This window comes from Streptomyces sp. NPDC050997, from assembly GCF_040660135.1.
Classification (GTDB): domain Bacteria; phylum Actinomycetota; class Actinomycetes; order Streptomycetales; family Streptomycetaceae; genus Streptomyces.
The window spans coordinates 1-57,359 of the sequence record NZ_JBFAGK010000017.1; the positions used below are offsets into that span (position 1 = coordinate 1).

Genomic DNA, 57,359 nt, shown 5'->3' on the forward strand with positions numbered 1-57,359 from the left:
CTCTTTATCATACTCTGCGGGGCTGGGGGGGGCCCTTTCGGGGGCGGTCCCGTGGGGGCTTTATTAGTGGGGTCCAGTGCGGGGGGGGGGGGGGGGGGGGGGGGCCCGGGGGGGCCCCCCCCCCGCCGCGTCAGCCCTTCAGCGCGCCGCCGAGCGCAGAACTGCCGCCCAGCACACGCGACATCACGACATACAGCAGGACCACGGGCGTGGAATACAGCAGGGAGAAGGCCGCGAGCTGTCCGTACTCCACCGTGCCGCGCGAGCCGAAGAAGTTGAGGATGCTGACCGAGGCCGGAAGCTGATCGGGGGAGAGCAGCAGGAAGAACGGGACGAAGAAGTTCCCCCACATGCTCAGGAAGGTGAAGATGGTGACCACCGTGATGCCCGGCCCCATCAGTGGCAGCACCACGCGGCGCAGGGTCTGGAGACCGGACGCACCGTCCGTCCACGCGGCCTCCTCCAGCACCAGGGGCACTCCGTCCATGAAGTTCTTCGTCAGCCAGATCGCGAACGGCAGCGACGAGGTGCCCAGGAACAGGATCGTGCCGTACATCGTGTCAATCAGGTTGACCTGCACGAACATGGCGTAGACGGGGACCATCACGGCGGTGATCGGCAGGCCGGTGGCGAACAGGATGGTCAGCAGGAACGGCCGTTTGTATCGCGACTCGTACCGCGACAGCGGATAGGCCGCCAGCACGGAGCACCCCACAGACAGCGCGGTCGCGCCACCGCACAGGACCAGCCCGTTGAGTATCGGCCGATACGTGGTGTCCGTGTTGAGCACCGCGCGGAAGTTGTCCAGCGTCACGGGGTCGGGGGCGGAGACCCGCAGGCCGGCCGTGCCGTTCAGCGAGGCCAGGACCAGCCACAGCAGCGGCACGAGGAACACCGCCGCGATCAGCAGCAGTACCGCGTTCGCCACAGCACGCTCGGTGCTCCGTCGCGAGCGGCGGGCGGTCAGTGGTGCCGCGCTCGGCCGGGTGCGCCGGGCGGTGGACTTCGGGGACAGGACGACCGCCATTCAGACCTCCGTCCTCAGCAGTCGCAGATACAGGACGGAAAACAGGGCGCCGACCATGAGGAGCATCAAAGCCACGGCCGTTCCGTACCCGATGAGACTGTTCTGGAATGCCTGCTCGTACATGTACAGCGGCAGCGTCTGGCTCTTGTTGCCGGGGCCGCCGCGGGTCATGACGTAGATCAGGCCGAACACCGACAGCGTCTGCAGGGTGTTGAGCATCAGGTTGGTGCCGATCGAGCGCCGGATCATCGGCAGAGTGATGTACCACAGCCGCTGCCACCGGCCGGTGCCGTCCACTTCGGCGGCCTCCGTGATCTCGGTCGGGATCTCCTTCAGCGCCGCCGAGTACACAAGCATGGAGAACGCCGTCCCCCGCCAGACGTTGGCCAGGGAGACGGCGACGATGGGGAGCGTGTACAGCCAGTTCTGCTGCGGCAGGTGGAGGAACCCGATGATCGCGTTGAGCTCCCCCTCCTTGCGGAAGAACACATAGAGCAGGTAGGCGGCGACCACCTCCGGGAGCACCCAGGCGATGATCACGACCGTGCTCGCCACGGTTCGCACGCGCCGCGACGCCTTGCCCATCAGTGCGGCCAGCGACAGACCCAGCACGTTCTGCCCGATGATCGACGACAGGACGGTGAAGACCAGGGTCAGCTCCACCGCGTTGAGGAAGTCGGGGTTGCCGAACGCCTTGGTGAAGTTGGCGAAGCCGACGAAGCGGGTGCTCGAGGCGCCGGTGAGCTGCATGTCGGTGAACGCGTAGTAGACGCAGTACGCGATCGGTCCGGCCAGGAAGAGCAGCAGGAGGATCACCGAGGGCAGGACCGGCAACCCGCGGATCAGCGTGCGGCGGGTGCGCGCCGCCGCGGAGGGGGAGCCGGGCGGGCGCGGGAGACGCGTGCCGTGGCCGCGTATCCCCGCACCCGTCCCGGATATCGTTGTCACAGCGTCCTTCACCCACCCGCCCCGTCGACGACCGCACCGTCGGTGGCGCTCTTCACCGCTGCCGCGTAGTCACTCGCGGCCTTCTGCGGGCTCGCATCGCCGGTCGTCACGGCTTCCATGGCTTCCTGGATCGCGGTCGACACCTGTGGATAGACCGGCAGCGCCGGGCGGTAGTACGTGTACTTCACCAGGCCGGTGAAGAAGTCGATACCGGGCATCGACTTCTGGTATCCGGGGTCGGCGGCCACGTCCTGGCGCACGGCGATGTTGGCGCTGCGGATGTCGTACTCGACGGCGTTGGCCTTCGTCTGCAGGGTCTTGATGAAGTCCCAGGCGAGGTTGGGGTTCTTCGACTTGGCAGGGATGGCCCAGGTCCAACCGCCCGACAGGCTGACCTTGCCGGGTGCGTCCCCGTTCTGGGTGGGCATCGCGGCCTGGCCCATCACCTCGGTCCACTGGGGCCATGGCTTGGCGCCGGTCTTGATCCAGTTGTTGCCCATCCAGGAACCGTCGAGGTCGATCGCGAGCTTGCCCTCCGGGAGCAGTTCGCTGCCCACCGTGGTGCCGAAGTTGGCGTCGAGCGCGTCCTGGACGTCGGGGCCCAGCTTCTCCTTGAAGACCTTGTCCACAAAGCCGAGGGAGTCGGTGAAGCCCTTGCTGTTGATGACCCACTTCTTCGACGACGCGTCGTACAGGGGATCCTTGCCGGTGCCGTAGAGCAGCATCTCGAAGGCCTGCATGCTCGCGGCTTCACCGGCGGCCTTGCCCGTGTAGACGTTCAGCGGCGTGACGCCGGGGAGCTTCTTCTTGATGGTGCGGGCCGCGCTCAGTACGTCGTCCCAGCTCTTGGGCTGCCAGTCGGCGGGCAGGCCGGCCTTCTCGAAGAGCTGCTTGTTGTACCAGAGGCCACGAGTGTCGGTGCCGTCCGGAACGCCGTATGTCTTGCCGTCCTGTGCCTTGGCGGCGGCCTTCGCCGTGGGTACGAACTGGCTCCAGTCCTGCCAGTTCTTCAGGTAGCTGTCCAGGGGGCGCAGATAGCCGCTGGCGATGTCGGAGTTGATGAGGAAGGTGTCCTCATAGACAAGGTCGGGAGCGGTGCGCGGTGAGCGCATCATCAGCTGGATCTTGGAGTAGTAGTCGTTCTCCGACGCCTGTACGGGGATGAGTTCGACCTTCTTGCCCGGGTTGGCCTTCTCGAACTGCTTCTTGATCAGAGCCAGGTAGTTGTCCATGACCCGGCTCTTGTTGTCCATGCTTCGCTGGTACGCGATCTTGATCGCGTCACCTGATCCTGCCGAACCGGAACCTCCGCACGCGGCGAGCGAGAGGACGAGGGATCCGCTCAGGGAGACAAGGAAAATGGGTCTGAAGTGCGCTTTCACTGGTGCTCCACCCATAGGGAGAAGAGGCCCCTGCCGATTGAGGGCATGGCGCTGTTGCCCGCGAAAGTAAATCCATTTGATTGATGAAGTCAACGGGCGTGCGCCGCGTTTTTTCCGCTAGGTTCGGGGGCGTTGGCACCCGCGCAGGGTCTTGCGGAACGCCATGGCCCCATCGATCGAACGGAGACAAGAGCATGCGGACAGGCACCAACCTGCCACGGGTGGGCGGCTACAACCGCGCCGTCGTACTGGACACAGTGCGTGGACGCTCGTCCGTGAGCAGGGTCGAACTGGCCGAGGCCACCGGCCTCACCAACCAGACGGTCTCCAACGTGGTGCGTCGGCTGCTCGACGAGGGCCTGGTCCAGGAGACCGGCCAGGCCCCTTCCCAGGGCGGCAAGCCGCGCAAGCTGCTGTCGCTGCGCCCGGACGCGGCGTACGCCGTGGGAGTCCATCTCGATCCTGACACCACGGTGGCCGTCCTGCTCGACCTGTCCGGCCGGGTGCTGCGGCGACGCACGATGCGCACCTCCACCAAGAGTGACCCCGACCGGCTGGTGCGGATAGTGAGCAGGGGGGTGAACGCACTGATCACGCAGTCGGGCGTGGAACGCAGCCGGTTACTGGGACTTGGCGTCGCAGTGCCCGGCCCGGTCGACCGTGCACGCGGTATGGTCCTCGACCCGCCCAACCTGCCCGACTGGCACCATGTGCACCTCACGGACCTGCTGAGTCAGGCGACCGGGCTGCCCGTGGTGATGGACAACGACTCCACGGCCGCCGCCATAGGCGAGCGCTGGGCAGGCGGAGCGGACCGGGCGGGCAGCTTCCTCTTCGTCTACATGGGTGCCGGGATCGGCGGCGGGATCATGCTCGCCGACTCGGTACTGCGCGGAGACTCTGGCAACGCGGGCGAGTTCGGACATGTGGTGGTCGAGCAGGGCGGGACCGAGTGTCACTGCGGTGGGCGTGGCTGTCTGGAAGCGTACGCGGCGCCTTACGCGGTGCTCGCGGACTTCGCCGCCCGGCACGGCCGGCGCGAGGCTGAACGCCTCGGCCTTGCCCTGAGCCCTGAGCGGACGCGCGCGGACTGGCGCAGCCTCTGCGCTGCCGCGGCGAAAGGTGACCAGCACGCGGTCGAGGCGGTCGAGCGCGCCGCGGAGTGCATCGGCCGGGCGGCGCTGACCACGGTGAACCTGCTCGACGTCCGTCTCATCGTCCTCGGCGGCGAGGCGCTGCACGGCATCGAGGACCGGGTCCACCGGGCGATGGACACATGGGTCAACGGCCAGTCCATCGCCCGCACCGTGCGTACGGTGTCCGTGGAGCCGAGCCTCATCGGAGACCACGTCGGCGCTGTCGGTGCGGCGTCGCTGGTGCTCCACGGTGCCTACACCCCGGGCTGGCACATGCTCCACGACGACCACGCTGCCCCGGGCCGCGTCGGCACGCGCCGCTGAACGCGGGAGAGCCGCGGCTTCGTGGCCGGTCCCGGCGGGGGTTCGACCTCTGCGGGCCGGACGCCAGAGCCGGCGCGGCTCAGTCCGGAGTCGACGAACTCACAGGGAATCAGGCTCCCCAGAAGGGCAATTCGGGGAATGGGCCTGGGCGGACCAGTACGACGTGCCCTTCGAGGCCACGATCGAGCGGGCCCGCACCATCCTCGTCGATCACATCGCCCAGCACGGGACCTTCGAGATTACGTGCCTCGGCGGCGTCCTCGTCTGCCGTCGCTGAGAGCCGAGCAGGCCATCGGTGTCGACCGCGCTCCGTAAGCCGATCGTTCACTCGGCCACGCGTCCGCCGTCATCACATCGCGGATCTACGGCCACCGTGGCCGGGTGAAAAAGACCGGCTACGGTCACCGTGGCCGGGCGAACAAAACCGCACCCGGACCGTCATGGACGCCGTGCTCGGCGGCCTGCGGACCGGGTGCGGGCAGGGAGACACTGCAACCAAGGAAAGCGCAGGTCAGATGGCGTGATCAAAGATCAGGCCTTCTTGGTCTCCTAGTAATGGGCCGGGTCGGTGACCTGCGGGGATCTTTCCTGTGGGGCGCTGACCTGGTCTTTTGGTGATGGGTGGCGATGGGGTGCGACGGTCTTGATTGGGTGTCTCGCGGACTGGGTGCGGACTGGCTGTGTGGCGGGGTGCGGGTGAGCCCGCGCCCGCCGCAGTCGCCTGTGGAGGACGACATGACGGCTCGATCACCAGCCTGTGCCCAGGCTGCCGTGCGCCAAGACCGTGTTGCAGGACTCGTGGTGCCGGGCTCGCGGAGATGGCCTCACCGTCGGCGCTCGCCGATCTAGCGATGTCAGACCCTGGGACTAGCGTGGTTGTTGGAAGCGGCTTGCCGCGAGAGTGCGGCTGGGCCCTGAGCAGTAAGGTGTTCTATGGCAGGAGTGGGCAACGTAGATCGAGCCGCGTGGGTGCCGGACGATGACCCTGAGCGGGACTGGGAGTTGGCTTCGGAGCTGGCGGTGGCCTGGACCCAGCGGGAGTGCGATGAGCAGGGCGCCGCTGGCGTGCTGGTACTCAACGCTTTCGGCGTCGAAGACCACAGCCCTGCACTACGGCGCTTTCGTGCTCGGCATTCCTGCACAACGCCACGTGCCGACCGAAGCCGTGTTGGCCGTGGTATCGGTCCGGTTCTCGCCTACGCCCCCACCGAGAAGACTTTGGACTTTGCGATGAGCCTGGCTCGCGGCTCCTCCATCGCGGTCGTCGAGGGCACCCAGTTCCCGCTGCGGGGCTGGGCACAACAGCTAGGCGCCGTTGACCTGACACGTCCCGACGATGAGCCAGCACAAATTCCGCCCCGGCTGGCCGAGGCCATCGACCGGCTGGACTTCTACGGGAACAACGGCTTCGGGGATCGCTTCGGCAAGCAGCAGGCCCAGAACATCCTGAGGGATCTGCGTGACGTCGGAGCGCTGGACGGCGACACCATCCTCGGTGCTATGGCAGCCCGCGGTGCCTCTGATAGGTCCCTGCGGAACCTTGGCAAGCTTATCGAGGCCCTTCGCCGGTGATCCGTCGCTCCAGGGTTTGAAGCAGTAGCCCAGGCCGGGCGGAAAAATTAGCGATGTGTCAGACCAGGCGACGCTACGGTTCTTCCATGTTTCAAAAGCAGCCGGTGGCGTAGTCCGCAGGCGGCAGATCCTCAGTGGTCAGTTGACGAGCCCTTGGTCAAAAGACGTTCCAGAACATCTGGAGATCCCGCTGCGGCAGTGGGTCACGGTCCTCTGCTGCAAGATGACGACCGGCGGCTGCCGTAGGTGCTGTCCAACCTGTCCAGAGCGATGCGCGCGCCGTGCGCAGAGCCGTGCGCAATGTTGTAGCCATGACGAGGGAGCGTGACCAATGGAAAATACAGGCGGGGCCCGGTCTCTTGTTGTATTAAGTGCGGCGCGGGTTCATGCTCTGTTGGAAAGTCTGATGTCCTTGTGAGGATCTGACGACGGAGCTCTTCCGGGAACAGTCGGTGCTGGAAAATTGCTACGCACCTGAGGATGTTCCCACGAGAATCAGAAGCCGTGGACTCTTGCGCGCTTGGAGGGGAATATGGAGCAGGCGAAGAACGATGAACATGCGGCTTGCCGGCATGGGTCTCTGTCCATCGTTAATACGTACGAACTGTTGCGGAAGTACACGTGCGAGGAGTGTCAGGCCGTACTAACGTGCTCATGCGATGAGGAGCTTGCCCTCTATGTGCTCCCTCATCAGGCCATACGGAGCATTGATGCTCAGACTCGCCTTCCGGTTCAAGTCACAGAACCCTTGTTGGCTGGTGTGTGCCACGAGTGCCGAGGTGAGGAGCCACCGGCATTCCCTAAGAAGCCGCACCGTGGTGCTGCCAGCCTGGTTCATCGGTACTACTGGCGGGAGATCTATAAGGAGACGAACCATCGTTTCATCCAATGGGCGTCGAAGCAGGGCCTGCCATTGACCGGCTCCGACGGGCGGGGTGCAGCGATGGAACTCTCTCACCAGCACAGGGCCGAATATGAAGCCATTGAGCGAGCAGTTATCCGTGACATACGTGGCCAGCATGATGAGAAGCCGAAGTACGACTTTACCAGGCAGTCTGATTCGGATATGTTGGCCGCCTGTGGGGTAGTGACGGAGGAATATCCGGCATGCTACGTAACTTCGACTATCGGCCACGTGCAGGTCATCCCGATGGATTCGGATGATCTCGAATCTGCAGTCGACGTGGAGGAGTTTGTTTCCCAGCGTCTGCGCCAAGCGGGTCGGAAGGTCATGTTATGTGAGAGCCGACCCTTCCAGGCCGTTTTTGCCACGTTGATGTGGTTGTGGGTGCAGGATCCGAGAGATTCTCGCAATAGGCCAGCCGGTTTTGGTAGACGTGACAGGGCCGGCGTTGGTCAGGGCGATCTCATTTGGACGATGCTGCCAGAGGATTTCGGTAGCCCGGTGCACGCTACCCGTCGAGCGGATGCGCTAGAGGAGCATCTCGCGAGCCTTCCATGCACGATGGAAGAGATGCTGTGGGTTTTTGACTACTGGACTTCGTACGCTGAAGAGTTGCGGCAGTATCTGTGGGCATATAGCCCTACTGACGTCGAGCGTGGCCGCAGAATAATTCAGATTCTGGGTCCGGAGCAGGTGAAGAGAGTCCTCCGGTTCCTCGCAGATGACTACTGGGGCAGGTATTTGGGCTGGCCTGACCTGGTTTCCTGGAGTGAGACCGAGTTTGGAGTCACAGATGTTGAATTCATCGAGGTCAAGTCGAGCAGCGATAAACTGAGCGAAGATCAACGCGACTGGATCCTGAAAAATAGTGAAATTTTGCAGTTGCCCTTTAAGATCGCGAAAGTGCACAGAGTGCAGCGCATTCTAAGGCCGTAATTTCAAGACCGCGAAATGGCGCGGTCATAAACCGTGTCAGACCGCTCCGGCGAGACCGGCCGCGTCGCCGATGGCCTTGAGTTCATCTGTCCACGGCTTGTCGACCATCAGCTCGTTGAAGGCGACCATGCCGAAGAGCATGAAGAAGAAGGCGATGTAGGGCGACGCCTCCATCGGATCGCCCTCGATGCCGTACGTCGGCGTGAGGAACAGTTCGAGATGCTCGTCCGTCTCCCGGTAGAAGGCCCCGGCCGCCACAAGAGTGGCGTGCGAAAGCTGAGTCTCGCCGAGCCAGGACTGAAGTAGCCCACCGCCCAAACGGCCAAGAAGGTTGCTGGTGTTGTTGTACGTGTTGGTCGGGTTGCCCGGGATCACGGCGTCGCGTACGGCGTCGGCCGCCTCGGCGTCGTACTGGTATCCGCCGTCATCTGCAGCCTTACGCAGGCCGCCATGCTTGTGCTGGTGCGCCTTGTTCATGGAGTCCACGGCGTCGTCGCCGTCCCTGACGAGCCACTGAAGGTGCGCGACGTACTCGACCATCAGCCGCCTATTCGGCGCGGCTTCGTGACCAAGTCCCTGATCATGCAGGACGACTACGGCGGCGGCCTGCCGGTGAAGCGCGACCACCATGCCCCAGCCGACCTGGAAGGGGCGGTTGTCCTCGGATGCCGGAGCATGGTCGGCAGCACCGCCGACCAGCAGCTCGGTCAGAGCCTGCAGGCCAGGCACCGCCAACCTGTTGAGCTCCGCGAAATCTACTGTCATACGTAGATCGTCCCGCACACTGTGCGCGGTGCGCACCGGAATTTCCTATCTGCCATTCAATCGTCTCTGGCCTCGGGGAGACGACGACCAGGGGCGGATTGTGTCAGGCGGCGATGGCCACCCGGAACCGGATCGGAGCCAATGGGGCTCGCCCGGAAAGAGGCGTGGGCGTTTCCTATCGCCAGCCGTCGAGGGCAGTGCGTTGGATTTCGATGGCAAGGGCGCCAAGCGCCTCCTTCTCGGGCGGGTAGATGGTGCGGATGTTGGCGAGCTGCTGTTCGCGAGTGGCGGTCGGGTTGATGTTGGCCGGTCCCTCGCCGTCGAGCAGGGCCTCGAAATTGGCGTATTCGGTGATCCGCTTGACGGTCACCTCGCACGTCTCGTCGGTGCCCTTGATGCGGAAGCGGATGATGTTGCCTGCAGCGAGGTCGGCGAGGTGCGGGTATTTCACCCGCACCTCGATGGTCTTGGTGCCCGCGGCGACGAGGTCGAAGTACTGGCGGTAGAGGTTGAGCTCGCGGACGCGGGCGGTGGTGTCGGTCATGGGGCGGGAACGCTCCTGGGGGCTGGTGCGGTCATCATGCGGTCGATCTCGGTGGCCGAGTACGAGCGGAAGAAGTGGCGGGGGTCGGACAGCAACGTATCTGTCATGGCCAGCAGTTGCTCGACGTACTCGGCGATGGTGCCGGGCCACTGCCGGGTATCGAGCATCCAGCCGGCCGCGCCGTCCGGCAGAGAAGCGCGGCCCTCGCGGATCAGCGACTTGGACAACTTGGCGCCGGTGTCGGTGACGACCTGGGGGCAGAACAGGCGGGCCGGGAGCTGTCCGCGGGTGAGGCCGACGGCCTGGAGGGCCTCGTCGACCAGGTGGGAGCCGAAGACCCAGTCGCCGCCCTTGACCATGACATGCAGGGTGCCGTGGGGGTTGGACAGGGCGAGTTCTTTGACGAGGTTGCGGTACAGCGTGGCCAGGTCGAGGTAGGCGCCTTCGGCCGGGGCGATGGTGGCCTGGTAAGGACCGTGGTGGAGGCAGACGGCAGCCACGTGCGCGGCCTGGCGGTCAGTGAGTTGGACGCGAGTGCGCTCGGCGTGCTTCTCGGCCCAGCCGCAGCCGGGCTGTGGGCATGGGACTCGCACGTGCGGCGTGCCGGTGGAGGGGGCCAGCCACCAGCGGGCGGCATCGAGTCGGGGCAGGAGCCGTAGCCAGGTGCGGCGGAAGTGCTCGCCGGCCTGCTGCTGGCTGTAGGTCTCGACCCGGTGCGGGATGCCCAGGCGACGGGACAGCGCGGTGAACAGAGGTTGGTAGAGGGCACCGACGAGGTCGGTCAGGGCATGGTCGCCGAGGGCCTGGGCGTAGGCGCGTTGGTAGCGGTGACAGCTGACCGGGTCGGTAGTCAACTCCTAGGGGGCGTTGTCGAGGGCGCTGAACAGGACCTCGGTCGGGATGCTGAACCGGTCGCGCAGGCGGGCGGCCATGGCGAAGGCGAGTGACTGGACGAGCGAGGTGCCGATGTGCGGGGCGCCGTTGATCTGGGTGCCGACGACCAGCACGATCCGTTGCGGCTGGGTGGCCAGGATGCGTGGGGTCAGGACGTCTTCGGTATGGCGGAGGGCGTTGGCCAGGACAGTGTTCGGTGAGACGGGGTGGGTCGTCACGGGATGTCCCCCTGGGGTGGGTTGGGGTTCATTCGGTTCGGGTGTGACCGAAGAGGAGGCGCTGGCGGGGAGTGGCGCGGTCCAGGTAAGTGTCGATCTCTGCCGGCGTGGCACTGCGGGAGAGCGGGTCGAGGCCCAGGACAAGGGCTACCGGGGTCCCTTGGCCGAGGAGCAAGATCCAGGGGTGGCCTGCGGGGATCCGTTTTCGGTAGGGGGTGCCGTCGAAGTGCAAGGCCACCTCGGTCGGGGTGATCTGGCGCAGACGCGGCCCAATGTCCGGCGGAGGTGCGATGGCGGGGCCGAGGTGCAGAGCTTCGGCGACCGCGCGCATGCGTTGCTCGATGACGGTCGGCGTCTCGTAGAGGCTGCGGGGTTGTTGAGGTACCAGTAGGAGGCAACACAGAGTGGCGCCGGTCGGGGCGGTGTCCAGCCACGTGGTGGTGGCCAGGGAGGCGATCAGACCGGCGGTCAGCGTGAGCGCCTCGGTATTGGCGGGCGTCAGCATGTCGGCACCGCGCTGCGGTGGAAGGCTGCCCAGACGCACTTGCCGGGGCCACGGCGTTCCTCTACGCCCCAGTGGTCGGCCACTGCGGATACGAGGAGTAGGCCGCGGCCTTCGGCGTCGGTGTTGCGTGCCTCTCGCTTGGTGGGTGTGCCGTTGCCGCTGTCGTGCACCTCGATGCGCAGCACGGTGGCGTGCAGTTCGACGCGTACGAGGACCTGGCCGCCTGCAGGGGCTCCGTGCAGGACGGCGTTGGTGGCGAGTTCGGAGGTGCACAGCCGGATGTCGTCGAGGCGTTCGGTCCGGCCCCATTGGGTAAGGGTCTCGGCGACGAAGGAGCGGGCGGCACCTGGGGTGGTCCGGCGTCGGTCGAAGAGCCTGGATTCGTGCTCGACGGCGCCGTCGAGGGCTTGGTCCGGTGCGAGGGTGTCCGGCTCGCCGGGCAGTCTGCTGGGCATGGCCAACAGCCAACCGCTGTCACTCGTTTGGGTCGGGAGCCAGCACGGGGGCCATGTCAGGGGCCACTATGGGGGCCAGACTTCACGTGCTGCGGGGAGAGGGGATGAGCGACACGGGGATCGGTGCGCTGCTCACCAGACTGCGTACCGAGCGTGGCTGGTCTCAGCAACGGGTGGCCGACGAATACAACGCCCTGGAGGGGCGTGCCACCAAGACGGGCAAGGAGATCGGGCGCTACGAGCGCGAGGTACGCATCCCGGTGCCGTACACGCGGAAATACCTGGCGCAGGTGTTCGGCGTCGATGCCACGGAACTCGACCGGGCGGTTGTGGTCAGCAAGAGTCGGCGGAACGGCGGCGGCCCGGAAGATGCGCAACAGACGCCGCCCGCGCAGCCCATGGCGCGTCCGCACACCGTGGTGGGGGCTGTGTCGGTGGATGCGGTGGCCTCTGCGGAGTTCGCCCGGTTTATCGCGCACCGCAACGCCGACGAGTTCGTCGTAGAGCAGCTGGAGGCCGATGTCGCTCGGCTCGCCCGTAGCTATGTCAGTCACCCGCTGCTGGAGCTGTATGTCGAGATCAAGCGGCTGCGGAACGGGGTGTTCGAGCTATTGCGCGGGCGGCAGCATCCCCGGCAGACCACTGACCTGTACGTCGCGGCCTCACGCCTGTGCGGCCTGACCGCTCATGTGTGCCTGGACCTGGGTGACTACGACTCCACGGCCACACACGCTCGCACTGCCCGGGCGTGCGCGGAGGCTGCCGGCCACGAAGGGATGTTGGCATGGGTGCGAGCCGTTGAGTCCTTGATCGCCTACTGGACTGGACGGTACGAGCAGGCGGCGCGGCTGGCACAGGCGGGTCGTCAACACCGGGCCGGCGGGAGCATCGGGGCTCGGCTGGCGAGTCTGGAGGCGCGGGCGCTGGCCGTAGTTGGAGACCGGGTGGGTGTGGTGGCCGCGCTGACGGATGCCGAGAGCTCTCGCGAGGCGATGGTGGGTCACGACGAGGTACCGGGCATCTTCGCTTTCCCGGCTGCTAAGCAGTTCACGTACGCCGGTACGAGCTACCTGGCGGTGGGCGGGCGGGAGCACGTCCAGAAGGCCATTGTCAGCGCGGACACCGCGATCCGGCTCTACCGCAGCGCCGAGGACGATGACCAGTCGGTGGGCGACCTGTTCGCTGCCCATGTCGATCTCGCCCGTGGCCATCTGCTCCTGGGCGATCTGGACGGCACTGAGGCGGTGCTCGGCTTCGTCCTCGACTCCTCGCCGGAGCGCATGTCGGCCAGCATCGTGCGCCGGCTCACCGCTCTGAGCCGGGAGCTGAGCGGGCAGCAGTACGGTGGGGCCACGCAGGCTGCACACCTGCGCGAACGACTCCAACACACGGCTGTCCTCGCGGCCTCACCTGCCGCCCGTACTCCGGAGCTGTCGACGTGACCGAACTGTCCGCCGCACACGCCGCCGCCGTCACCGACCGGGGCCGCCTCGCCGGAAGCGCCTACAACAGTGATCGGGATCTCGCCGCTCGCCAGTCGCTCTACCGGTGGCAGACGCCTCGTTACGACCTGCCCGGTATCGTCGCCGAGAAGCTGAGCGGCGTGCGTGCGCGGGGACGAGTGGTCGATGTCGGCTGTGGCAACGGCAAGTTCATCCAGCGGCTCCGCGACGATCGGCCCGATCTGGTCCTGCTCGGCCTCGACATTGCCCCCGGTATCCTCGCCGGCGTCCCCGGCCCGGTCGCCGTAGCGGACGCCACCCGCCTGCCGTTGGCCACCGAGAGCGTTGATGCCGCCCTGGCGCTGCATATGCTCTACCACGTCTCTGACATCCCGCAGGCGGTCAGGGAAGTGTCCCGCATAGTCAGCCGTGACGGGTTGGTGATCGCCTCCACCAACAGCGACCGGGACAAGGTCGAACTTGACGACCTGTGGCAGCGGGCTGCGGGCGATGTCCTCGGTATCGGGCGCGGTCCGGCCCGTATCTCGCTCAGCGCCCGCTTCTCCCTGGAGAAGGCCCTGGCGTTCCTGGGTGAGGAGTTCGGGCGGGTGGAGACGATGGAACTGCCCGGCACCATCACGGTCGACGATCCTGAGCCGGTCATCGCGCACATGGCTTCCTACCGGGCCTGGGCGGACCAGCACGACGTGCCCTTCGAGGCCACGATCGAGCGGGCCCGCACCATCCTCGTTGATCACATCGCCCAGCACGGGACCTTCGAGATCACGTGCCTCGGCGGCGTCCTCGTCTGCCGTCGCTGAGAGCCGAGTCGGATACCGGTGTCGACCGCGCTCCGTAAGCCGATCGTTCACCCTCGTGGGCGTTGGCTGCTGCGCAGGGGCGGCGGGTGTGACGATCCTGGTGCTTCGCTTGCGCGCTGCCTGCGCTCGCCTGTTGAGCTGGACGGTAATGCGCCAGTTGAGGACTTCGGCGGGGCGATCAGCAGTATCGAGTTCTCGCAGGGCGGCGACCTCGGCTAAGAGATATCGGCGGTTCTGGCGCGGGGGCGAGGCTTGTGGTGAGGGCGGGCCAGGCGGGATCGGCGAGGACACGGTCAGCGTGGTCTGGGAGGGCTGCGCAGATCCGCCGCACATGGTGACCCACGACCTGCGCCACTTCTTCGCTTCCGTCCTCACCGCCGGCGGAGCGAGCGTCAAGCAGGTCCAGCTGGTCCTCGACCACGCGTCCGCCGTCATCACGTCGCGGATCGACGGCCACCCGTGACCGGGTGAAAAAGACCGCACCCGGACCGTCATGGACGCCGTGCTCGGCGGCCTGCGGACCGGGTGCGGGCAGGGAGACACTGCAACCAAGGAAAGGGCAGGTCAGAGGGTGTGATCAAAGATCAAGCCTTCTTGGTCTCCCAGAAGATCTTGTCGATCTGGGCGATGTAGTCCAGGGCCTTCTGGCCCGTGGCGGGGTCGGTCGAACCCTTGGCGGCCGAGAGGGCCTTCAGGGTGTCGTTGACCAGCTGGTGCAGCTCCGGGTACTTCTCGAAGTGCGGGGGCTTGAAGTAGTCGCTCCACAGCACGGAGACGTGGTGCTTCGCCAGCTCGGCGCGCTGCTCCTTGATGACGGTGGCGCGCGTCTGGAAGTGCGGGTCGTCATTGCCGGCCATCTTCTCCTGGACAGCCTTGACCGACTCCGCCTCGATGCGGGCCTGGGCGGGGTCATACACGCCGCAGGGCAGGTCGCAGTGGGCGCTGACCTTGACCTTGGGGGCAAACAGGCGGGAAAGCATGGAGCGTTCCTTCCTCGTGATCGTCTTCTCAGGTGCGACATTACTCCCCGGGGGAGGGGATTTCGCGGGTGCCCCCATGGGCTTAGGACAAAAGTCCGGGGTCAGACTGAGACTGGTGGAGGATGGACCGGGGAGGTGCCGGATGATGCCGGAGCTGTCGCAGGAGACCGAGGGCAGGGGCGCCATGCTGCCGTTCGGACTGGCCGAGGTGACCGGGCCGTCGATGGTGCCCACGCTCCGTCACGGGGACCAGCTCGTGGTGCACTGGGGCGCCCGGATCAGGCCGGGTGACGTGCTCGTGCTGCGCCATCCGTTCCAGCAGGACCTGCTGGTCGTCAAGCGTGCGGCGGAGCGGCGCGAGGGCGGCTGGTGGGTGCTCGGCGACAATCCGTACGCCGGCGGCGACAGCACCGACTACGGCACCGTGCCCGACGAGTTGGTCCTCGGCAGGGTCCGCTTCCGTTACCGGCCGCGCCGCCCGGATCAGCGCTCGCCGTTCGCCGCGGTGCGCTGGGCGCTGTCGGCCGCGAGGCCGGTGCTGTCCGACCGGTCCGCCTCCAGGCGTTTGCGGGCGCGGTAGGCCGCCACGTTGGCGCGGGTGGCGCAGCGGTCGGAGCAGTAGCGCCGGGAGCGGTTGGTGGACGTGTCCAGGTAGGCGTTGCGGCAGGGGGGCGCCTCGCACAGGCCCAAGCGGTCGACGCCGTACTCCGTGAGGTGGAAGGCCAGGCCCATCGCCGCGATCGCCGCGTAGCCCGCGGTCGCGTTGGACGGATGGTCCGCCAGGTGCATGTGCCACAGCGGCCTGCCGTCGTCGTCCCGGTAGTCGTGGCCGGAGATCTGGGGGCTCACCGGGAACTCCAGGAGGAGTGAGTTCAGCAGGTCCACGGCCAGGGTCTCGCTGCCCGCGTCCGCCGCCTCGAAGACCGCCCGGAGCCGGGCCCGTACGCCCCGGAAACGGGTGACGTCGGCGTCCGTGGCGCGCCGGGCGACCCCCTGGTTGCCGCCGAACAGGTCGTGGATTGCCTCGACCGAGGTCAGCGAGTCCTTGCCCCGGGCCGGTTCCTCGCTGTTGACGAGCCGCACGGCGTAGTCCGAGTAATAGGCCAGTTCCACTTGTAGTCCTTACGGAGGCGTTCTATGGTCGTGGTGCGGTCGGGGTAACAGCCGGTCGTGCATCCAGGGTATTACGTGAGATCGCGCGACGGAGGGGCTCGATGACGGACACGAACATCACCACGGCCGGTGCGGACTGGCAGGCCTGGCAGGAGGGCTGGGACCGGCAGCAGGAGTGGTACATGCCGGACCGGGAGGAGCGCTTCCGGATCATGCTCGACATGGTCGAGTCCCTCGTCGGCACCGCCCCGCGAGTCCTGGACCTCGCGTGCGGTACGGGAAGCATCACGGCCCGGCTCCTCGCGCGGTTCCCCGAGGCCACCAGCACCGGAGTCGACCTCGACCCGGCGCTTCTCGCCATCGCCGAGGGCACTTTCGCGGACGACGACCGGGTCACCTTCGTCACCGCCGACCTCAAGGACCCGGACTGGCCGTCGAGGCTGCCGTACGACTCGTACGACGCGGTTCTGACCGCCACCGCCCTGCACTGGCTGCACAGCGAACCCCTCGCCGCCCTCTACGGTCAGGTCGCGGAACTCGTCCGCGACGGTGGTGTCTTCATGAACGCGGACCACATGATCGACGAGTCCACGCCCCGGATCAACGCGGCCGAGCGGGCGCAGCGACACGCGGGCATGGATCAGGCCAAGGCGAACGGCGCCCTCGACTGGGCCGAGTGGTGGCAGCTCGCCGCCCAGGACCCCGTCCTCGCCGGCCCCACCGCCCGGCGCTTCGAGATCTACGGCGAGCACGCCGACGGCGACATGCCGTCCGCCGCGTGGCACGCACGGACCCTGCGCGAGAAGGGGTTCGGCGAGGCGCGGCCGGTGTGGTGCTCGCCGTCGGACACGTTGTTGCTGGCGCTCAGGTAGGTGTGCTGTTTCCTTCCGGCTCCTTCCGGTTGCTTCCGGAGGAATGCGAAGGGCCGGTGCGGCGGGGAACTTTCCCACCGCACCGGCCCTTCGCATTCCTCCCGAGCGGTCAGAGGACCTTGGACAGGAACGACTTCGTCCGGTCGTGCTGCGGGTTGGCCAGGACCTCGCGCGGGTGGCCGGACTCGACCACGACGCCGTCGTCCATGAAGACCAGGGAGTCGCCGACCTCGCGGGCGAATCCCATCTCGTGCGTGACGACGATCATCGTCATGCCGTCCTCCGCGAGGTCACGCATGACGTCGAGGACCTCACCGACGAGTTCCGGGTCGAGGGCCGAGGTGGGCTCGTCGAAGAGCATCAGCTTCGGCTCCATCGCCAGCGCGCGGGCGATGGCCACACGCTGCTGCTGACCACCGGACAGCTGCGCCGGGTACTGGTCGACCTTGTCGCCGAGACCCACCCGGTCCAGCAGCTGCTTCGCGCGCTCCCGGGCGACGGCCTTGGTAGCGCCCTTCACCTGGATCGGCGCCTCGGTGACGTTCTCCAGCGCCGTCATGTGGGGGAAGAGATTGAAGCGCTGGAACACCATGCCGATGTCCCGCCGCTGCGCGGCCACTTCCTTTTCCTTCAGCTCGTAGAGCTTGTCGCCGCTCTGCCGGTAGCCGACCAGGTTGCCGTCGACGTACAGCCGGCCCGCGCTGATCTTCTCCAGGTGGTTGATGCACCGCAGGAAGGTGGACTTGCCGGAGCCGGACGGGCCGATCAGGCAGAACACCTCGCGCGGGTTCACCTCCAGGTCGATGCCCTTGAGGATGTGCGCGAGCCCGAAGGACTTGTGCACGCCCTCGGCCCGGACCATCGGGTGACCGCCCGTGGGTCCGGCGATGTCCTTGCTCAGACTGGTCATCGCGACACCTCCGGGCGGCGGAACGAACCGAACAGGCGGAGGTTCTTCCTCAGCCGCTGCATCGGGGTCGGCGGCAGATTGCGCGACGAACCCCGGGCGTAGCGGCGCTCCAGGTAGTACTGACCGACGCTGAATACGCTGGTGAGGATCAGGTACCAGATCGACGCGACGAAGTACATCTCGACGACCGCCAGCGAGGTGCTGGAAACGTCCTGGGCCCGTTTGATGAGCTCATTGAACTGTACCGCGTAGGCCAGCGACGACGTCTTGAGCATGTTGATGAACTCGTTGCCGGACGGCGGCACGATCACCCGCATGGCCTGCGGCAGGACCACGCGCCGCAGTGTCTTGCCCTGGGTCATGCCCAGCGCGTGCGAGGCCTCCGTCTGCCCCTCGTCGACCGACTGGATGCCGGCCCGGACGATCTCGGACATGTACGCGGCCTCGTTCAGGCCGAGTCCGAGCAGGGCCGCCAGGAACGGCGTCATCACCTGGTTCATCTCGTCCTTGTAGAACCCCAGGTTGAGCATGGGGAACACGAGGGCGATGTTGTACCAGAGGAGCAGCTGCACCAGCACCGGAGTGCCGCGGAAGAACCAGATGTAGAGCCAGGCCACCGTGCTGGTGACCGGGTTCGACGACATCCTCATCACCGCGAGGATCACGCCCAGGACGAGTCCGAGGACCATCGACAGCACGGAGATGTACAGCGTGTGCCAGACGCCGTCCAGGATCAGGTCGTCCGTGAGGTAGTCCGGGATGATGTCGTAGTTGATCTTCGCGTTGGAGAAGGCGATCCCGATGAGCACCAGGACGGCTATGACCACCGCGCCGGCCACCCAGCGGCCGTAGTGGCGCACCGGGATGGCCTTGATCTGTTCCGGCGGCACGGACGCCGGAACCTTGTCGACAGTGTCAGTCACAGTGACTGCCCTTCAATGTTGCGTCAGGCAGGGTCAGGAGCCGCCGTTGATCTTGGCCTCGGTCACCGCGCCGTCTGTGACGTTCCACTTCTCGAGAATCTTCTTGTACTCGCCGTTCTTGATGATCGCGTTCACGGCCGCCTGGAGGGCGTCACGCAGCTGGGTGTTCTCCTTGCTGACGCCGATGCCGTACGGGCCGGCCTCGATCTGGTCGCCGACGACCTCGAAGTCGTTGCCGCCGCCCGAGGTCTTCGCGTTGTACGCGGCCACCGGGAAGTCGTTGAGGTCGGCGACGGACGCGCCCTGCTTGAGGCGGAGCAGCGCCTCGGGGTCGGTGTCGAAGGTCTGCAGCGTGATGGCCTTCTTGCCGTCCTTCTTGCACTTCGCGCTCTGTGCCTTGGCGATGCCTTCGGACGTCGTGCCCTGCTGCAGTGCCACGGTCTGGCCGCACAGGTCGTCCAGGGACTTGATGCCCTTGGGGTTGCCCTTCTGGACCAGGATCGAGGTGCCGGCCGTGAAGTAGTCGACGAAGTCGATGCCGTTGCCGACCTTCTTGCCGGTGTCGGTGTCGATGCCGTTCTGGCGGTCCTTCGTGTCGTTCATCGCCGACATGATCACGTTGAACCGGTTGGACTGCAGACCCACGATGAGCTGGGCGAACTTGCCGTTCTGGAAGTCGAACTGCACGCCCAGCTGCTTGCCGAGGGCGGCCGCGATGTCCGGGTCGATACCGACGGCCTTGCCGCTTTCCATGTACTCGACCGGCGGGTAGGCGATGTCGGAGCCCACCTTGATGACGCCGGCCTTCTTGATGTCGGCGGGGAGCTTGTCGGCGAGCGGCGCGGCGGACGAGGACGGCCCCGACGTGTCATTGCTTTTGTCCGTCTGGTCACCGCAACCGGTGAGAATCAGCGCGCCTGCGACCGCGATCGCACCGACCGCTGCTGTCCGGGAGTGCGCGGTCATACGACGGGTGGAGCTTGCGGTCATGGTGGGTTCCTCCGGCGGATGGGTGGAGTTGCCGATGGGGCGGACGGCCGCCGACGGGCTCGGCAAACTGTCTTTGGGTCCTGGGTCGACAAGAGCACACGTCTTCGAGTGTCGCGACCTCGTGTGATGACCGCATCTTGCCATTCGGACGCAGGCGTGCAGGGGGCACGCCATGTCAAAATCGGATAACGGGCCACCCCCGAACCGGACCAGGTCGGTACAACCTGGCCGCACCATCTGCGGGAATCGGACCTTCCGGCCGGAAGATCTCCGGCGCGTCTCGGGGCGCGAGGCAGAGCGCGGAGCTGGTTCCGGGCCGGTGGACGTCGGTTCAGCGTCCGTCAAGGGGCCCTTGAGGGCGTGCCTCTATGTTTCGTCATGATTCATGTCACCAGCACGCACTTTTCGTGCCGGTGGGATGGCGTGGGGGGTGGGACGCGGAACGTGATCTTGCAGGCCATGTGACCCATTGGACTCGTCGTCGGCGCCGTCCGTCCGGTAAGAAGGTTCTTCACACCCCTCATCCGGGGCTCAGGGCGCGTGTGCGGCGCGCCCGTCGCGTCTGTGCCCGTACGTACCCCCGTACGCAGCACCATGCAAGGGCCGTACGCGGTGCCCGCCCACTTCTCAACCAGGAGTGGCCACCCTCAACCATGAAGACCTAAGGGGTAGAACAAAGTGGCAGCGGAGATCGTCAATCCTCGCAGCGACAGCAGTACGGAGCAGGAAGGCGGGGCCGAGCCCCTCGATTCCTTCGATCCGGCGTTCGCGCTGCACCGTGGCGGCAAGATGGCCGTGCAGGCCACCGTGCCCGTCCGTGACAAGGACGACCTGTCCCTGGCGTACACACCCGGCGTGGCGAAGGTGTGCAGCGCCATCGCCGAGCGGCCGGAGCTGGTCCACGACTACACGTGGAAGTCGTCCGTGGTCGCCGTCGTGACCGACGGCACGGCAGTGCTCGGGCTCGGTGACATCGGGCCCGAGGCCTCCCTTCCGGTGATGGAGGGCAAGGCGATTCTGTTCAAGCAGTTCGGTGGCGTCGACGCCGTGCCGATCGCGCTGGCGTGCACCGGGGTCGACGAGATCGTCGAGACCGTGGTGCGGCTCGCGCCGTCGTTCGGTGGCGTGAACCTGGAGGACATCTCGGCGCCGCGGTGCTTCGAGATCGAGCGGAAGCTGCAGGAGCGGCTGGACATTCCGGTCTTCCACGACGACCAGCACGGTACGGCGGTCGTGACGCTGGCGGCTCTTCGGAACGCGGCGAAGCTGACCGGCCGGGGCATCGGTGAGCTCCGGGCCGTCATCTCGGGCGCGGGCGCGGCCGGTGTCGCCATCGCGAAGATGCTGGTCGAGGCCGGTATCGGGGATGTCGCCGTCGCGGACCGCAAGGGGATCGTGTCGGGCGACCGGGACGATCTGACGTCCGTCAAGCAGGAGCTGGCCTCCTTCACGAACAAGGCCGGCATCACCGGATCGCTGGAGGCGGCTCTGGAAGGGGCCGACGTCTTCATCGGCGTTTCCGGCGGTACGGTCCCGGAGCCGGCGGTGGCCTCGATGGCTGAGGGTGCCTTCGTCTTCGCGATGGCCAACCCGAATCCCGAGGTGCACCCCGAGGTCGCGCACAAGTACGCGGCGGTCGTGGCCACCGGGCGGTCGGACTTCCCGAACCAGATCAACAACGTGCTGGCCTTCCCCGGGATCTTCGCGGGGGCGCTGCAGGTGCGGGCCTCCCGGATCACGGAGGGCATGAAGATCGCGGCGGCCGAGGCGCTGGCGGCGGTGGTCGGGGACGACCTCGCCGCGGACTACGTGATCCCGTCGCCGTTCGACGAGCGGGTGGCCCCCGCGGTGACGGCGGCGGTGGCCGCGGCGGCTCGGGCCGAGGGTGTGGCTCGCCGCTGAGGTCCGTCCGGTCGCGATGGCCCCGTCCGTTCGGGCGGGGCCATTTCTTTACCCACTCGTGCGCCCGTTCGGGTGGCGGACCGGCAGCGGCTCGGGTGGAGCCGGGAGGCCTACGGGGCCCACTCCCCGGCTCCGACAAGAGGCCCACTTCCCGCCTCTGACAAGAGGGCGTGTGTCACAGCGTCCCGTGGTTCCCCGTGTCGGCGGCGGAGCCTATCGTCAAGGTCATGTTCGCTGCCTACGCCGCCCGAATCGACCGCGACCAGCCGCTTACCGGCCTCGAACTGGGAGAGCGTCCCGCTCCCGAGGCGCGTCCCGGCTGGAGCACCGTGAACGTCCGGGCCGCCTCCCTCAACCACCACGACCTCTGGTCACTGCGGGGCGTGGGCCTGTCCGAGGACAAGCTGCCGATGATCCTCGGCTGCGACGCCGCCGGCGTCGACGAGGACGGCAACGAGGTCGTCCTGCACTCCGTCATCGGGCAGAGCGGCCATGGCGTCGGTCCCAAGGAACCACGGTCCATCCTCACCGAGCGTTACCAGGGCACGTTCGCCGAACAGGTCGCCGTGCCCACCTGGAACATCCTGCCCAAGCCCAAGGAGCTCTCCTTCGCGGAGGCCGCCTGTCTGCCGACCGCCTGGCTGACGGCGTACCGGATGCTCTTCACGAACGCGGGTGTGCGTCCCGGTGACTCGGTGCTGGTCCAGGGCGCGGGCGGTGGTGTCGCCACTGCGGCCATCGTGCTCGGGAAGGCGGCGGGGCTGCGGGTGTTCGCCACCAGCAGGGACGAGGCGAAGCGGAAGCGGGCCGTCGAACTCGGAGCCGTGGAGGCCCTGGAGTCGGGGGCGCGGCTGCCTCAGCGTGTGGACGCCGTGATCGAGACGGTCGGTGCCGCAACATGGTCGCACTCGGTCAAGTCGCTGAAGCCGGGCGGCACGCTCGTCATCTCCGGGGCCACGAGTGGTGACCGGCCCGCGCACGCCGAGCTGACCCGGATCTTCTTCCTGGAGCTCAAGGTCGTGGGGTCGACGATGGGAACCAAGGACGAGCTGGAAGACCTGCTCTCCTTCTGCGCCGCCACCGGTGTACGCCCCGTCGTCGACGAGGTGCTGCCGCTGGACCGGGCCCGTGAGGGCTTCGAACGACTGGCGTCCGGGGACCAGTTCGGCAAGATCGTGCTCACGAACGCGTAGCGACCCCAGCTCGTCCCACTCTCTTCGTTGCTCCTGCTTCCTCCGTGTTCCTCCTCGTTCTCCCTCGTTCTTCCTCGTCTCGGCCGGTCCGGTTTCCGGGCCGGCCGTCGGCGTATCCGGAGATCTATGTCAACTGAGGTTGACGCGTGAGGTGATGTCAACGTAGGTTGACGTCATGACCGAAGCAACGGATCTCGCCGAGCGAGCGGGTGACCGCGATCCCCGGGTGGGGCTGCGGGCCGTCGCCGCGCTGCGCCGGCTGCTGGAGCAGTTGGAGGCGGTGCAGGTGCGTGGCGCGCGTAATCAGGGCTGGTCGTGGCAGGAGATCGCCGCGGAACTCGGTGTGAGCAGGCAGGCCGTGCACAAGAAGTACGGGAGGCATTGATGTTCGAGCGGTTCACCAAGAACGCCCGGGACGTGGTGCGAGGGGCGGTCGAGCACGCCGAGCGGTCGGGGGCGCCGTCCGTGGAGGCGGAGCATGTGCTGCTGGCTCTCCTCGACGGGGAGGCCGGCCGTGGTTCGTTCGCGCTGACCGCGCTCGGGCTCGCCGAGCGCAGGGACGCGGTCCGGGCGGCGTTGGTCGAGGCACGACGGCGGGCCGGGTTGTCCCAGGCGGAGGCGGACGCCCTGGCCGGGCTGGGGATCGATGTCTCGGAGATCGTCGCCCGGGTCGAGGAGGTGCATGGCGTCGGCGCGATGTCCGGCGACCGGAAGGACAAGACCTGGTGGTCGGGGCGCCGTTCCTTCGGGCGGGGCGCCAAGGAGACCCTGGAGAGGGCGTTGCGTATCGCCGCCTCCCGCCGCGACCGTCACATCGGCGACGAGCACCTCCTGTTGGCCCTCACCGCCCGCCCCGGCGTACCGGCCGAGGTACTCGCCGACCACGGAGTGACGTACGAGTCCCTGATGCGAGTGCTGTACGGCGGGGGAGAGGGCAAGGCGAGCTGAGCGACTGACCAGGGCCAGGGCCAGGGCCAGGGCTATGGGCAGGGCCAGGGGCAGCCGAGGTTGGGCATATCACGGTGCCGCGGGGTCGCGGCTGCCCCTCCCGCGGGCCGGTCTCGCAGGCAGTCACCTCCGCCGGCGCGGTACGGCCGGCGGAGGTGGCCGCCGGGGTCGGTCGCCCGACCGTGCTGCGGACGCGGATGCTCAGGGCTTCGGTGTGCGCAGTAGCGCCCCGATGTGGGCTGCCGCCGTCGAGAGGTGGCGGCGGGTGTCGCGGAGTTGGTCGGGGGTGACGCCGTGGTCGCGGGCGGCGTCACGGATGTCGTCGCGGAAGCGGTCGAGCAGGCGCTCCAGGTCGCGGGGCGGGTCACCGGTGGGGTCCTCATGGGCCCAGGACGGTTCGTACCCGGCGGGGAAGTCCTCCGGGGTGTGCGTGTACTCGGGGGCCGGGGCCGCCTTCTCGGCGTCGCCGGGGCCGCGGCCGAAGCCGAAGTCCTTCCCGAACTCCTTGCCGTAGTCCTTTCCCAACTCACCGAACTCCTTGGCCAGTTCGGTCAGCCCCTCTCGGACCCCCGTCGGCCAGTCGCCCCGCGCGAAGTGGTCCTGCACCTGTTCCTGGACCCGCCGGGCGATGCGCTGCACCTCCTCCTGGGCCTGTGTCCGGGCGTGCTCCTGCGCCTCCTTGGCCTGGCGACGGGCGCGCTGGGCCTCATCGCGGGCTCGCCGGCTCTCGTCCTTGGCGCGCCGGGCCTGTTCCTTCCACTCCTGCTTGACGCGGCGCATCTCCTCCTTGGCGGCGCGCCACGACTCGTTGTCGGTGCCGTCCTTGAGGTCCCCGAAGGAGCCGTTCTGTTCGCCGTCGGTCTTGGCGCCGGCGCCCCTGCGGGCCTCGGAGGCCGCCGCCCGCATCTCCCGCCGCAGGTCGCCCGCCGCCCCGCGCACGTCGGCCCGGATCTCGGCGGCGAGTTCCGCGACCGAATCGCGGATCTCCAGCTCCAGGTCGGCCAGTTCGCCGCTGCGGTCGGCCAGCTCGGCGCGGCCGGCGTCCGTGATGGCGTACACCTTGCGGCCGCCCTCGGTGGTGTGGGTGACCAGGCCCTCGGCCTCCAGCTTGGCCAGGCGGGGGTACACGGTGCCCGCCGAGGGCGCGTACAGACCCTGGAAGCGTTCCTCCAGGAGGCGGATCACCTCGTAGCCATGACGCGGGGCCTCGTCCAGCAGCTTCAGCAGGTAGAGGCGGAGGCGGCCGTGGGCGAAGACGGGAGGCATGTCAGAGCACCTTCTTGTCGGTCGTGCCGTCGGCCTGGGCGCTCGTCGAACCGCTGCCCGGGCCGGAAACGGAATTGTCCCCCGAGTCGTCCCGCGGTCCGTGCGCCGGGGCGCCGCTCGCGGGTCCGGCGTCCTGCGGTGTTCCGCTCCGGTCCTCCCAGGGGGCGCTCTCGTCCTCCCGGGGAGGCCGACCCAGCAGGGCGATCGAGCCGGTGACGGTCGTCGCCCGCAGCTTGCCGGTACCCGCGCCGAGACGGCCGGTGATCTTGTGGGCGCCCCACTGGCCGTGCACCCGGAGGCCGTCGAAGGCGTTGGAGATCCTGCCGCTCGCGGTGTTGGCCTCCACGTCCGTGTCGGCCGGCTGAGGCAGTCGGATGGCGATCTCGCCCGAGACGCTGGTCAGCCTGACGTCGGTGGGTCCGTTCGGATCGAGATCGACGATCATGGAGCCGCTGACCGATTCGGCGCGCACGGAGGGGCCGGAGCCCTCGACGACCGTGAGATCCCCGGAGACCGAGTTGAACCGGAGGTCGCCGGTGACGGCCTGTGCCTCCAGGTTCCCGGAGACCGTGTCGGCGCGGACCGGGCCGGAGAGCGCGACGAGTGTCGTGTCGCCGGTGACCCCCTTGACCACGGACGGCCCGCGCAGCCCGGAGACGACGGCCCCCGCGTCGACCACACCCACTTCCACGCGGGTGTCCGCGGGCACCGCCAGCGAGACGACGGCGCTGCGCCGCCAGCCCTTTCGGTCGAGCCACTTGAGGAAGCCCTTCCACGGCAGGTCTTCGTACGCCACCGTAAGCGTGTCGCCGTCCTGCGTGACCACCAGGGGCGGTCCCTGAATCTCGGAGACCTCCAGGCGTGCGGAACCTTCGTCCGTGCCCACCACGTTCACCGTTCCACTGACGATGCGTACGTGAAGGGTCGTGACGGGATCGTCGAACGTGAGCTTGGTGGGCTCCGTGACGGACCACTCGGGCATGGTGCAGACCTCCCCGTCGCAACGCGCCATATCGCGTCTTCTCGTTATTCACGATATATCGCGGACACGGAAAGTCAAGACACCCGATCCAGGGATCTATACGATCCCCAAAAATAACCAAACCGGACGCCCGACCCGCCCCCAGATCGCAAAAGCGGGGCCCCACCCCGGAGCCCCGCACACAACCGACGCCGGACAATCGGCGCCACGCCACGCCACGCAACCGACGCGACACCGCGCGACACCGCGCGGCCGATCCGTCCGGCTCTCGCCCTCTACTCGTCGTCCTCGTCCTCGTCGTCCAGCCGGGCCAGCCACGTCGCCAGCCGCTCCACCGGCACCTCGAAGTCCGGGTTCAGGTCGACGAAGGTCCGCAACTGCTCGGCGAGCCACTCGAAAGTGACCTCCTCCTCGCCGCGTCGCTTCTCCAGCTCTTCGATACCTCGGTCGGTGAAGTACATGCCCCCAGAATATGTGCCACTTACGCCGTTCGCGGTCTCCCCCTGGTCTCCTGTGGCCGCTAGCCTCGTAAGAGTGCGAAGTGCCCGGCGTCTGGGGTGAATTGGCGTACGGGTGCATGAGTCGGGGGAGCCATGGACGAGACGCTTCGCGAGATCACGCTGCCCGGGGGCCAGACGGTGCTGGTGCGGGTCACACCGGTCACGGACGCCGGAGGACCCGGACGACCCGGAGGACCCGGAGGACCCGGTGGACCCGGGGGTTACGGATCCGACGACCACGATGTCGGAGTGGGCCGAACAGTGCGCCAGGCAGCGGTGAGGCTGGAGCGGCTCGGCGACCTGATCCAGGGTGTGGGCCAGTCCGTGCTGGACGCGGCGCGGGCCGCCGAACCCGACGAGGCGAGCATCACCTTCGGTGTCGAGATCGTCGTCAAGCCGGGCAAGGCCGTCGCCGTGCTCGCGGACGGCGAGGCCAAGACGTCGTTGGAGGTCAACCTGGTGTGGAAGCTCGACGAGCGCCGAGCCCGGTCGGCCGTCACCACCACCCCAGCCTCAGCCTCCACCCCAGCCTCGGCCCCAGTCCCAGCCTCGGCCCCAGTCCCAGCCTCGGCCCCAGTCCCAGCCCCCGCCCCAGCCCCCGGCACCGGCGCGGATGTCTGAGCGGAACCCTCGCCTCGACGCACTGATCAGAAAGGCCACCGTCTTTCTCCACTCCGCACGGCCCGGCGACGACGCGATGTGGGGAAGTGGGTTCCTGGTCGCCCCGGGGTGGGTGCTGACCTGCGCGCACGTGCTGAGCGGCCGGGGCGGCGCGGGGGACGCTGAGGAGTTCCGGGTCAGCGGTCCGGGTCTGAACGGCGGACGCCCGGTGGCCGCGCGACTGGAGGCCCACCTCTACGACGGCTCCCTGGACGAGCCGGCGGACGAGAGCCTGCCGGTCGAGCAGGACGTCGCCCTGGTGCGTCTTCTCGACCCCTCGGTGCAGCACGAATGCGTATGGCTGAGTGACCGGCCGGAACACTGGATGAGCGACGACCGACTCGTGTACGGCTACCGTCCGGACGCCGTCGGCCGGGCCGTCCCCTGGCGCGGGACCGCACGGGAGAACACCGGAGACGGCGAGTACCGGCTGCGCCTGGGGCCCGACAACGAGTTCCCCGAAGGAGTCTCCGGCGGGCCGGTCCTCGACCCCGCCACCAACGCCGTCGTCGCGCTCATCAAGTGCCGCAGGGCCGGCCGGGACGGCGGATCGGCCATCGCCCTGTCCGTCCTGCGCCGCTTCGACCCGAGTCTGTACGGCCGTGTCATGGCCGGCCACGATCAGTGGCACGGGACGCGGGAGAGCGGGCACAACAACTGGATCGACATCCAGACCGACCAGGCCATACACGCCAACGCGGCCAGGTACGCCGACGCCGACAACTGGAACCCGGCGGACCGGCGCCAGGCGCTGGCCCTGCTGGCCCGGGTCGAACCCGCCAACGCACCGAGCACCATCGGCATGTTGGTCCGCCTGGCCCGGGGGGAGTCTCCGACCCGCCAGCCCCTGTCGGTCGTATGGCGCGACGGGCACGGCCAGTTGTGCGAGGAGAACGAACTGCAGGACGCCCTCGTCTTCCTCCGCTATCTCCGACTCGTGCAGCTGTTCGTGGAGGCCCGGGGGCGTAGCGAGAAGAGTGCCCTCGAACAGCTCACGCAATGGACGAGGGCCCGCTCCGGGCGGATCAGACCGGTAGGGATCGCCAGCGTGAGAGAGGTCGCCCTGCCCGACGAACTCCTCCACGGAGGTCCGGTCGTCCGGTACCCCCGACCGGGCGAGGGCGGCGTGGTCCTGCTCGAACTGGAGCCGTTGGCCGAGGACTCCTCCCGGGTCTACTGGACGCTGCGCGTCGACGACGGAAGCGAGAACGGCGAGGTGTCCTGGGACGACGAACGTGTCGGTCCCGGTGTCGAACTGCGCGGGCTGGGTGCCGTATTGGAGGAGCGGCTCGGCCGGGCGTTCCGGGCAGTCGATCGCCCCGAGCGCCCGGCCCCACTCGAAGTGGCCACGGAACTACGCCACTTCGACCTCCCCGTGTACGGCTGGCGCGACGGCGATCAGACGCCGCCGCGGTCGCTCGGCGACGCCCGCCCCGTGGTCCTCCGCGACGCCGGACGCAGACGAGTTTCGGACGAATCCTGGGAGACGCGCTGGCGCGCCATGATGGCGGCGGGGCAACTGACCTCGCGGGGCACGGTGTTCGACAGCCCTTCCCCGAAAGGCGATGTCGCTGACCTCCCGCCCGGGACGATCCCCCTGCAATGCAGGCCAGCCGGTGCGGGCGCCGGGCTGACCACGATGCGCCTGGCACTGGACGCGGGGCACGGTGTGGCCCTGTGGCACCTGCAGCACTACGTCGGTCACGCGAGCGAGGACTGCGGGCGGCACTGCGAGAAACTGTACGAGGACACCGCTCGCTTCCTGCGGGACATCGAGAACCCGGATGAACTCCCCGACCACATCCGTCGTATCAGACAACGCAGCAACACCGGAACCGGCCGTCACTGGGCCGACAGCGTGGCGCTGCTCTACGACGACCCGGATCGTCCGCTCCCCCCGGAGGAACCGGAAGAAGGGGGATACGACTCCCCATGAACCTTTACGGGCACCACTGGACAGTGCGCGGGTCCTGGCAGGAAAAGGCCAGTGAAGACAGTACGGGTGGGTATCTTTTCAGGGGCCCGTTGTGGGCACTGCCAGCCCTCGTCGGCCGTGCCGCGCCGTTTTGCCAACCGTCGGCGAGGAGCGCCTCATGAGCGAGTGGCTTGTGTACCGCGGGATCGGTGACCCCGAGCCGGGACGGATGGACTCACTCCTGCCGGCGCCGCCCAAATGGCGCCGGTTCGACGGCGATCCACTCGACGGCGTCTACGAGGTGCCTGTCATCGACAGCGCCTCGGAACGCCGGCTCGGCAAACGGCCGCCGCTGCCGACCCAGGACCCGCGGACCGTCGAACTCGTCAACGCGGCCCTCTACTTGAGGCGGCCCCTGCTGGTCACCGGGGACCCCGGCTCGGGCAAGAGCACGCTCGCCCACGCCCTGGCGTACGAACTGGGACTCGGCCGGGTCCTGCAGTGGCCCGTCGTCAGCCGCACGGAACTCAAGACCGGGCTGTACCAGTACGACGCGATCGGCCGGCTCCAGGACGCGCAGCTGAACCGGAACACGGACGGGACCGGGGCAGGGGCCGGGGCCGGGTCCGCCCACGACGTGTCCATCGGCCAGTACATCCGGCTCGGACCGCTGGGCACGGCCCTGCTCCCCATGCGGCGGCCCCGGGTGCTGCTCATCGACGAGCTGGACAAGAGCGACATCGACCTGCCGAACGACCTGCTCAACGTGGTGGAGGAGGGCGAGTTCGGCATCCCCGAACTGGAGCGCATCGCCGACCGTCCCGGCCAGGGCACCGTCGACGTGCTCACCGACGACGGACTGCGGGTGCCCGTCACCGGCGGCCGGATCCGCTGTCACGCCTTCCCGGTCATCGTGATGACCAGCAACGGCGAACGCGAGTTCCCGGCCCCCCTGTTGCGCCGGTGCATCCATCTGCACCTCGACCCGCCTCGCGGTGACCAGCTCGTCGCCATGGTCCAGGCCCACTTCGGCGAGGGCGCGGAGGAGACCAACGAGGACCTCCTCGCCCTGTTCACGACCGACGACACCGGCTCGCCCCGCCCCTCCGACGAGCTCCTCAACGCCATCTTCCTCACCCACGAGGTGGCCCGGCCGGGCAGCCCGCGCCGCACCGAGCTCGCCCGGCTGCTGATGGGCTCGCCCAACTCGGGACAGCGGTAGCCGGCCATGGCGTTCGCCGAAGCGCTGGAGGTGCTCGTCGGCAGGATGCACGAGACGGAACTCGCTGCGGACGCCGAGCAACTCGCCGACGCGCTCTGGCTCGCCTCCCACCTCCCCGGCGCGGAAGTAACGGAAATCCCCGAGCAGTTACCGGACGACACCGGCACCCCGACGCGTCTCACGGACACGCCGACGGCAGGTCAGGGCACCGCACCGCCTTCCGACGTGGCCCTCGCCGTGCCCGGCCGGACCAGGTCCGCCGGCCCCGCGAGCCTCGGCCCCGAGAGCCCGCCGATCCCCGAGGGGCGCGGCGACACCGTGGTGCCGACCCACGTCCCGGCCGCCGCCGTACTGCCGGACCGGCTCGCCCTGCAACGGGCGTTACAGCCCCTCAACCGCTACCAGCCGCCCAGCAGGCCCGTCGCCTCGGGACTGGACGAGGTGACCACCGCCGAGCGGGCGGCCGACACCGGCATCGTCGACCCCGTGCAACTGCGTACACCGCGGCGGCAAGCACGGCTACAGCTGGTCATGGACATCTCCTCCTCCACGGTGGTGTGGCGGGACACCTTCGACGAACTCCACCAGGTCTGCGAACGCGCCGGTGCCTTTCGCGGCATCCAGAAGCACTACGTCCACCAGGACGGCCACGGCGAGGCCCGCGTGGCGCCGACGCCCGAACCGACCGCGCCGACCCGCGCGCCGGGACTGCTGCGCGACCCCAGCGGCCGGCAGCTCACCGTCGTCCTCAGCGACTGCGCGGGCCCGCTGTGGCGGGGCGGACGTATGCAGCGGCTCCTGTACGCGTGGGCGTCCTGTGCCCCGGTGGCCGTGGTCCAGCCGCTGCCGCAACGCATGTGGCGCGGCACGCGGTTGCCCGCCTTCCCCGGTGAACTGCACCGCCGGGAAGGGCCGACGGGCCGCCTGGAGTTCCGTTCGCCGCGTACCGAGCGGCCGTTCGGGCCCGCGGCTCCGGTGCCGGTCGTCGCGCTGCGCCCGGCCTCCCTGTCCACCTGGGTGCGGCTGGTGTGCGACGACACGGCCCAGCGCCTGATCGCCTCGGCGGCCTGGGTCCGCCCCGACCATCCCGCGGGCAGCACGATCCCGCGCGCCGACCGGGAGATCAGCTCCCGCGAACGGGTGCGCGGCTTCCGCCGTACCGCGTCGCGGGATGCCCGGCTGCTCGCCGAGTACCTGGCGACGGTGCCGCTCGTACTGCCGGTCATGCAGCTGGTGCAGCGGGCCATGCTCCCGGACAGCGGACCGGAGGTCATGGCGGAGGTGCTGCTCGCCGGACTGGTGCGAAGCAGCGACACGGTGGAGGACGGGGGCTACGAGTTCATCGACGGCGCCCGCGAGGAACTGCTGCGGCATCTGCCCGGTGCGGAGGCCCGGCTGGTCCTCAAGCACAGTTCGCAGTACCTCGAACGGCAGTACGGGCGTTCGGCGCGGAACTTTCCCGCGCTGGCCGCCGCCTACCTCGCCAACACGGCGGTGCCGGACACCGGGGTCGGCGACGACACCGGCGACCAGCTGCTGCGCGCCTTCGCCCAGGTGTCGTCCCAGGTGCTCGCCCGCTATGGCAGAGCCCCGTCGGCTCCGTCCGGGGCCGGTCCCGGCGAACTGACCGAACTCGCCTACGAGCTGCTCGACCGTTACTCCGCCCAGGGCAACATGCGCGACCTCGACGAGGGCATCGGCACCCTGCGCCGGGCGCTGCGCACCGAGCGCCGGCAGAGCGGACAGCGTGCCCTGCGCGGCCGGCTCGCCCAGGCGCTGCTCCAGCGCTGGCGGGTCGCCAGGACGGCGGACAACCTGCTGGAGGCCTACGAGGCCCTGCCGACGGACGGCAAGAGCAGCGCCGCCGAAGTGCTCACCGAGGCGGACATCCTGCTGCGTATCGCAGCCGAACTGGAGGCCCCCGGAGCGGCCGCCGCCGCACTGCCGCCCGGGCTGGCCGACGATCTGGACGCACCCGGGGCCGGGCCCATGCGACTGGCCCTGCTGGCGTACGAGAAGGCGCGTCGACGGCTGGAGGAGGGGATGCCGCCCAACGCCTCCGCCTCCCAGGGCGCGCAGGCTGTCGGGCTGCGCGCCACGGCAGCGCTGCGAGCCGCGTCGCTGGTCGTGCGCGAGGGCGCCGACGTACTCGGACCGGACGACGGGAGCCCCGCCGAGTGGGCCGCCGCCCGGTTCGAGCGCGCCGCGCACCTGGCGGCACAGAACCGGCTGCACGAATACGGCTCGGCCGCCGTCCTGTTCGAGGCCCGGGCCCTGTTGGCGTTCGCCCGGCACGACGCGGGCCGCGGCGATCTCCCCTGGGAACCGGACCACCGGCGCCGGACGCGCGCCCAGCGGGTGGCCGGTCAGGCGGCGGTCGCGTTCCGAGACGCGCTGCAACTGCGCGTCTCGGAGGGCGCCGAGCCGCAGGAGCTCGCCCGCATGTGCCTGGACATCGCCCGCGCTCTCGAACTGACCTCGGGCGCCGGGCACGACCCGGGCATCCGACAGCAGATCGTCGACGTCCTGAACGAGGCACTGGGGTACGCGGGCGACGACCTGGAGCTGCGCTCCGACTGTTTCGAACGGCTGGGCGCGGCCCACCGCACCGCCCATGGGCTCACCCGGGCCCGGAGCGATCTGGAGTCGGCCGTCTGGGCCTGGTGGCAGGCCGCCGGCTACCGCCCGCTCGACGACCCGGCCCGGCCGCCCTTGCTGTACCGGCTCGGGCTCGCCCTGCACGAAGCACAGGAGTGGAACGACGCCGTACGAGTGCTGCGCATGGCCGTGAACGAGGTCTTCGAACAGGACCCCGAACTGTTCGACTACCGGGTCGCGCTCGGCGACGCCCTGCTGGGCCGTCACATTCACCAGGGCGGACTCTCCGACCTCCACGAGGCCAGCTGGATCCTGGGCACCGCGGCCCGCGAGACCGACAACGACCTGCTCCGCGCGCGGGCCTGGGAGCTGCGAGGGGAGACGGTGGCGCACCTCGCGGTGCACACGGCCCAGGCCTCCGACTGGCAGGACGCCGCCGATCAGTACTGGCGGGCCGTCGAAATCCTCAGCGCGCGGGGAGAGACCGGCGCCGAGGCCCGGGTCCGCGCCGAACGCGCGGCGGCGCTGGTGCACGCGTCGGCCCCGGCCCGTGTCGCCGCCGCGGAGTACCGCACCGCCCTGCGCCTGTACGGGGAGGCGGGGTTCGGTGACAGTGATGCCGTCGTGCGGATACAGGAGGCGCTGGTGGCGCTGGAATCGCAGCGCGGGGACGACACATGACGGCCAGGGACGAGCCGCCCGGTTCCGCCGTGCTGCGGCCCGGGCCCGGCAAAACCGGCCGGAACCACACCGCCGACACCGGCCGGGACCACACCGCCGACACCGGCAGGGTCCACCCCGCCGACACCCCGTTGCCCGTCTACGCCCCGCCCGAACGGGACGGGCCGCGCCATCCCGTCCTGGCCGAACTGCTCGCCGACCTGCGGGCCCGCGAGCGGAGCGGGGAACCGGCACTGGCCTACTACGACGACTCGCCCTTCCAGCCGCCGCAGGACCCGCCCGGCGGCGCCGACCCCGACAGCTTCCGGCAGTTCGTCCTGAAGGTGCACAGCAGGTGCAACCTCGCCTGCACCTACTGCTACATCTACCGGGGCGCGGACAGCACCTGGCGTGACCATCCGTCGCGGGCGGAAGAGACCGTCATGCGGCAGACCGCCCACCGCATCGCCGAGCACGCCCGCACCCACCGGCTGCGCGTCCTGCGCGTCGATCTGCATGGCGGAGAGCCGTTGCTGTCCGGTCCGGAGCCGGTGGTCACCTACGTCGACCTGGTGCGCGCGGCGGTACCGATGGGCACCGAGGTGGTCGCCACCGTCCAGACCAACGGCACCCTGCTGACCGGCCGTGTCCTCGATCGCCTGGCCGGCGCGGGCATCCTGGTGGGGCTGAGCCTCGACGGCGGTACCGCCCGGCTCAACCGGCGCCGGCCGGACCATGCCGGACGACCGTCCTGGCCCGCGTTGCGGCGGGCGGCCACGCTGCTGGCCGAGGGCCACACCGACACGTACGCCGGGATCCTGTGCACCATCGATCCCGCCACCGCCGCCGACGAGGTGTACACGAGCCTGCGGGCCTTCGCCCCGCCCACCCTCGACTTCCTGCTGCCGCACACACACTGGGGCACCCGCCCGCCGGGCCGTCACCGCCCGGCCCCGGCGCCCTACGGGGACTGGCTGGTCCGCGCCTTCGACCTGTGGTGGAACGACACGGCGCCGGGCCGCCCGAGGGTACGGCTGTTCGCGGAGATCGTGACGCTCGTGCTCGGCGGCTCCTCGCGCACCGAGGCGGTGGGGCTGTCGCCGGTCACCGCGGTCGTCGTCGAGACCGATGGGACCATCGAGCGGATCGACTCCCTGCGGGCGACGTACCACGGGGCCTCCACCACCGGGCTCGATGTCTTCCGGCACTCGTTCGACACCGCCCTGCGCCACCCGGGGATCACTGTGCTGAGGGACGGTGCCGCCGCGCTCGCAGAGGAGTGCCGGGAGTGCCCCGTCCTCCGGGTGTGCGGCGGCGGCAACCACGCCCACCGGTACGCACCCACCACCGGCCACTTCAGGCACCCCAGTGTCCACTGCCCCGATCTGGAACAACTCGTCCGGCATGCGGCCGCACGCGTGGGCGAACAGCTCTCCGCAACTTCAAGGACGCTGACCTAACGTGGAGTTGGCGAACAAAGGTGTTCGCCCACGCCAGAAGGAGCACCGGCATGCTTCCTGCGCCCCCTCAGCGAGTCACGGTCCTGCACGCGGGGCAGTCCTGGTCCTGGGCGTCCTGGATGGCGCACCGGCTGAAGCTGGCCGGGACGCGCCCGGTGCCGGTGCGATGGGATCCTGTGCACACCGTCCCGGAGCCCGAGGCACTGGACCAGTTACTGGCCCCGCCCGGCAAGGTCCTGCTCCTCGTCGACGACTGGTTCCTCCGGTTCGACGACACCCGCCGCCAGGCCTGGGCCGACGTCCTCGACCAGATCATGCCCCGCGAGGGACATCGCCTCGTCGCCGTGTCCGTCACCGCGGCGGCCCTGCCGGACGCGGCCGACAGCCTCGGCCATGTACTGCCCCTGCGCGGCTACGACGCCGAGCGCGCCGCCGCCGCTCTGCTGACGGCGCTCGAACTGACCCCGGGGCGGCATGGCCCGGTCACGCTCGAACGTACGCGTGGCCCGCGCTTCCCCGAGGACCGGCTGGAGATCGACAACGCCCCGCGCCGCAACCGCGCCTTCACCGGCCGCGAGCGGATCCTGGAGCAGGTCCACCAGGCGTTCGAGGACGGCGGCGAGGGTGCGCGCGTCGCCCTCCTCGGGCCGGCCGGCATCGGCAAGACCCAGTCGGCGGCGGAGTACGTCCACCGCTACAAGGGCGAGTACGACATCGTCTGGTGGGTCCACGCCTCGGTGCGCGCCACGGCCCGCGAGGAGTTCGCGCGCCTCGCCGACAAACTGGGCGCCGAGCCGGGGACCGGTCCCGTGCTGCGTGGCCGCATCGAGGCGGCCAAACGGGCGCTGGGCGAGCGCGTCCGCTGGCTCGTCGTCCTGGACGGTGCCGAGGACCCGGAGGACGTGGACGCGATCCTTCCGGAGGGGCCGGGGCACCTGCTGGTCACCACCCAGCGCACCGACTGGTCCCTTTGGTGCCCCGAGGTCGTGGAACTCCCGCCGTTCGACCGCGCGGAGTCCGTCGACCTCGCGTGCCGGCGCAGCAGCCGACTCACCCAGGAGCGCGCTGGCCGCCTCGCCGCCGTGGTCGAGGACTACCCTCTGCTCATCGACCAGACCGCAGCGTGGCTGAGGCTGAACCGGACAGCGGACATCGACGCCTACATCCTCCGGCTGCGGGACGGCGATCCGCACGCAGTACCCGTCGCCCCCTCCGACGACTACCGCAGGGAGTTCCAGATCGCCTGGGCACAGACTGTCAACACTCTGCGTGAGAAGCATCCCAACGCCTACGAGCTGCTCGCGCTCTTCGTCTTCTTCTCGCCCGACGTGGTGCCGGTGGGGTTGGTCCAGTCCGCGCGCGCCGTCGACATGCCGGGCCACCTCGTCACCTTCGTGACCGAGCCGAGCAGCTGGAACCCCGTGCTGCGGGAGCTGTCCGAGGCGACGTCGATGAGCCTGGAGTACGCGCAGGGGCCGATGGACACCCAGACCGTCGGCGCCCTGCGCATGCACCGGCTCTTCCACCGCTTCGTGCGGGGACACCTGAGTACGGAGGAGGCCCGGGAGGCGTCGCGGACCGCCTGCCGGGTACTGGTCGCGGCCGACCCACGGCATCCTCGCGACCCGATCCACTGGGCGCGGTACGCCGAGGTGATCCCGCATCTGGAACCGACGGGCGCGCTGGGCTCCGAGGACCCGGACGTCAGAAGCCTGGTGCTCAACTGCATCGAGTACCTGCGGGTCCGGGGCGAGTACAAAGAGGGTCAGCGGCTCAGCCAGTCGGCGCTCGACTCCTGGACCCCGACGTTCGGCGAGAGCAACCCCCAGGTGCTGATCGCCGCTCACCAGCTGGCGAACATGGAGCGCAGGCTCGGCCACTACCACGAAGCGGAACGGATCGGCCGGGAGCTCCTGCGCCGCGTCGCCGGTGTCCCCGTGAGCGGCACCATCCAGATGGTGCGCGCCAAGAACGGACTCGGCGGCACCCTGGTGGCGCTGGGCCGGTACGACGAGGCCCGCGCTCTGTACGAGGAGGCCGAGGCCCAGGCCGTCGCCGAACTCGGCGGCGACGAGGTCCCCCGTACGCTCGCCATCCGCGGCAACCGTGCCATCGCGCTGCGGATGCTCGGCCGGTACGAGGAGTCCCTCGGCCTGCACCGTGCCGTCGGGGAGGCGTACCTCAACCTCCATGGCGAGTGGGACCAGACGACACTGGACTCGGGCCTGCGCACCTCCTGGGCCCTGCGGCTGCTCGGCCGGTACGGCGAGGCCCTGGACATCCAGACGCTGAACCTGCGCCAGCACCAGCAGGGGCTGGGCCGGGACCACGACCAGACCCTGGTCGCCCAGCACAACCTCGCCCTGTGCCTGCGGCGGGACGGTTCCCAGCCGAGGGCCCGGACGATGATGTGGGAGGCGCGGGAGCGCATGGTGCGCCGGCACGGGCCCGACCATCCCGAGGCGCTCATGATGACCACCGACTACGCGATGCTGCTGCGCGGCCTCGGTGAGTGCGACGCCGCTCACGACCTCGTCGAGGACGCCGCCGTACGGTACGGGAAGCTGCTCGGGGACGACCATCCCTACACCGCTGGGGTCGTCGACGACTGCGCCTTGGTGCAGAGGGATCTGGGGGACGCTGAGGGCGCCCTGCGGCGGACCGAGGAGGCCGGGGCACGGTTGGAGCGGGCGCTGGGGCCGGACCACCTGTGGACCGTCGGCTGCGCGATGAACACCGCGTCGGCGCTGGCCCGCACCGGTGCCCTGGAGCGGGCGGTGGCCCTGGGCCGGGAGGCGCTGGCCCGCGCCCATGCCGTGGTGGGGGACAGCCATGTCCTTACCCTCAACCTCGCGGCCGGCCTGGCCCAGGACCTGGACGCCGCCGGGGAACCCGAGGACGCGGACCGGGCGCGGCAGGAGGCCGTACAACGCCTCTCGGACAACCTTTCGGACGACCACTGGCAGGTGCGTTACATGCGCGAACAGCACCGCCCCTACTGGGATTTCGAGCCGCAGCTGATGTGAGGGCGGCCAGGTGGCACATGCCGAAGGGCCCGGTTCCAGGTCGCGAGGACTTGGAACCGGGCCCTTCGATCAGGACCGTCGATCAGGACCGTCGATCAGGACCGTCGATCAGGACCGTCGATCAGGACCGTCAGAGGCTCACGCCTCGAACACCTCTCGCACCAGCTGCTCCTGCTCGGCCTGGTGGCGCTTAGCCGAACCCACCGCCGGGGAGGAGCCGTGCGGACGGGAGATCCGCCGCAGCCGCTCACCGTGGGGCACGTCCGCGCCGACCGCGAGGTCGAGGTGGTCGATCAGGTTGAGGGCGATGAACGGCCAGGCACCCTGGTTCGCCGGCTCCTCCTGGGCCCACAGGTACTTCTCGGCGTTCGGGTACTTGGCGATCTCGGCCTGGACCTCGGCACCCGGCAGCGGGTACAGACGCTCGATACGGATGATCGCCGTGTCCGTGTTGCCGCGCTTGGTGCGCTCGGCCTCCAGGTCGTAGTACAGCTTGCCCGTCACGAAGACGACCCTGCGCACGGCGGCCGGGTCGGCCGTCGAGTCGCCGATGACCGGGCGGAACTGGCCCGACGTGAACTCCTCCGTCTTCGACGCGGCGGCCTTGAGGCGCAGCATCGACTTCGGGGTGAAGACCACCAGCGGCTTGTGGTGCGGGTTGTGCACCTGCCACCGCAGGAGGTGGAAGTAGTTCGACGGGAGGGTCGGCATCGCGACCGTCATGTTGTTCTGCGCGCAGAGCTGGAGGAAGCGCTCGACGCGGGCCGAGGAGTGGTCCGGGCCCTGGCCCTCGTAGCCGTGCGGGAGGAGGAGCGTGACGCCGGACGTCTGGCCCCACTTCTGCTCGGCCGCCGAGATGTACTCGTCGACCACCGTCTGCGCGCCGTTGACGAAGTCGCCGAACTGCGCCTCCCACATCACGAGCGCGTCGGGGCGGGCCAGCGAGTAGCCGTACTCGAAGCCCATGACCGCGTATTCGGAGAGCAGGGAGTTGTAGACGTTGTAGCGGGCCTGTTCCTCGGCGAGGTACTGGAGCGGGGTGTGCTCCTCGCCCGTCTCGCGGCCGATGAGGACCGCGTGGCGTTGGCCGAAGGTGCCGCGCTGGGAGTCCTGGCCGGACAGCCGGACCGGGGTGCCCTCCAGGAGGAGGGAGCCGACGGCCAGCGTCTCGCCCATGCCCCAGTCGATCGTGCCGTCCTCGACCATCGTCGCCCGGCGCTGCAGCTGCGGCAGCAGACGCGGGTGGACGTGGAAGTGGTCGGGGATGTTGACCTGGGACTCGGCGATCCGCTTCACGACCTCCGAGGTGATCGCGGTGTTCACCGGGACCGGGAACTCGGCCTGCGGGTCCGACACCGGGGCGACGCCCGGCTGGGACGTGGCCTCGCGGACCTCCGTGAAGACCTTCTCCAGCTGGCCCTGGTAGTCCTGGAGTGCCTGCTCGGCCTCTTCCAGGGTGATGTCGCCGCGACCGATGAGGGACTCGGTGTAGAGCTTGCGCACCGAGCGCTTCTTGTCGATCAGGTCGTACATCAGCGGCTGGGTGAAGGCCGGGTTGTCCGACTCGTTGTGACCGCGGCGGCGGTAGCAGATGAGGTCGATCACCACGTCCTTGTTGAACGCCTGGCGGAACTCGAAGGCCAGGCGGGCCACGCGGACCACGGCCTCCGGGTCGTCGCCGTTCACGTGGAAGATCGGGGCCTCGATCATGCGGGCCACGTCGGTGGCGTACATCGACGAGCGCGAGGACTCCGGGGCGGCCGTGAAGCCGACCTGGTTGTTGATGACGATGTGGACCGTGCCGCCGGTGCGGTAGCCGCGCAGCTGCGACATGTTCAGGGTCTCGGCCACCACGCCCTGGCCCGCGAAGGCCGCGTCACCGTGCAGGGCGACCGGCAGGACCGTGAAGTCCGTGCCGCCCTTGTTGATGATGTCCTGCTTGGCGCGGACGATGCCCTCGATGACCGGGTCGACCGTCTCCAGGTGGGAGGGGTTCGCGGCCAGCGTGACCTTGATCTGCTCGCCGTCCAGGCCGGTGAAGGTGCCCTGGGCGCCCAGGTGGTACTTCACGTCGCCGGAGCCGTGCATCGACTTCGGGTCGAGGTTGCCCTCGAACTCGCGGAAGATCTGCGCGTACGACTTGCCGACGATGTTCGCCAGCACGTTGAGCCGGCCCCGGTGGGCCATGCCGACGACGACCTCGTCGAGACGGGACTCCGCCGCCGAGTCGAGGACCGCGTCCAGCAGCGGGATGACGGACTCGCCGCCCTCCAGGGAGAAGCGCTTCTGGCCGACGTACTTCGTCTGCAGGAAGGTCTCGAAGGCCTCCGCCGCGTTCAGACGGCGCAGGATGCGCAGCTGCTCCTCGCGCTCCGGCTTGGTGTGCGAGCGCTCGATGCGGTCCTGGATCCACTTGCGCTGCTTCGGGTCCTGGATGTGCATGAACTCGACGCCGGTGGTGCGGCAGTACGAGTCGCGCAGCACACCGAGGATGTCGCGGAGCTTCATCAGGGACTTGCCCGCGAAGCCGCCGACGGCGAACTCGCGCTCCAGGTCCCAGAGGGTGAGCCCGTGCTCGGTGATGTCCAGGTCGGGGTGCTTGCGCTGGCGGTACTCCAGCGGGTCGGTGTCGGCCATGACGTGGCCGCGGACCCGGTAGGAGTGGATCAGCTCGAAGACCCGGGCGGCCTTGGTGACGTCGTCGTCGTGGCTGGCGTCGATGTCCTTGAGCCAGCGGACCGGCTCGTAGGGGATGCGCAGCGCCTCGAAGATCTCGTCGTAGAAGCCGCTCTCGCCGAGCAGGAGGTTCGCGACGTTCCGCAGGAACTCGCCGGACGCGGCGCCCTGGATGACCCGGTGGTCGTAGGTCGACGTGAGCGTCATGACCTTCGAGATGCCGAGCTTGTTCAGGGTGTCCTGGGAGGTGCCCTGGAACTCCGCCGGGTAGTCCATCGAGCCGACGCCCATGATGACCGACTGGCCGGGCATCAGACGCGGGACCGAGTGGACGGTGCCGAGGCCGCCGGGGTTGGTCAGGGAGACCGTGACACCGGTGAAGTCGTCCATCGTCAGCTTGCCGTCGCGGGCGCGGCGGACGATGTCCTCGTAGGCCTGCCAGAACTCGAAGAAGTTCAGGGTCTCGGCCTTCTTGATGCCGGCGACGACGAGCTGGCGGTCGCCGTTCGGCTTCACCAGGTCGATGGCCAGGCCGAAGGTGACGTGCTGCGGCTTGACGAGGGTGGGCTTCCCGTCCTTCTCCGCGTAGTGCCAGTTCATCGACGGCATGGCCTTGATGGCCTGCACCATCGCGTAGCCGATCAGGTGCGTGAAGGAGATCTTCCCGCCCCGGGCGCGCTTCAGATGGTTGTTGATGACGATGCGGTTGTCGAAGAGCAGCTTCACCGGGACCGCGCGCACGGACGTGGCCGTGGGCAGTTCCAGGGATGCGTTCATGTTCTTCGCCACCGCGGCGGCGGGGCCGCGCAGCGTCACCATCTCAGGGCCGTCCGACGGCCCCGCGGCGGACGCGGCCTTGGCCGCCGGCTTGGCGGCGGCGGGCTTCGCGGCCGGGGCCGGGCTCGACGCGGCAGGAGCGGCCTTGGCGGGCGCCGGAGCGGCAGCCGGAGCCGGTGCGGGCGCCTGGGCCTGGGCCGGTGGGGCGGCAGGCGCGGGTGGGGCCGGGGTCGTGGTCCCTGCGGCCCCCGCGGCCGCAGTACCCGCCGGAGCCGATGCGGCAGCACCGCCCGGCTTGTAGTCGGCAAAGAAGTCCCACCAGGCACGGTCTACCGAATTCGGGTCCTGGAGGTACTGCTGATAGATCTCGTCGACGAGCCACTCATTGGGTCCGAACGCGGCCGCGGGGTTCTTCCCCGCTTGGTCGGTGTCGGTCGAGATGCTCGAGTTACTGGGGGACTGTGGCGACACGGCGGTAACCGCCCTCTTCCGCTTCACAAGGTGATGGACAGCGGGAATAAAGGCTACGCCTCCTTGACCGGGTAGGTCAGGCCGGGCCCGTTCATCGTCGTGTAAGTCACATCAAAGAGCGGGTTTCGGGGGCGGAAATGGCGGGAAACAAGTGTGGTTCCGCTGCGTGAGGGATTACTCGGCATGGCCTCGGCGCGTCGAACGCGCGGGCCTGTGCCTGATCACACGTGTCCGCCGCGGCGAACGCCAGTGGATCTTGTGGCTCCGCTTCGAACTTTACGTCAACTTGGTAGAGAAGGAAGTCCCGGAAGGGTGACAAGGATCCGGCAGCCCCGCTCGGATTCGGCCACTCCGATCCGGCCGCCGTGCAGATCCACAGCCCAGCGGGCGATCGCCAGACCGAGCCCCGTACCGCCGTCGCTGCCGGGTCCGTGCGGCCGGTTGACGCTGCCGCGGTTGAACCGCTCGAAGACCCGGTGCCACTCCGACCTCGGAATGCCGGGCCCCTCGTCGAGGACCTCCAGCTCCAGGGACTCGGGCCGGGCCCCGCGCCGCGCCTTCACCGTGACCCGGCCGTGCGGCGGGCTGTGCTTGACCGCGTTGTCGATGAGATTCGCCACTACCTGGTGGATCCGCTCCGGATCCGCGTGCGCGGTCAGCTCCGGCGGGGACACGTCCAGGTGCAGATGGACGTCCGTACGGGTGTGGCTGCCGGAGCCGGAGGCGATGCCCGCGCGCGCCGAGGCGACCATGTTGGCCTCCTTCAGCACGCCCGACAGATACGGCCACACCTCGAAACGCCGCTTCCGCAGCGGTACGACCCCGTTGTCCAGCCTGGACAGGTCCAGCAGCGTCTCGACCAGCCGGCCGAGCCGCTCGGTCTGCTTCAGGGCCGTGCGCATGGTCTCCGGGTCGGCCTGGGTCACACCGTCGACGATGTTCTCCAGGACGGCCCGCAGGCCCGCGATCGGTGTGCGCAACTCGTGCGAGACATTCGCCACGAGTTCCTTGCGCTGACGTTCCTGGGCCTCCAGCTCGTCCGCCATGCGGTTGATCGTCTGGGCCAGGTCGCCCAGCTCGTCCCGGCGGCTCTCACGCACCCGGCGGGTGTAGTCGCCGTGCGCGATCGAGCGGGCCACCGTGTTCATGTCGTCCAGCGGCGCGGTGAGCGAATGCGCCACGAACTGCGTAATGAGCAGTGTGGCGATCATCGAGAAGACCGTGATGAAGCGCAGCTCCGTCTGGGTCCGTACCGCGATCATCGACAGCCCGGTGGTGATGAGCACCGACGTGACCACCAGCGCGCCCAGCTTGGTCTTGATCGAGAACGGGCTCACGCCACCCCAGGGATCCCTGGGGCCCCTCCCACCGGCCGACCCCTCGCTCATGGCGTCGGCGTCTCCAGGGCGTAGCCCACGCCGTGCACCGTGCGGATCCGCTCGGCGCCGATCTTCCGGCGCAGCGCCTTGATGTGGCTGTCGACCGTACGGGTGCCGGAGGCGTCCGCCCAGTCCCACACCTCCGCCAGCAGCTGCTCCCGGGAGAGCACCGCGCGCGGGGTGTTCGCCAGGCAGACCAGCAGGTCGAACTCCGTCGGCGTGAGATGGACGTCCTCGGAGCGCACCCGTACCCGGCGCTGCGCGTGGTCGATCTCCAGTTCGCCGAGCCGCAGGATGCCGCTGCGCGGAGTCGCGGCGGCCAGCGCGGCCCGCTCGACCCGGCGCAGCAGTACGTGCACCCGTGCGGCCAGCTCCCGCATCGAGAACGGCTTGGTCATGTAGTCGTCGGCGCCGACCCCGAGTCCGACCAGCATGTCGGTCTCGTCGTCGCGCGCGGTGAGCATGAGTACCGGCACCGGTCGGGCGGCCTGCACGCGTCGGCAGACCTCCAGGCCGTCGAAGCCGGGCAGCATGATGTCGAGGATCAGCAGATCGGGCTGCCAGGCCTCGGCCGTATCCACTGCGGACGGCCCGTCGACCGCCGTTTGCACGAGGAATCCCTCGGCGCGCAGGCGGGTCGCGATGGCATCCACGATCGTCGGATCGTCTTCGACGACCAGAACCCGACGCTGTGCGCCCTGGGTTGCCGCCGTGCCGCTGTGGGAGGTGTGTGTCTGCTCCATCGCCCGCCCCTGAGGTGTGCAATTCCGGAACCAGTGGGGTGATCCCTTGTCTGCGCATGACTGCGCTTGACGCTTGAATGATCGGCGTCAGGGAAGCAGAGTACGGGGAGTCACCGCGCCTTTGCTATCCAGGTCGTACGGTGAGGTGCGCGAGCTCCGGAACGCCCCGGGCAACGGGGATCTCTTCGGTACGCACCTGTTGGAACCCGGCATTCCGCAAGGTTCCCTCGAATTCCGGAGAGGGCTGGACGGACCGTACCGCCGGCACCCCTCCCGGTCCCAACACCCTTGCGTGGCTGGTGAGTCGGGCTGCGGAGCAGCGGCCGTGGTCGCCCTCGGTGACCGTCCGGGCGGGCCGGTTGTCGATGCCGAGGCACAGCGCGTCGAACGTGTCGCATCTCTCATTGACGAATGCGACCAGATCGGTTTTCAGAGTGTCCCCGCGCGGATCTGCGAGGGCGCGGGCGGGCTTCCTGGGAAGTCGCTGTGAATGACGGCTTTCGTGGCGCCAGTCATAGACAGTGCCGTGCGGGACGACGAAGGGTGGGGTGGAACGGAAGGAGCGCCTCACCGTGGACCGGACCGGGACGGCCGCCGACACGACGGCGGATGTAGCCCCTTCGCCGTGCGAGGCGGCGCACGAGGCACCCTCCGAGGCGACCTTCGGCGCCGGCCTGTCCGCTGTCCCGGGGCTGCTGGAGGCGATGCCGCGACAGCGGAGCGCGGGCGCCGGAGCCACGATCACCGCGCCGACCCCTCCTACCGCCCCTGCCGCACGGTCCGTCCCCGCCGCCCCCGCGGCACCCCGGCGCCCGCGCCCTTGGCGGCTGCTGCCCACGCCCACCGGGACGCCGTTCACCTTCGGGTACGCCGCCGTGCTCGCCGTCACCTCGCTGGCCACGGAGTACGCCGCCCCCTCGGTCGTGCACACCCTGCACCAGGCATCCAGCACCGATGTGGCCCACCTCGTGCAGTGGCCCGTGGCGGTGCTGCTGGCCAGCGCGCTGTGGATAGCGGGCGGGCTCCTGTCGCCGTACACGGTCGGTCTCCTGCTCGTGCTCACGGCCCTGGAGCGCCGGCTGGGCGGCGCGCGCACCGCCGGTGTCTTTCTGCTCGGGCATGTCCTCGCCACGCTGGCGACCGAGGGGGCCGTGGGGCTCGCGGTCCTGGCCGGGCACCTGCCCGACAGCTCGTTGCACCGCCTCGACTACGGCGTCAGCTTCGGCGTCGCCACCTGCGTGGGCGCCCTGACCGGGCTGCTCACGCCGTGGCTGCGCTGGCCCCTGCTGGCCGCCTTCGGCGGCATGGTGGTGCTGGACCTGATCGCGTTCACGGACCCCATGACGAACTGGGGGCACCTGATCTCGCTGGCGATCGGTGTGGCCACCTGGCCGGTGACGCGGCGCCGCCGCCGGGCCCACCCGGCCGCCACGACCGCCTCGTAACTCCCCGGAGCCCTCGGGCATCTTTCGAACCGTCCGGATGTTGGGTCCAGAGACGGCCGTTCCGCGTTGTTCCGCCTCCCCGAACGTGATCGCTCACAGCGAACGCCCCGCTGGGAACATTCCGGCGCTCACATGCATTGAGTCGGCATAGCTCAACTTGACTGCCGAAGGGGAGATCATGGCTTCGACGTCCGCTCCGCTCACCCTGCCCGTGCTGCCGCTCGACGGCGAGGTCGTGCTGCCCGGCATGGTGGTTCCGCTGGACCTGAACGACGCCGATGTACGCGCCGCGGTGGAGGCCGCCCAGGCCGCCGCCCGCTCAGAGCCCGGGAAGCCCAGGGTTCTGCTGGTGCCACGCATCGACGGGACATACGCGAATACCGGTGTGCTCGGCACGATCGAGCAGGTCGGCCGGCTCGCCGACGGTGATCCGGGCGCGCTGATCCGCGGCCGGAGCCGGGTGAGGATCGGCGCGGGGACCACGGGCCCGGGTGCCGCCCTCTGGGTCGAGGGCGTCCGCGTCGACGAGGACGTGCCCGAGCCGCTGCCCGGTCATGTCACCGAACTGATCAAGGAGTACAAGGCGCTGGCCACGGCGTGGCTGCGCAAGCGTGGTGCCTGGCAGGTCGTGGACCGGGTGCAGGCCATCGACGACGTGTCCACCCTGGCCGACAACTCCGGCTACTCGCCCTTCCTGACCGCCGAGCACAAGGTGGAGCTTCTGGAGACCGCCGACCCGGTGGACCGTCTGAAGCTGGCGGTACGGCACCTGCGCGACCACCTCGCCGAGCAGGACGTCGCCGAGACCATCGCCAAGGACGTTCAGGAGGGCGTCGACAAGCAGCAGCGGGATTTCCTGCTCCGCCGCCAGCTGGAAGCCGTACGCAAGGAACTGCGCGAGCTCAACGGCGAGGCGGAGGGCGAGGAGTCCGACGACTACCGGACCCGGGTCGAGGCCGCCGACCTGCCCGAGAAGGTCCGAGAGGCCGCCCTCAAGGAGGTCGACAAGCTGGAGCGGTCGAGCGACCAGTCGCCCGAGGGCTCATGGATCCGGACCTGGCTCGACACCGTCCTCGAACTGCCGTGGAACGAACGGACCGAGGACGTGTACGACATCCAGGGCGCCAAGGCGGTGCTGGACGCCGAGCACTCCGGTCTGGCGGACGTGAAGGAACGGATCACCGAGTACCTGGCGGTGCGCAAGCGCCGCAGCGACCGGGGTCTGGGCGTCATCGGCGGGCGGCGCGGCGGCGCCGTGCTCGCGCTCGTCGGCCCGCCCGGTGTCGGCAAGACCTCGCTGGGCGAGTCCGTCGCGCACGCCATGGGGCGGAAGTTCGTGCGGGTCGCGCTCGGCGGTGTGCGGGACGAGGCGGAGATCCGGGGCCACCGGCGTACGTACGTCGGTGCGCTGCCCGGCCGGATCGTCCGCGCGATCAAGGAGGCCGGGTCGATGAACCCGGTGGTCCTGCTGGACGAGATCGACAAGGTGGGGTCCGACTTCCGGGGCGACCCGGCCGCGGCTCTGCTGGAGGTTCTCGACCCGGCGCAGAACCACACCTTCCGGGACCACTACCTGGAGGTCGAACTCGACCTGTCGGACGTCGTCTTCCTGGCCACGGCCAATGTGCTGGAAGCCATCCCGGAGGCGCTGCTCGACCGTATGGAGCTGGTCCGGCTCGACGGCTACACCGAGGACGAGAAGATCGTCATCGCGCGTGACCACCTGCTGCCCCGTCAGTTGGAGCGGGCCGGCCTCAACAAGGACGAGGTCACCCTCGAGGAGAGCGCGCTGCGCAAGCTCGCCGGCGAGTACACCCGCGAGGCCGGGGTGCGAACCCTGGAGCGCTCCGTCGCCCGGATGCTGCGCAAGGTCGCGGCCCAGCACGAACTGGGCGAGCGGGAGCTGCCGTTCACCGTCACGGACGAGGACCTGCGCGCGCTGATCGGCCGGCCGCACCATGTGCCCGAGGCCGCCCAGGACCCGGCGGAGCGGCGGACCTCCGTGCCCGGTGTGGCGACGGGGCTCGCGGTCACCGGCGCGGGCGGTGACGTGCTGTTCGTCGAGGCGTCGCTGGCCGACCCGGAGACCGGCGCGGCGGGCCTGACGCTGACGGGCCAGCTGGGCGACGTCATGAAGGAGTCGGCGCAGATCGCGCTGAGCTTCCTGCGCTCGCACGGAGCCGAACTGGAGCTGCCGGTCGCGGACTTGAAGGACCGGGGCGTGCACATCCACTTCCCGGCGGGCGCGGTGCCGAAGGACGGCCCGAGCGCCGGTGTCACGATGACGACGGCGCTGGCGTCGCTGCTGAGCGGCCGCCTGGTCCGTACGGACGTGGCGATGACCGGTGAGGTCTCGCTGACCGGCCGTGTCCTGCCCATCGGCGGGGTGAAGCAGAAGCTGCTCGCCGCACACCGGGCGGGTGTCACCACGGTCGTCATCCCGAAGCGCAACGAGGCCGACCTGGACGACGTCCCGGCGGAGGTGCTGGACAAGCTCGACGTCCACGCCGTCACGGACGTCCGCCAGGTCCTGGAGCTGGCGCTGGCACCCGCGACGAACGGGGCCGCGTCGGAGGTTCCGGTCGCGGCGTGACGGACGTGATCGGATAAGGGGAGGCCCGGGTCCCGTGAGGGAGGCCCGGGCCTTCGCCTCGGGTGCGCCGCGCAACCTCAGCCGTTGGCGAGGGCGACCACCCGGTCGAGTGCTCCGTTGAACCTGTCGTGGTCGCCGACCGTCGGCCCGGTGGAGGTGTACTGCCACATCGTGTACGTGCTCCAGCCGGCCGGCAGTGTGCCCACCGCCGAGGCGTAGCGGGCGATCCAGAGCGGGGTGGTGGCCGCGAACCCGTCGTAGCCGCCGGTGCACGCGGTCCACCAGCTGGTGGCCGTGTAGAGCACGGCGTCCCGGCCGGTACGCGCCCTGTACCGGTCGAGGAAGTCGCGGATCCAGGTGACCATCGCGCTCGGGGTCTTGCCGTAGCAGGAGTCGCCGTACGGGTTCCACTCGATGTCGAGTGCGCCGGGCAGCGTCCTGCCGTCCTTGGACCAGCCGCCGCCGTGGTCGACGAAGTAGTCCGCCTGGGTGGTGCCGTCGGTGGTGTCCGGGGTCGCGAAATGGTAGGCGCCGCGGATCATGCCCACGGTGTACGAGCCGTTGTACTGGTGGGCGAAGTACGGGTTCGTGTAGTACGTGCCTTCCGTCGCCTTGGCATAGGCCCAGCGGACTCCGCCGCTCCACAGGGCCGGCCAGTCGACGTCGCCCTGGTGGCTGGAGACGTCCACGCCCTCGGTCTGGGTGGCGCGAGTGCCGGCGGGCGTGCCGCCGCGGCCGTCATGGGCCACGACCCCCATGCCCATGTGGGCGGAGCCGCGGACCGGGGCCGCGGAGGCCGGGGCGACGAAGGTGAGGGTGAGCGCGGCGAGCAGGAGCCCGGCGAGCGAGAGGCGCCGGGGGCGGACCGATCCGGGTCTGTACACGGGCATGGCGTGCCTCCGAGGGCTCGGTGATGCTCGGGGGGCGGACGTCGGGGGACATCGACTCTCTGGCGTGGGCATGCCAGCCCTCGCCCGACAAAGAAGCTACGCACGGAGAACACCGAGTGGAAGAGGGGTCGATCGCAGCCGTTGGTCCAGCCCTGCGAAATACTGGCGGAGCTGCGCGGACGACGGCGCTTGGCGGAAACTTTCAGGATCGGGAAACCGAGGCAGGGGCTGACGTGCACGAAGACGGAAACGGCGACGGACGCGGAGTCGAATCCGACGTGGCCGCGAGTGGTGTGGACCAGCCCGCGTTCCTCGCGCTGGAACGCGAACTGACCGTCCTGCTGCGGCGTGCCCGTGCCAACCAGGGCGAGATGGCCCGCGAGGTCCACCCGGACCTGGAGTCCGCGGCGTACGGCCTCCTCGTACGCCTGGACGAGTGCGGGAGTCAGCGGGCCACCGAACTCGCCGCGTACATCGGTGTCGGCAAGGCCACGATGTCCCGTCAGCTGCGCGCGCTGGAGGAACTAGGCCTGGTGGCACGGGAACCGGACCCGGCCGACGGACGTGCCTGGCTGGTCGCCCTCACCCAGGAGGGCCACGACCGGGTGACCAGGGTGCGTGCGGCGCGTAGGGCCCGGTACGCCGGTCGCCTGGAGGACTGGGACTCGCGCGAGGTCGCGGAACTGGCGCGTCTGCTCAACCAGTTGAACCGGGGGATGGAGAAGTAGATCCGCGGGTCCACCGGCACCCGCACCGGCACCCGCACCGGCACCCGCACCCGCACCGGCCGCCGTGTCCGGTGGGCCGGTTCCTCAGAGCTCCGCGTACACCACCGTCGCGTCGTCGTGGGTCTTGCTGCGGCCCAGGTGTGTCCGCTCCCGCGCGTCGGCCCGCTCCAACGCCCGTACGCGGTCCACCAACGCCTGCGCCCCCTCCTTGCGGACGTAGCTGAGACAGTCGGTCCAGTCGCCCTCGTGGAACTTCTCCACCCAGCGGGTCGCGCCGTCCGTCAGGGCGGCCAGGCCACGGACATCCGCGCGCGGCACCGCCCCTGTCACCGCGCGTGCCGCCACCGTCGGATCCGCCGCCGCCGTGAAGAAGCCGCCCTCCTTGTTCCGGATCGTGGCGTCGATCAGGGCGTCCGTGGCGCGGGCGGAGCGGGGGAGGAGTGTCAGACGGTCGTCCAGGTGGGGGGTCACCGTGCCGTCGGGGGACTCCAGCAGGAGCACCGAGTCCGAGAGGATCAGGTACTCGACCGTCTCCGCCGACCAGCGGGCCAGAACCACCGTGGCCTGTGGGGTGCGTGGGTGAGAAAGGTCACAAGAGGATTGATGGGCCCCGCTTGTTCGAAGAATCGCCCGGGAGAGAATCTCCGGCAGGGGCAGATCCCGGCAGGAAACGGTCAGTTCGGTCAGGGCGCCGCCCAGTCGCGCGGTGAACCAGGGGACGGAATGCAGACAGCCCGTCGCGCCCTTCGGTGGTGTCACCCCGTCCAGGACCACGAGCGCACCGCCCAGTCCGGAAGCTGGTAGCGCGACACTCGCGAAGTCCTCGTTGGCGCGGGCCCGGTCGCCGGGCTCCGAAACAAGTTCCGTACGCATTCGGCCAGTCTGCACGACCCCTCCACAAGCTGTGCAAAAGGCTGGCATTGCTTCCCGATTTTACGCAGCCATGCAGGTCAGGCGTCTGGTTTGGGGTGGAATGACTTCCTCCGGGAAGGCGTGCTGGCGAATATTGCCACCGCCCGCCGTGGACGTCCAACCGGCCCGCCACACAAGGTCGCTGCACGGGCCAGAGAAACTTGCCCGCCAACTCCGGTCCGATGTTCACTCCTTCGGGTGGCGGGTCAGATGATGCGCGACCACCGCCCACCGGCACTGGGAGGGTCGGGAACCGCGCCGGGTGTATGCACCAGTTGGCCCCCATAGGTGGGCTGATGGGCCATCACCCGGGCCATGGGTATTCACGAGTCAGGAATGCGAGCACCGGTGCAGAAGACGCGGCCTCGTCGTACAGGCAAGCAGGCGGCCTCCGGCAATGGCGTGGACCAGACACCCGGCGCGTCTGGAACCCCTTACTCCGGGACGTCTGGAACCCCCCACCCCGGCATGCCCGACAGCCCCTCCGCCGCTGCCGTCGGCACCCCGGCCGCCCCTGTCGGCAAGGGCCGCCCCACTCATGTGCGCACGCGGCTCATTCTCGCCGTCACCGTCGTGGCCGCCGCCATCGCCGGAGCCGGCGTGCCCTCCCTGGTCACCGCCTCAGGGCAACTCAGCGACTCCCAGGACCTGGTGACCCTCGCCGAGCAGACCCAGGACGCGCTGACGCTCGCCCACTCGCTCGCCGACGAACGCGACGAGGTCACCCCCTACATCGCGGCCGGCCGGCCCAAGTCCAAGGCGCCCAGCGAGCAGCAGAGCGCCCGTGTCGACCGGCAGGTCGAGGAGCTGCGCACCGACACGGACACACCCGCCGCCGTCCGCGAGGACCTCGACACCATCGCCGCCGTACGCAGGGCGGCGCTCACCGGCAAGAGCGGCGCGCTCGAGGCGCACCAGGCCTACTCCGCCGCCATCACCGACCTGCACCGGATCGCCGAGCAGCTGGCCGACCAGATGCCGTCCGGCGCGGGCTCCGGCGCGTACGCCCTCGCCGAGCTGGACCTGGCCGTCCAGCAGGCCGCCTCGGCCCGAGGGCTGCTGCTCGCCGCGCTGAGCGTGCCGACGACCACACAGACCGTCATCGACCCCGCCACCGGCCTGCCGACCACGGGGTCCACCTCCTCGGCCGCGGACACCAAGCTGCGTGGCGCCCTCAGCGCCGCCGCCCAGCAGGCCCGTCTGCGCTCCGACGCCGGCCTCGCCGACTTCCAGGACTCCGCCCCCTCGGCGGCCAAGGCGCGCTACGACTCCACGGTCACCGGACCCGAGGTCAACTCCGCCGAGAAGTACCTCGCCTCCCTCACCGACCAGTCGGTCCTCGCCGACAGCGAACTCGACACCAGCACCAGCAAGGTCGACGCCGCCCTCTCCGCCCGGATCGACGCGATGCGCGGCGCGGAGGCCGCCCTCTACGACCGCCAGGTCAAGGAACTCGCCCAGCTGCGCGACGACGACGTCACCGCGCTGGAGATCCGTATCGCCGTTCTCGGCGCCCTGATACTGCTGGCCGTCGGCATCGCCACCGCCATGGCCCGCACCCTCACCCAGCCGCTCTCCGTGCTGCGCCGCGGCTCCGCCCGACTCGCCCAGGCGGAGAACGCCGGCGCCGAGGAACCGGTCGCCTTCACCGGCCGCAACGACGAGTTCGCCCAGGTCGTACGCTCCGTCAACGCCCTGCACGCCCAGGCCGCCGCCTTCGCCGAGCGCGTCACCACCCTGGAGGCCGACCGCAAGCACCTGGTCGGCCAGCGGCAGAAGATGGCCGACGCCCGCGAGCAGCTCAAGGCGGAACTGGCCGATTCCGCCGCCCAGTTGGAGCGGACCCGCAACAACATCTCCGCCACCTTCGTGAACCTCGCGCTGCGCACCCTGGGCCTGGTCGAGCGGCAACTCGCCGTCATCGAGGGCCTGGAGGAACGCGAGCAGGACCCGGAGCGGCTCTCCACACTCTTCAAGCTCGACCACTTCGCCACCGTCATGCGCCGGCACAGCGAGAACCTCCTCGTCCTCGCCGGCACCGAACACGTCCACCAGAGCGCGGGCCCGGTCCCGCTCATCGACGTCGTACGCGCGGCGGTCAGCGAGATCGAGCGGTACGAGCGGGTCCGCATCGCCGCGCTCCCGCCGCACGCGCACCTGGCCGGCTTCGCCGCGGACGACCTCTCGCACCTGCTGGCCGAACTCATGGAGAACGCCACCTCGTTCTCCCCGCCCGATGTGCCCGTCGAGGTCTCCGGCTGGCTCCTGGAGAGCGGCGAGGTCATGCTCTCCGTCCAGGACGAGGGCATCGGCATGACCGCCGACCGCCTGGACAGGCTCAACGCCCGCCTCGCCGACTTCACCCCCGAGACCTCGTACGACTCCTACGGTTCCGCCGACCGGTCCGCGCAGGACGGCGAGGAGGGGCTCGGGCTCGGGCTGTACGTGGTGGCCAGGCTCGCTCACCGGCACGGTGTGCGGGTGCAGTTGCGCGAGCAGAAGCAGGGCGGGGTCGCCGCGGTCGTCGTACTGCCGAAGGGCCTGCTGGCCGCCGCTCCGTCCGCCGCCGTCCCGTCGGGGTCGTCGGCGCCGGTCGCCGGCGGCACGCACAACTTCTCCCTGCCCGGCGCGAACGCCGAGGCCAACTCCAACGTCATCAGCGGCCGTTCGAAGGCCGAGGATCCGCTGGTCGCACTCGCGGAGGACGCCGTACGACACTCGGAGACGGGCACGGACGAACACCCGGTAGTCCCCGAGACCCCGGCCGAGACCACCATGGAGCTTCTGGTTCCGGTACCGGCGTCGGCGGAACCGGAGAGCCCTGAACCCGCGACCACCGAACCCGAGACCCCGCAACCAGCATTCGCCCAACCAGCATTCGCCGAACCAGCGTTCGCCGACGCCGAGGACGCCCCACAGGGACCACTCGCGGCAGGCGAGGACATCCGCGCGAACCGTGCGGTCGGGAACGAGTCCGTCGAAGGCGAAGCCGAGGCGGAACCGAGCCACGACCGCGCCCAGGACGCTCCGGACGTCCCGGAGGACCTCATCACCGACAAGGGCCTCCCCAAGCGCACTCCGAAGATCACCGCCCCGGCGACCACCCCGCGTCCACGCAGCGGATCCGTCGACGCCGAGGCCCTCCGCCGGCGTCTGGGCGGCTTCCGTCGGGGGGCGGAGGCCGGTTATCGCGATGTGGAGGCGGAGATCGCCGAGGAGACGGGGCAGCACCAGGCACCCGCCAGGGGAGCCGCAGGAACCGCACCATCCGAAGAAGCCACGGGGGGCACCGTCGAGGAGGCAAGCAGTTGACCGCGCCCAGTACCTTCGGACTGAGCCGTGAGGCCCGCAATCTTCACTTTCTGCTGACCAATCTGGTCGAGGAGGTGCCGGGCATCCAGTCGGTGGCGGTCGTCTCCTCCGACGGTCTGCTCCTGCTGTCCACCGACCCCGTCCTCCCCCTTGTCCGGACGAGCCCGCGCGGGGGGACCCCCGGTCTCCCCGTACGAGAACCCCGTCCGGACAAGCCCTCAGGGCCGCGTGGTTCCGCCGCCGACCTCGCCACCATCGTCTCCGGCATCGGCAGCCTCACCATCGGTGCCGCCAAGCTGATGGCGTCCGGCCCGGTGAAGCACACCATGGTCGCGATGGACGAGGGCAGTCTGTTCGTGATGTCGATCAGCGACGGTTCGCTGCTCGGCGTGCACGGCTCCGCGGAGTGCGACATGAGTGTCGTGGCGTACCACATGGCACTGTTCGTGGGCCGCGCCGGGCATGTCCTGACACCCGAACTCCGCAGCGAGCTACGGCAATCCGTGGAGAACGACTCGACGCCGACAGGGAGCGCCCGATGAGCGGCAGCACGCCGAAGGGGCTTCCGGTGCGCGGCGCGGACCGCAAGCCCGCCCGGGTTCGCCCGTACTCGCTCACCGGCGGCCGGACCCGCTTCGGGCACGTCCTTCTGGTGGAGACGTTCGTCGCGGCGCTCGAAGCGCCCGAGGAACGCAAGGAACTGACGAACGGCTCCCTCAACACCCGGGTCATGCCGGAGATGCGGGCCATCGTCGAACTGTGCCGCCGGATGCGCACGGTGGCCGAGATCGCCGCGCTGCTGAAGATGCCCCTCGGCGTGGTCCGGGTGCTGCTGAGCGACCTCGCGGACCAGGGAAAAATCCGTGTGTACGGAACAGGCACCGGTCACGGCACCGGCCGGCCGGACCGAATGCTGCTGGAAAGGGTGCTGAGTGGACTCCGTCGCCTCTGACGCCGCTCGTAGCGTCGTCTCCCCGTTCGTCGAGGCCGAGGAGGACCTGAGGTCCTGGCAGACGGACCGCACCCGGGCCCCCATCGCGACGAAGATCGTGGTGGCGGGCGGCTTCGGCGTCGGCAAGACCACACTGGTCACCGCCGTCTCGGAGATCACGCCCCTGCAGACCGAGGCGTTGATGACCCAGGCGAGCGAGGAGCACGACGACCTCACCGCCACGCCCGAGAAGCTGACCACCACCGTGGCCATGGACTTCGGCCGCCTCACGCTCGACGACGACCTGGTGCTCTACCTGTTCGGCACGCCGGGCCAGCAGCGGTTCTGGTTCATGTGGGACGACCTGGTGCGCGGCGCGATCGGCGCGGTCGTGCTGGCCGACACCCGCCGTCTGAAGGACTGCTTCCCGGCCCTGGACTACTTCGAGAGCTGCGGGGTGCCGTACGTCGTTGCGGTCAACCACTTCGACCACAGCGAGCGGTTCGAGCCGGACGACGTACGCGAAGCGCTCACGATTCCTCCGCATATACCTGTCATGATCATGGATGCTCGGCGCAGGATCTCAGTGATCGAGACCCTTCTGTCCCTCGTCGGCCACGCGCTCGACGAGACCCCCGAGTAGACCTGAGCAGTCCCCTGTTAGGAGCACCACCCGCATGCGGAAGATACTCGTCGTCGGAGCCGGCCAGTCCGGCCTCCAGCTAGCCCTCGGCCTCCAGTCGCACGGGTACGAGGTCACCCTGATGTCCAACCGGACCGCGGACGAGATCCGCTCCGGCAGGGTGATGTCGACGCAGTGCATGTTCCACACGGCACTCGACCACGAGCGCGATCTCCAGCTGAACTTCTGGGAGTCCCAGGCCCCGAAGATCGAAGGACTCGGCGTCTCGGTGGCGGCCCCCGGCTCGCACGACCCGGGCCCGACACATCGGGCGATCGACTGGGTGGGCAGGCTCGACGGGTACGCGCAGTCGGTCGACCAGCGGGTGAAGATGGCCGGCTGGATGGAGACGTTCGCGCAGCGCGGCGGCCAGTTGGTCATCCACGGCGCGGCGGTCGGTGACCTCGACTACTTCGCCCGTACGTACGACCTGGTGCTGGTGTCGGCGGGCAAGGGCGAGCTCGTGCAGATGTTCGGCCGGGATCCGGAGCGCTCTCCCTACAGCGAGCCGCAGCGGGCCCTGGCGGTGGCGTACGTCCACGGGATGGGGCCGCGACCCGAGCACCCCGACTTCGACGCGGTCCGCTGCAACCTGGTCCCCGGGGTCGGCGAGCTGTTCGTCATGCCGACGTTCACCACCTCCGGCCGCGCGGACATCCTCTTCTGGGAGGGCATACCCGGCGGCCCGCTGGACGTCTTCAACGGCGTCAAGGACCCGGCGAAGCACCTCTCCCTGACCCTGGAACTCATGGAGAAGTTCGTCCCCTGGGAGTACGCGCGGGCCACGAAGGTCGAACTGACCGATGCCGGTGGTGTGCTGGCCGGCCGCTACGCCCCCACCGTCCGCAACCCGGTCGGCCGGCTCCCCGGCGGCGGCCTGGTCCTCGGCGTCGCCGACGTGGTCGTCGCCAACGACCCGATCACCGGACAGGGCTCCAACTCGGCGTCCAAGTGCGCCGCCGCGTACCTCGCGGCCATCCTCGAACACGGGGAGAAGGAGTTCGACGAGACCTGGATGCGGAGTGCTTTCGACCGGTACTGGGACACCGCCCAGCATGTGACCAAGTGGACCAACGCGATGCTGGCTCCGCCGCCGGAGCACATCCTGAACCTGATCGGCGCGGCGGGCCAGCTGCCGCCGGTCGCCGATCGGTTCGCCAACGGGTTCAACGACCCGGCGGACTTCGAGAACTTCTTCTACGAGCCGGAGAAGACCGGGGCGTATCTGGCCTCGGTGACCGGTTCCTAGGACTTGTCCGAGGGCTTCGGGGACTTCTCCGAGGAACTCTGCGAGGGCTTCTCCGAGGGCTTCTCCGAGTCGCTCCTGGGCCGTGACGGGCCGTCCGGGCGTACGGCGCCCAGGATCGGGTTCGAGGCGATGGGCGAGACTTTGATTTTCGTGCCCGGGCGGGGGGCCTGGACCACCTGGCCCTTGCCCACGTACATCGCCACATGGGTGGCCTCGGGGAAGTAGATCACCAGGTCGCCGGGGCGCAGCCGGGTCAGCGGGATCCTCGGCAGCCGGGCCCACTGCTCCTGGCTGGTACGGGGGATGGGGGTCCCGGCGCTGCGCCACGCCTCGGACGTCAGGCCCGAGCAGTCGTACGACTTCGGACCCTCCGCGCCCCACTCGTACGGCTTCCCGACCTGTCGTACGGCATACCGCACCGCCCGGTCGCCCTTGCCCGACGGCGGCTTGTGGTCGTCGTCCCTGAGGGCGCCGGAGGTCATGAGCTTCTCCTGGGCCTTGTCGACACCGTTCTTCTCGAACTCGGCTAGCGCGGTGAGCTGTTTCGGGGTGAGGGAGGCCAGAAGTCCCTCGACCCT

46 protein-coding genes and 4 pseudogenes (1 of these 50 running past the window's edge) are annotated in these 57,359 nt (G+C 69.3%); 26 read left to right on the plus strand and 24 right to left on the minus strand.

The window, feature by feature from the left end:
• Positions 1-130: 130 nt before the first annotated feature.
• From AB0H86_RS31125 to AB0H86_RS31135, 3 genes are all read right to left on the minus strand, one after another.
• A complete protein-coding gene (locus AB0H86_RS31125) occupies positions 131-1,027 on the minus strand; it encodes a carbohydrate ABC transporter permease (protein WP_362446163.1) in 897 nt (298 codons plus the stop codon).
• Positions 1,028-1,873, minus strand: coding sequence for a sugar ABC transporter permease (locus AB0H86_RS31130; RefSeq protein WP_362446653.1), 846 nt, complete (start codon positions 1,871-1,873; stop codon positions 1,028-1,030). It abuts the gene before it with no gap.
• Between the two features lie 110 nt (positions 1,874-1,983).
• Entirely contained in the window at positions 1,984-3,372 is a 1,389-nt protein-coding gene (locus tag AB0H86_RS31135) for an extracellular solute-binding protein (RefSeq protein WP_362446166.1), read from the minus strand.
• Between the two features lie 179 nt (positions 3,373-3,551).
• Between AB0H86_RS31135 and AB0H86_RS31140 the strand changes: the two genes are divergently transcribed.
• The 3 genes from AB0H86_RS31140 to AB0H86_RS31150 all read left to right on the plus strand — a co-directional run bounded on the left by AB0H86_RS31140 (position 3,552) and on the right by AB0H86_RS31150 (position 8,229).
• A complete protein-coding gene (locus AB0H86_RS31140; RefSeq protein ID WP_362446169.1) occupies positions 3,552-4,817 on the plus strand; it encodes an ROK family transcriptional regulator in 1,266 nt (421 codons plus the stop codon).
• A 942-nt stretch (positions 4,818-5,759) separates the two neighbouring features.
• Positions 5,760-6,389 carry a hypothetical protein gene (locus AB0H86_RS31145; protein WP_362446172.1) on the plus strand — a complete coding sequence of 210 codons (630 nt, stop codon included), beginning with the start codon at positions 5,760-5,762 and terminating at the stop codon, positions 6,387-6,389.
• Between the two features lie 943 nt (positions 6,390-7,332).
• A complete protein-coding gene (locus tag AB0H86_RS31150) occupies positions 7,333-8,229 on the plus strand; it encodes a VRR-NUC domain-containing protein (RefSeq protein ID WP_362446175.1) in 897 nt (298 codons plus the stop codon).
• A 36-nt stretch (positions 8,230-8,265) separates the two neighbouring features.
• On the opposite strand, the gene AB0H86_RS31155 is transcribed toward AB0H86_RS31150, so the two are convergent.
• The 5 genes and pseudogenes from AB0H86_RS31155 to AB0H86_RS31175 form a co-directional block, all read right to left on the minus strand.
• Positions 8,266-9,030 carry a hypothetical protein gene (locus AB0H86_RS31155; protein ID WP_362446178.1) on the minus strand — a complete coding sequence of 255 codons (765 nt, stop codon included), beginning with the start codon at positions 9,028-9,030 and terminating at the stop codon, positions 8,266-8,268.
• Positions 9,031-9,169: 139 nt separating this feature from the next.
• On the minus strand, positions 9,170-9,538 hold the full coding sequence (locus tag AB0H86_RS31160; RefSeq protein ID WP_362446181.1) for an ASCH domain-containing protein: 369 nt from the start codon (positions 9,536-9,538) through the stop codon (positions 9,170-9,172).
• A pseudogene (locus tag AB0H86_RS31165) lies at positions 9,535-10,650 on the minus strand (hypothetical protein). Before AB0H86_RS31165 ends, AB0H86_RS31160 begins: the two are co-directional and overlap by 4 nt.
• A 28-nt stretch (positions 10,651-10,678) precedes the next feature.
• Positions 10,679-11,155 (minus strand): hypothetical protein, encoded by a 477-nt coding sequence (locus tag AB0H86_RS31170; RefSeq protein WP_362446184.1) that lies wholly within the window; start codon positions 11,153-11,155, stop codon positions 10,679-10,681.
• Positions 11,149-11,610 (minus strand): ATP-binding protein, encoded by a 462-nt coding sequence (locus tag AB0H86_RS31175; protein ID WP_362446187.1) that lies wholly within the window; start codon positions 11,608-11,610, stop codon positions 11,149-11,151. The genes AB0H86_RS31170 and AB0H86_RS31175 overlap by 7 nt, the downstream gene beginning before the upstream one ends.
• 104 nt (positions 11,611-11,714) lie before the next feature.
• On the opposite strand from AB0H86_RS31175, the gene AB0H86_RS31180 reads away from it, so the two are divergent.
• Both AB0H86_RS31180 and AB0H86_RS31185 read left to right on the plus strand, forming a co-directional pair.
• Entirely contained in the window at positions 11,715-13,052 is a 1,338-nt protein-coding gene (locus AB0H86_RS31180) for an XRE family transcriptional regulator (RefSeq protein WP_362446190.1), read from the plus strand.
• Entirely contained in the window at positions 13,049-13,873 is an 825-nt protein-coding gene (locus AB0H86_RS31185) for a class I SAM-dependent methyltransferase (RefSeq protein ID WP_362446194.1), read from the plus strand. Before AB0H86_RS31180 ends, AB0H86_RS31185 begins: the two co-directional genes overlap by 4 nt.
• A 99-nt stretch (positions 13,874-13,972) precedes the next feature.
• Here the strand turns inward: AB0H86_RS31185 and AB0H86_RS31190 are convergent.
• Positions 13,973-14,195, minus strand: a pseudogene (locus AB0H86_RS31190) (mobilization protein); the annotation flags it as partial.
• On the opposite strand from AB0H86_RS31190, the pseudogene AB0H86_RS31195 reads away from it, so the two are divergent.
• Positions 14,193-14,450: pseudogene (locus AB0H86_RS31195) on the plus strand (site-specific integrase); the annotation flags it as partial. The pseudogenes AB0H86_RS31190 and AB0H86_RS31195 sit on opposite strands and share 3 nt — an antisense overlap.
• A gap of 7 nt (positions 14,451-14,457) precedes the next feature.
• On the opposite strand, the gene sodN reads toward AB0H86_RS31195, so the two are convergent.
• Complete coding sequence (gene sodN / locus AB0H86_RS31200; RefSeq protein WP_255952223.1) at positions 14,458-14,853, minus strand: superoxide dismutase, Ni; 396 nt, start codon at positions 14,851-14,853, stop codon at positions 14,458-14,460.
• Positions 14,854-14,998: 145 nt separating this feature from the next.
• Here sodN and sodX point away from each other — a divergent pair, with 145 nt between their 5' ends.
• A complete protein-coding gene (gene sodX, locus AB0H86_RS31205) occupies positions 14,999-15,433 on the plus strand; it encodes a nickel-type superoxide dismutase maturation protease (RefSeq protein WP_362446656.1) in 435 nt (144 codons plus the stop codon).
• On the opposite strand, the gene AB0H86_RS31210 is transcribed toward sodX, so the two are convergent.
• Positions 15,337-15,966 (minus strand): CGNR zinc finger domain-containing protein, encoded by a 630-nt coding sequence (locus AB0H86_RS31210; protein WP_362446198.1) that lies wholly within the window; start codon positions 15,964-15,966, stop codon positions 15,337-15,339. The two genes, sodX and AB0H86_RS31210, sit on opposite strands and share 97 nt — an antisense overlap.
• A 101-nt stretch (positions 15,967-16,067) precedes the next feature.
• Between AB0H86_RS31210 and AB0H86_RS31215 the strand changes: the two genes are divergently transcribed.
• Complete coding sequence (locus AB0H86_RS31215; RefSeq protein WP_362446201.1) at positions 16,068-16,838, plus strand: class I SAM-dependent methyltransferase; 771 nt, start codon at positions 16,068-16,070, stop codon at positions 16,836-16,838.
• A 109-nt stretch (positions 16,839-16,947) separates the two neighbouring features.
• On the opposite strand, the gene AB0H86_RS31220 is transcribed toward AB0H86_RS31215, so the two are convergent.
• The 3 genes from AB0H86_RS31220 to AB0H86_RS31230 are packed head-to-tail and all read right to left on the minus strand — an operon-like array spanning position 16,948 to position 19,661.
• Positions 16,948-17,748 carry an amino acid ABC transporter ATP-binding protein gene (locus AB0H86_RS31220; protein ID WP_362446204.1) on the minus strand — a complete coding sequence of 267 codons (801 nt, stop codon included), beginning with the start codon at positions 17,746-17,748 and terminating at the stop codon, positions 16,948-16,950.
• Positions 17,745-18,671, minus strand: coding sequence for an amino acid ABC transporter permease (locus AB0H86_RS31225; protein ID WP_362446207.1), 927 nt, complete (start codon positions 18,669-18,671; stop codon positions 17,745-17,747). The genes AB0H86_RS31220 and AB0H86_RS31225 overlap by 4 nt, the downstream gene beginning before the upstream one ends.
• Before the next feature lie 33 nt (positions 18,672-18,704).
• Positions 18,705-19,661 (minus strand): ABC transporter substrate-binding protein, encoded by a 957-nt coding sequence (locus tag AB0H86_RS31230; RefSeq protein WP_362446210.1) that lies wholly within the window; start codon positions 19,659-19,661, stop codon positions 18,705-18,707.
• 678 nt (positions 19,662-20,339) lie between these two features.
• Between AB0H86_RS31230 and AB0H86_RS31235 the strand changes: the two genes are divergently transcribed.
• From AB0H86_RS31235 to AB0H86_RS31250, 4 genes are all read left to right on the plus strand, one after another.
• Positions 20,340-21,563 (plus strand): NADP-dependent malic enzyme, encoded by a 1,224-nt coding sequence (locus AB0H86_RS31235; RefSeq protein ID WP_362446213.1) that lies wholly within the window; start codon positions 20,340-20,342, stop codon positions 21,561-21,563.
• A 227-nt stretch (positions 21,564-21,790) separates the two neighbouring features.
• Positions 21,791-22,756 (plus strand): zinc-binding dehydrogenase, encoded by a 966-nt coding sequence (locus AB0H86_RS31240; protein WP_362446216.1) that lies wholly within the window; start codon positions 21,791-21,793, stop codon positions 22,754-22,756.
• 175 nt (positions 22,757-22,931) lie between these two features.
• Entirely contained in the window at positions 22,932-23,141 is a 210-nt protein-coding gene (locus tag AB0H86_RS31245; protein ID WP_232026758.1) for an HTH domain-containing protein, read from the plus strand.
• Entirely contained in the window at positions 23,141-23,704 is a 564-nt protein-coding gene (locus tag AB0H86_RS31250) for a Clp protease N-terminal domain-containing protein (protein WP_362446219.1), read from the plus strand. The genes AB0H86_RS31245 and AB0H86_RS31250 overlap by 1 nt, the downstream gene beginning before the upstream one ends.
• A 201-nt stretch (positions 23,705-23,905) precedes the next feature.
• On the opposite strand, the gene AB0H86_RS31255 is transcribed toward AB0H86_RS31250, so the two are convergent.
• From AB0H86_RS31255 to AB0H86_RS31265, 3 genes are all read right to left on the minus strand, one after another.
• Positions 23,906-24,970, minus strand: coding sequence for a helix-turn-helix transcriptional regulator (locus tag AB0H86_RS31255; protein ID WP_362446221.1), 1,065 nt, complete (start codon positions 24,968-24,970; stop codon positions 23,906-23,908).
• A gap of 1 nt (position 24,971) precedes the next feature.
• The gene (locus AB0H86_RS31260; protein ID WP_362446224.1) at positions 24,972-25,952 is read right to left on the minus strand and encodes a DUF4097 family beta strand repeat-containing protein; all 981 of its coding nucleotides are present in this window, start codon (positions 25,950-25,952) and stop codon (positions 24,972-24,974) included.
• Between the two features lie 275 nt (positions 25,953-26,227).
• Entirely contained in the window at positions 26,228-26,413 is a 186-nt protein-coding gene (locus AB0H86_RS31265; protein ID WP_007266501.1) for a DUF6104 family protein, read from the minus strand.
• A 132-nt stretch (positions 26,414-26,545) separates the two neighbouring features.
• Here AB0H86_RS31265 and AB0H86_RS31270 point away from each other — a divergent pair, with 132 nt between their 5' ends.
• The 6 genes from AB0H86_RS31270 (at position 26,546) to fxsT (ending at position 37,993) form a co-directional block, all read left to right on the plus strand.
• Positions 26,546-27,073 (plus strand): CU044_2847 family protein, encoded by a 528-nt coding sequence (locus tag AB0H86_RS31270; RefSeq protein WP_362446227.1) that lies wholly within the window; start codon positions 26,546-26,548, stop codon positions 27,071-27,073.
• Positions 27,066-29,048, plus strand: a complete 1,983-nt coding sequence (locus AB0H86_RS31275; RefSeq protein ID WP_362446230.1) for a trypsin-like peptidase domain-containing protein — start codon at positions 27,066-27,068, stop codon at positions 29,046-29,048. The genes AB0H86_RS31270 and AB0H86_RS31275 overlap by 8 nt, the downstream gene beginning before the upstream one ends.
• A gap of 157 nt (positions 29,049-29,205) precedes the next feature.
• Positions 29,206-30,249 (plus strand): AAA family ATPase, encoded by a 1,044-nt coding sequence (locus tag AB0H86_RS31280; RefSeq protein ID WP_362446233.1) that lies wholly within the window; start codon positions 29,206-29,208, stop codon positions 30,247-30,249.
• Between the two features lie 6 nt (positions 30,250-30,255).
• Positions 30,256-33,528, plus strand: coding sequence for an SAV_2336 N-terminal domain-related protein (locus tag AB0H86_RS31285; RefSeq protein WP_362446236.1), 3,273 nt, complete (start codon positions 30,256-30,258; stop codon positions 33,526-33,528).
• Positions 33,525-34,967, plus strand: a complete 1,443-nt coding sequence (locus AB0H86_RS31290; RefSeq protein WP_362446239.1) for an FxsB family cyclophane-forming radical SAM/SPASM peptide maturase — start codon at positions 33,525-33,527, stop codon at positions 34,965-34,967. The genes AB0H86_RS31285 and AB0H86_RS31290 overlap by 4 nt, the downstream gene beginning before the upstream one ends.
• A gap of 50 nt (positions 34,968-35,017) precedes the next feature.
• Complete coding sequence (fxsT, locus tag AB0H86_RS31295; RefSeq protein ID WP_362446242.1) at positions 35,018-37,993, plus strand: FxSxx-COOH system tetratricopeptide repeat protein; 2,976 nt, start codon at positions 35,018-35,020, stop codon at positions 37,991-37,993.
• Positions 37,994-38,131: 138 nt separating this feature from the next.
• Here fxsT and AB0H86_RS31300 read toward each other — a convergent pair whose 3' ends face one another.
• The 4 genes and pseudogenes from AB0H86_RS31300 to AB0H86_RS31315 all read right to left on the minus strand — a co-directional run.
• Entirely contained in the window at positions 38,132-41,917 is a 3,786-nt protein-coding gene (locus AB0H86_RS31300; protein WP_362446245.1) for a multifunctional oxoglutarate decarboxylase/oxoglutarate dehydrogenase thiamine pyrophosphate-binding subunit/dihydrolipoyllysine-residue succinyltransferase subunit, read from the minus strand.
• A 281-nt stretch (positions 41,918-42,198) separates the two neighbouring features.
• Entirely contained in the window at positions 42,199-43,305 is a 1,107-nt protein-coding gene (locus tag AB0H86_RS31305) for an ATP-binding protein (RefSeq protein WP_362446248.1), read from the minus strand.
• On the minus strand, positions 43,302-44,039 hold the full coding sequence (locus tag AB0H86_RS31310) for a response regulator transcription factor (protein WP_362446251.1): 738 nt from the start codon (positions 44,037-44,039) through the stop codon (positions 43,302-43,304). Before AB0H86_RS31310 ends, AB0H86_RS31305 begins: the two co-directional genes overlap by 4 nt.
• 124 nt (positions 44,040-44,163) lie before the next feature.
• Positions 44,164-44,505, minus strand: a pseudogene (locus AB0H86_RS31315) (spermidine synthase); the annotation flags it as partial.
• 106 nt (positions 44,506-44,611) lie between these two features.
• On the opposite strand from AB0H86_RS31315, the gene AB0H86_RS31320 reads away from it, so the two are divergent.
• Positions 44,612-45,484 (plus strand): rhomboid-like protein, encoded by an 873-nt coding sequence (locus AB0H86_RS31320; RefSeq protein WP_362446254.1) that lies wholly within the window; start codon positions 44,612-44,614, stop codon positions 45,482-45,484.
• Positions 45,485-45,662: 178 nt separating this feature from the next.
• Complete coding sequence (gene lon, locus AB0H86_RS31325) at positions 45,663-48,077, plus strand: endopeptidase La (RefSeq protein WP_362446258.1); 2,415 nt, start codon at positions 45,663-45,665, stop codon at positions 48,075-48,077.
• 77 nt (positions 48,078-48,154) lie between these two features.
• On the opposite strand, the gene AB0H86_RS31330 is transcribed toward lon, so the two are convergent.
• Positions 48,155-48,967 carry a lysozyme gene (locus AB0H86_RS31330; protein ID WP_362446261.1) on the minus strand — a complete coding sequence of 271 codons (813 nt, stop codon included), beginning with the start codon at positions 48,965-48,967 and terminating at the stop codon, positions 48,155-48,157.
• A 233-nt stretch (positions 48,968-49,200) separates the two neighbouring features.
• Here AB0H86_RS31330 and AB0H86_RS31335 point away from each other — a divergent pair, with 233 nt between their 5' ends.
• Positions 49,201-49,695 (plus strand): MarR family transcriptional regulator, encoded by a 495-nt coding sequence (locus AB0H86_RS31335; protein ID WP_362446264.1) that lies wholly within the window; start codon positions 49,201-49,203, stop codon positions 49,693-49,695.
• 84 nt (positions 49,696-49,779) lie between these two features.
• Here AB0H86_RS31335 and AB0H86_RS31340 read toward each other — a convergent pair whose 3' ends face one another.
• Positions 49,780-50,568 (minus strand): hypothetical protein, encoded by a 789-nt coding sequence (locus AB0H86_RS31340; protein ID WP_362446267.1) that lies wholly within the window; start codon positions 50,566-50,568, stop codon positions 49,780-49,782.
• 507 nt (positions 50,569-51,075) lie between these two features.
• Between AB0H86_RS31340 and AB0H86_RS31345 the strand changes: the two genes are divergently transcribed.
• Genes AB0H86_RS31345 through AB0H86_RS31365 form a run of 5 tightly spaced genes read left to right on the plus strand, consistent with a single transcriptional unit; the run spans position 51,076 to position 56,781 of the window.
• Positions 51,076-53,919 carry a nitrate- and nitrite sensing domain-containing protein gene (locus tag AB0H86_RS31345; RefSeq protein WP_362446270.1) on the plus strand — a complete coding sequence of 948 codons (2,844 nt, stop codon included), beginning with the start codon at positions 51,076-51,078 and terminating at the stop codon, positions 53,917-53,919.
• On the plus strand, positions 53,916-54,461 hold the full coding sequence (locus AB0H86_RS31350) for a roadblock/LC7 domain-containing protein (RefSeq protein ID WP_362446273.1): 546 nt from the start codon (positions 53,916-53,918) through the stop codon (positions 54,459-54,461). The genes AB0H86_RS31345 and AB0H86_RS31350 overlap by 4 nt, the downstream gene beginning before the upstream one ends.
• Entirely contained in the window at positions 54,458-54,871 is a 414-nt protein-coding gene (locus tag AB0H86_RS31355) for a DUF742 domain-containing protein (RefSeq protein WP_362446276.1), read from the plus strand. Before AB0H86_RS31350 ends, AB0H86_RS31355 begins: the two co-directional genes overlap by 4 nt.
• Entirely contained in the window at positions 54,852-55,493 is a 642-nt protein-coding gene (locus tag AB0H86_RS31360; RefSeq protein ID WP_362446279.1) for an ATP/GTP-binding protein, read from the plus strand. The genes AB0H86_RS31355 and AB0H86_RS31360 overlap by 20 nt, the downstream gene beginning before the upstream one ends.
• A 34-nt stretch (positions 55,494-55,527) precedes the next feature.
• The gene (locus tag AB0H86_RS31365; RefSeq protein WP_362446282.1) at positions 55,528-56,781 is read left to right on the plus strand and encodes a styrene monooxygenase/indole monooxygenase family protein; all 1,254 of its coding nucleotides are present in this window, start codon (positions 55,528-55,530) and stop codon (positions 56,779-56,781) included.
• On the opposite strand, the gene AB0H86_RS31370 is transcribed toward AB0H86_RS31365, so the two are convergent.
• Positions 56,778-57,359, minus strand: partial view of an NlpC/P60 family protein gene (locus tag AB0H86_RS31370; RefSeq protein WP_362446658.1) — the 3' portion only. Its footprint extends 516 nt past the window's final position; only the last 582 of its 1,098 coding nucleotides appear in the window; its start codon lies off the right edge, out of view — the gene reads right to left on this strand; the stop codon is at positions 56,778-56,780. The genes AB0H86_RS31365 and AB0H86_RS31370 overlap by 4 nt on opposite strands.

What these genes read in the sequence shown, in the direction of transcription:
- AB0H86_RS31285 (WP_362446236.1), top strand. Translation starts at nt 30,256, where the DNA reads ATGGCGTTCGCCGAAGCGCTGGAGGTGCTCGTCGGCAGGATGCACGAG.
- AB0H86_RS31345 (WP_362446270.1), top strand. Translation starts at nt 51,076, where the DNA reads ATGCCCGACAGCCCCTCCGCCGCTGCCGTCGGCACCCCGGCCGCCCCT.
- AB0H86_RS31355 (WP_362446276.1), top strand. Translation starts at nt 54,458, where the DNA reads ATGAGCGGCAGCACGCCGAAGGGGCTTCCGGTGCGCGGCGCGGACCGC.
- AB0H86_RS31135 (WP_362446166.1), bottom strand. Translation starts at nt 3,372, where the DNA reads ATGGGTGGAGCACCAGTGAAAGCGCACTTCAGACCCATTTTCCTTGTC.
- AB0H86_RS31250 (WP_362446219.1), top strand. Translation starts at nt 23,141, where the DNA reads ATGTTCGAGCGGTTCACCAAGAACGCCCGGGACGTGGTGCGAGGGGCG.
- lon (WP_362446258.1), top strand. Translation starts at nt 45,663, where the DNA reads ATGGCTTCGACGTCCGCTCCGCTCACCCTGCCCGTGCTGCCGCTCGAC.
- AB0H86_RS31275 (WP_362446230.1), top strand. Translation starts at nt 27,066, where the DNA reads ATGTCTGAGCGGAACCCTCGCCTCGACGCACTGATCAGAAAGGCCACC.
- AB0H86_RS31330 (WP_362446261.1), bottom strand. Translation starts at nt 48,967, where the DNA reads ATGCCCGTGTACAGACCCGGATCGGTCCGCCCCCGGCGCCTCTCGCTC.
- AB0H86_RS31310 (WP_362446251.1), bottom strand. Translation starts at nt 44,039, where the DNA reads ATGGAGCAGACACACACCTCCCACAGCGGCACGGCGGCAACCCAGGGC.
- AB0H86_RS31170 (WP_362446184.1), bottom strand. Translation starts at nt 11,155, where the DNA reads ATGCTGACGCCCGCCAATACCGAGGCGCTCACGCTGACCGCCGGTCTG.
- AB0H86_RS31280 (WP_362446233.1), top strand. Translation starts at nt 29,206, where the DNA reads ATGAGCGAGTGGCTTGTGTACCGCGGGATCGGTGACCCCGAGCCGGGA.
- fxsT (WP_362446242.1), top strand. Translation starts at nt 35,018, where the DNA reads ATGCTTCCTGCGCCCCCTCAGCGAGTCACGGTCCTGCACGCGGGGCAG.
- AB0H86_RS31240 (WP_362446216.1), top strand. Translation starts at nt 21,791, where the DNA reads ATGTTCGCTGCCTACGCCGCCCGAATCGACCGCGACCAGCCGCTTACC.
- AB0H86_RS31125 (WP_362446163.1), bottom strand. Translation starts at nt 1,027, where the DNA reads ATGGCGGTCGTCCTGTCCCCGAAGTCCACCGCCCGGCGCACCCGGCCG.
- AB0H86_RS31150 (WP_362446175.1), top strand. Translation starts at nt 7,333, where the DNA reads ATGGAACTCTCTCACCAGCACAGGGCCGAATATGAAGCCATTGAGCGA.
- AB0H86_RS31245 (WP_232026758.1), top strand. Translation starts at nt 22,932, where the DNA reads ATGACCGAAGCAACGGATCTCGCCGAGCGAGCGGGTGACCGCGATCCC.
- AB0H86_RS31160 (WP_362446181.1), bottom strand. Translation starts at nt 9,538, where the DNA reads ATGACCGACACCACCGCCCGCGTCCGCGAGCTCAACCTCTACCGCCAG.
- AB0H86_RS31255 (WP_362446221.1), bottom strand. Translation starts at nt 24,970, where the DNA reads ATGCCTCCCGTCTTCGCCCACGGCCGCCTCCGCCTCTACCTGCTGAAG.
- AB0H86_RS31140 (WP_362446169.1), top strand. Translation starts at nt 3,552, where the DNA reads ATGCGGACAGGCACCAACCTGCCACGGGTGGGCGGCTACAACCGCGCC.
- AB0H86_RS31365 (WP_362446282.1), top strand. Translation starts at nt 55,528, where the DNA reads ATGCGGAAGATACTCGTCGTCGGAGCCGGCCAGTCCGGCCTCCAGCTA.
- AB0H86_RS31260 (WP_362446224.1), bottom strand. Translation starts at nt 25,952, where the DNA reads ATGCCCGAGTGGTCCGTCACGGAGCCCACCAAGCTCACGTTCGACGAT.
- AB0H86_RS31215 (WP_362446201.1), top strand. Translation starts at nt 16,068, where the DNA reads ATGACGGACACGAACATCACCACGGCCGGTGCGGACTGGCAGGCCTGG.
- sodX (WP_362446656.1), top strand. Translation starts at nt 14,999, where the DNA reads ATGCCGGAGCTGTCGCAGGAGACCGAGGGCAGGGGCGCCATGCTGCCG.
- AB0H86_RS31220 (WP_362446204.1), bottom strand. Translation starts at nt 17,748, where the DNA reads ATGACCAGTCTGAGCAAGGACATCGCCGGACCCACGGGCGGTCACCCG.
- sodN (WP_255952223.1), bottom strand. Translation starts at nt 14,853, where the DNA reads ATGCTTTCCCGCCTGTTTGCCCCCAAGGTCAAGGTCAGCGCCCACTGC.
- AB0H86_RS31305 (WP_362446248.1), bottom strand. Translation starts at nt 43,305, where the DNA reads ATGAGCGAGGGGTCGGCCGGTGGGAGGGGCCCCAGGGATCCCTGGGGT.
- AB0H86_RS31265 (WP_007266501.1), bottom strand. Translation starts at nt 26,413, where the DNA reads ATGTACTTCACCGACCGAGGTATCGAAGAGCTGGAGAAGCGACGCGGC.
- AB0H86_RS31340 (WP_362446267.1), bottom strand. Translation starts at nt 50,568, where the DNA reads ATGCGTACGGAACTTGTTTCGGAGCCCGGCGACCGGGCCCGCGCCAAC.
- AB0H86_RS31180 (WP_362446190.1), top strand. Translation starts at nt 11,715, where the DNA reads ATGAGCGACACGGGGATCGGTGCGCTGCTCACCAGACTGCGTACCGAG.
- AB0H86_RS31230 (WP_362446210.1), bottom strand. Translation starts at nt 19,661, where the DNA reads ATGACCGCAAGCTCCACCCGTCGTATGACCGCGCACTCCCGGACAGCA.
- AB0H86_RS31290 (WP_362446239.1), top strand. Translation starts at nt 33,525, where the DNA reads ATGACGGCCAGGGACGAGCCGCCCGGTTCCGCCGTGCTGCGGCCCGGG.
- AB0H86_RS31270 (WP_362446227.1), top strand. Translation starts at nt 26,546, where the DNA reads ATGGACGAGACGCTTCGCGAGATCACGCTGCCCGGGGGCCAGACGGTG.
- AB0H86_RS31175 (WP_362446187.1), bottom strand. Translation starts at nt 11,610, where the DNA reads ATGCCCAGCAGACTGCCCGGCGAGCCGGACACCCTCGCACCGGACCAA.